This window comes from Paraburkholderia antibiotica (assembly GCF_012927125.1).
In the GTDB taxonomy this organism is placed as follows: Bacteria; Pseudomonadota; Gammaproteobacteria; order Burkholderiales; family Burkholderiaceae; genus Paraburkholderia; species Paraburkholderia antibiotica.
On the sequence record NZ_JABBFZ010000033.1, the window covers coordinates 1 to 44,437 of the forward strand.

General features: G+C 61.7%; 31 protein-coding genes and 2 pseudogenes. 24 read left to right on the forward strand and 9 right to left on the reverse strand.

The window, feature by feature from the left end; genetic code table 11:
- The 5 genes from HHL14_RS30895 to HHL14_RS30915 all read left to right on the forward strand — a co-directional run.
- The coding region (locus HHL14_RS30895) for an integrase core domain-containing protein (protein ID WP_169501398.1) at positions 1-185 on the forward strand (185 nt) is incomplete at its 5' end.
- Positions 186-714: 529 nt separating this feature from the next.
- A complete protein-coding gene (locus HHL14_RS30900) occupies positions 715-924 on the forward strand; it encodes a hypothetical protein (protein WP_169501399.1) in 210 nt (69 codons plus the stop codon).
- A 148-nt stretch (positions 925-1,072) separates the two neighbouring features.
- The gene (locus HHL14_RS30905) at positions 1,073-3,121 is read left to right on the forward strand and encodes a two-partner secretion domain-containing protein (protein WP_169501400.1); all 2,049 of its coding nucleotides are present in this window, start codon (positions 1,073-1,075) and stop codon (positions 3,119-3,121) included.
- Complete coding sequence (locus HHL14_RS30910; RefSeq protein ID WP_169501401.1) at positions 3,121-4,950, forward strand: ShlB/FhaC/HecB family hemolysin secretion/activation protein; 1,830 nt, start codon at positions 3,121-3,123, stop codon at positions 4,948-4,950. The genes HHL14_RS30905 and HHL14_RS30910 overlap by 1 nt, the downstream gene beginning before the upstream one ends.
- A 60-nt stretch (positions 4,951-5,010) precedes the next feature.
- On the forward strand, positions 5,011-5,886 hold the full coding sequence (locus HHL14_RS30915; RefSeq protein WP_169501402.1) for a peptidyl-prolyl cis-trans isomerase: 876 nt from the start codon (positions 5,011-5,013) through the stop codon (positions 5,884-5,886).
- 194 nt (positions 5,887-6,080) lie between these two features.
- Here the strand turns inward: HHL14_RS30915 and HHL14_RS30920 are convergent, their stop codons facing one another.
- Entirely contained in the window at positions 6,081-6,713 is a 633-nt protein-coding gene (locus tag HHL14_RS30920) for a methylated-DNA--[protein]-cysteine S-methyltransferase (RefSeq protein WP_169501403.1), read from the reverse strand.
- Positions 6,714-6,984: 271 nt separating this feature from the next.
- On the opposite strand from HHL14_RS30920, the gene HHL14_RS30925 reads away from it, so the two are divergent.
- Both HHL14_RS30925 and HHL14_RS30930 read left to right on the forward strand, forming a co-directional pair.
- A complete protein-coding gene (locus HHL14_RS30925) occupies positions 6,985-8,373 on the forward strand; it encodes a leucine-rich repeat-containing protein kinase family protein (RefSeq protein WP_169501404.1) in 1,389 nt (462 codons plus the stop codon).
- Positions 8,370-9,359, forward strand: a complete 990-nt coding sequence (locus tag HHL14_RS30930) for a substrate-binding domain-containing protein (RefSeq protein ID WP_169501405.1) — start codon at positions 8,370-8,372, stop codon at positions 9,357-9,359. The genes HHL14_RS30925 and HHL14_RS30930 overlap by 4 nt, the downstream gene beginning before the upstream one ends.
- 76 nt (positions 9,360-9,435) lie before the next feature.
- Here the strand turns inward: HHL14_RS30930 and HHL14_RS30935 are convergent, their stop codons facing one another.
- Positions 9,436-9,879 (reverse strand): PRC-barrel domain-containing protein, encoded by a 444-nt coding sequence (locus HHL14_RS30935; protein ID WP_169501406.1) that lies wholly within the window; start codon positions 9,877-9,879, stop codon positions 9,436-9,438.
- Between the two features lie 290 nt (positions 9,880-10,169).
- Here HHL14_RS30935 and HHL14_RS30940 point away from each other — a divergent pair, with 290 nt between their 5' ends.
- The 4 genes from HHL14_RS30940 to HHL14_RS30955 all read left to right on the forward strand — a co-directional run bounded on the left by HHL14_RS30940 (position 10,170) and on the right by HHL14_RS30955 (position 14,256).
- The gene (locus tag HHL14_RS30940) at positions 10,170-11,009 is read left to right on the forward strand and encodes a transporter substrate-binding domain-containing protein (RefSeq protein WP_169501407.1); all 840 of its coding nucleotides are present in this window, start codon (positions 10,170-10,172) and stop codon (positions 11,007-11,009) included.
- Positions 11,010-11,102: 93 nt separating this feature from the next.
- Complete coding sequence (locus HHL14_RS30945; RefSeq protein WP_169501408.1) at positions 11,103-12,386, forward strand: NAD(P)/FAD-dependent oxidoreductase; 1,284 nt, start codon at positions 11,103-11,105, stop codon at positions 12,384-12,386.
- A gap of 81 nt (positions 12,387-12,467) precedes the next feature.
- Positions 12,468-13,436, forward strand: coding sequence for an amino acid ABC transporter permease (locus HHL14_RS30950; RefSeq protein WP_169501409.1), 969 nt, complete (start codon positions 12,468-12,470; stop codon positions 13,434-13,436).
- Positions 13,437-13,485: 49 nt separating this feature from the next.
- Positions 13,486-14,256 carry an amino acid ABC transporter ATP-binding protein gene (locus HHL14_RS30955; protein ID WP_407945320.1) on the forward strand — a complete coding sequence of 257 codons (771 nt, stop codon included), beginning with the start codon at positions 13,486-13,488 and terminating at the stop codon, positions 14,254-14,256.
- Between the two features lie 99 nt (positions 14,257-14,355).
- Here the strand turns inward: HHL14_RS30955 and HHL14_RS30960 are convergent, their stop codons facing one another.
- A complete protein-coding gene (locus HHL14_RS30960; RefSeq protein ID WP_169501411.1) occupies positions 14,356-14,973 on the reverse strand; it encodes a hypothetical protein in 618 nt (205 codons plus the stop codon).
- 8 nt (positions 14,974-14,981) lie between these two features.
- Here HHL14_RS30960 and HHL14_RS30965 point away from each other — a divergent pair, with 8 nt between their 5' ends.
- On the forward strand, positions 14,982-15,626 hold the full coding sequence (locus HHL14_RS30965) for a LysE family translocator (RefSeq protein WP_169501412.1): 645 nt from the start codon (positions 14,982-14,984) through the stop codon (positions 15,624-15,626).
- Between the two features lie 88 nt (positions 15,627-15,714).
- Complete coding sequence (locus HHL14_RS30970) at positions 15,715-16,146, forward strand: NUDIX hydrolase (protein WP_169501413.1); 432 nt, start codon at positions 15,715-15,717, stop codon at positions 16,144-16,146.
- A 45-nt stretch (positions 16,147-16,191) separates the two neighbouring features.
- Here HHL14_RS30970 and HHL14_RS30975 read toward each other — a convergent pair whose 3' ends face one another.
- The 3 genes from HHL14_RS30975 to HHL14_RS30985 are packed head-to-tail and all read right to left on the reverse strand — an operon-like array spanning position 16,192 to position 20,431.
- Positions 16,192-17,178 (reverse strand): hypothetical protein, encoded by a 987-nt coding sequence (locus tag HHL14_RS30975; RefSeq protein ID WP_169501414.1) that lies wholly within the window; start codon positions 17,176-17,178, stop codon positions 16,192-16,194.
- Positions 17,179-17,180: 2 nt separating this feature from the next.
- On the reverse strand, positions 17,181-17,699 hold the full coding sequence (locus HHL14_RS30980; RefSeq protein ID WP_169501415.1) for a (2Fe-2S)-binding protein: 519 nt from the start codon (positions 17,697-17,699) through the stop codon (positions 17,181-17,183).
- Positions 17,687-20,431 carry a xanthine dehydrogenase family protein molybdopterin-binding subunit gene (locus HHL14_RS30985; protein WP_169501416.1) on the reverse strand — a complete coding sequence of 915 codons (2,745 nt, stop codon included), beginning with the start codon at positions 20,429-20,431 and terminating at the stop codon, positions 17,687-17,689. The genes HHL14_RS30980 and HHL14_RS30985 overlap by 13 nt, the downstream gene beginning before the upstream one ends.
- Positions 20,432-21,131: 700 nt before the next feature.
- Between HHL14_RS30985 and HHL14_RS30990 the strand changes: the two genes are divergently transcribed.
- The gene (locus tag HHL14_RS30990; RefSeq protein ID WP_169501417.1) at positions 21,132-22,277 is read left to right on the forward strand and encodes a branched-chain amino acid ABC transporter substrate-binding protein; all 1,146 of its coding nucleotides are present in this window, start codon (positions 21,132-21,134) and stop codon (positions 22,275-22,277) included.
- 140 nt (positions 22,278-22,417) lie between these two features.
- Here HHL14_RS30990 and HHL14_RS30995 read toward each other — a convergent pair whose 3' ends face one another.
- Positions 22,418-23,806 carry a TIGR00366 family protein gene (locus HHL14_RS30995; protein WP_169501418.1) on the reverse strand — a complete coding sequence of 463 codons (1,389 nt, stop codon included), beginning with the start codon at positions 23,804-23,806 and terminating at the stop codon, positions 22,418-22,420.
- Between the two features lie 74 nt (positions 23,807-23,880).
- Here HHL14_RS30995 and HHL14_RS31000 point away from each other — a divergent pair, with 74 nt between their 5' ends.
- The 3 genes from HHL14_RS31000 (at position 23,881) to ilvD (ending at position 27,230) form a co-directional block, all read left to right on the forward strand.
- Positions 23,881-24,210: a hypothetical protein gene (locus tag HHL14_RS31000; RefSeq protein WP_169501419.1), complete on the forward strand. Its 330-nt coding sequence runs from the start codon at positions 23,881-23,883 to the stop codon at positions 24,208-24,210.
- Positions 24,211-24,272: 62 nt separating this feature from the next.
- Positions 24,273-25,094 (forward strand): alpha/beta hydrolase, encoded by an 822-nt coding sequence (locus HHL14_RS31005; RefSeq protein WP_169501420.1) that lies wholly within the window; start codon positions 24,273-24,275, stop codon positions 25,092-25,094.
- 273 nt (positions 25,095-25,367) lie between these two features.
- Entirely contained in the window at positions 25,368-27,230 is a 1,863-nt protein-coding gene (gene ilvD / locus HHL14_RS31010; protein ID WP_169501421.1) for a dihydroxy-acid dehydratase, read from the forward strand.
- Between the two features lie 170 nt (positions 27,231-27,400).
- Here ilvD and HHL14_RS31015 read toward each other — a convergent pair whose 3' ends face one another.
- Positions 27,401-28,306, reverse strand: a complete 906-nt coding sequence (locus HHL14_RS31015; RefSeq protein WP_169501422.1) for a LysR family transcriptional regulator — start codon at positions 28,304-28,306, stop codon at positions 27,401-27,403.
- Positions 28,307-28,533: 227 nt separating this feature from the next.
- On the opposite strand from HHL14_RS31015, the gene HHL14_RS31020 reads away from it, so the two are divergent.
- From HHL14_RS31020 to HHL14_RS31035, 4 genes and pseudogenes are all read left to right on the forward strand, one after another.
- The gene (locus HHL14_RS31020; RefSeq protein ID WP_169501423.1) at positions 28,534-29,787 is read left to right on the forward strand and encodes a hypothetical protein; all 1,254 of its coding nucleotides are present in this window, start codon (positions 28,534-28,536) and stop codon (positions 29,785-29,787) included.
- A gap of 81 nt (positions 29,788-29,868) precedes the next feature.
- Positions 29,869-30,126: pseudogene (locus HHL14_RS34030) on the forward strand (pirin family protein); the annotation flags it as partial.
- Positions 30,127-30,149: 23 nt separating this feature from the next.
- Positions 30,150-30,644, forward strand: a complete 495-nt coding sequence (locus tag HHL14_RS33415) for a pirin family protein (protein WP_329601766.1) — start codon at positions 30,150-30,152, stop codon at positions 30,642-30,644.
- 59 nt (positions 30,645-30,703) lie between these two features.
- Positions 30,704-31,117 (forward strand): DoxX family protein, encoded by a 414-nt coding sequence (locus HHL14_RS31035; RefSeq protein WP_169501426.1) that lies wholly within the window; start codon positions 30,704-30,706, stop codon positions 31,115-31,117.
- 246 nt (positions 31,118-31,363) lie between these two features.
- Here the strand turns inward: HHL14_RS31035 and HHL14_RS31040 are convergent, their stop codons facing one another.
- Complete coding sequence (locus HHL14_RS31040; RefSeq protein WP_169501427.1) at positions 31,364-32,242, reverse strand: cyclic nucleotide-binding domain-containing protein; 879 nt, start codon at positions 32,240-32,242, stop codon at positions 31,364-31,366.
- Positions 32,243-33,086: 844 nt separating this feature from the next.
- On the opposite strand from HHL14_RS31040, the gene HHL14_RS31045 reads away from it, so the two are divergent.
- From HHL14_RS31045 to HHL14_RS31050, 3 genes and pseudogenes are all read left to right on the forward strand, one after another.
- On the forward strand, positions 33,087-33,479 hold the full coding sequence (locus HHL14_RS31045) for a transposase (protein ID WP_169501428.1): 393 nt from the start codon (positions 33,087-33,089) through the stop codon (positions 33,477-33,479).
- 775 nt (positions 33,480-34,254) lie between these two features.
- Positions 34,255-34,377, forward strand: a pseudogene (locus HHL14_RS34035) (ESPR domain-containing protein); the annotation flags it as partial.
- Between the two features lie 39 nt (positions 34,378-34,416).
- On the forward strand, positions 34,417-44,437 hold a 10,021-nt coding region (locus HHL14_RS31050), incomplete at its 3' end, for a hypothetical protein (protein ID WP_230413285.1).

Below are 44,437 nucleotides of genomic sequence, written 5' to 3' on the forward strand. Positions count from 1 at the left end.
TGTGGCGAAGCGTGAAATATGAAGAGGTGTATCTGAAAGCCTATGAATCGGTCAGCCACGCCCGGCGCTCAATCGGCGATTACATCAGTCTGTACAACCAGAGACGACCTCATTCGAGTCTGGAAGACCGCACGCCGGATGAGGCATACTTCGCGACGCTGCCTGCGATCAAATTGGCAGCATGACTGCCCCGGACGTTCCACTTAAAAATCTCAGAAGTCTGTCCGAACGGGTGAGGCCACCTCTCCTCTATCGTCGACGCCCGCTTTGATGAAAAAAGCAAAGTTTTGACATTGCACTTTGAGGATATGCAGCTTTTACAGTTGATTCCGGAAAAGGACGGGCTTGAGTCTTATGTTCTACATACGGCACAAGGGATCGTTCCGATTATCGATTTCTCAGAGTAACGATTCGAACCCGGTCACGCAGGAGCGGGCACGTTGTTCTCGAGTGCGATGTCGCAGCTCAATAGCGGACAGGCAGATATGGCCGGCATGAACTTGCACTTCTACGCGGCGAGTCTCAAAGCGGAGTTCGATACCTTGCAGCTCTTCGACCTTAATAGATTTGTAAATGCCAGGATCGCACTGGTCCCGGACTTGAGCCCTACGCGAATGCCCACCCGTAGTATGGGGACAATGTACAGGAGCAGCTGATACCTGTAATTCCCGCACGAAGGCTCAATCGAAGAACGCTACAGTTTTAGTCTCAAAAATGACGACCGACGAATTGCGCCTGCATTTGATACATCTTATCGAAACCTACGTGACGGACTCGATTTTGATGAAACGGTTGCTAGCTCTTGCCGAACGGGACGAAGTCCCAGCAAAGGGTGTCTTGGTGAAGTCGATTCCTTATCTTTCAGGAAGAGTTACAGATGCCGATGCGAGATTGATCGAGGAAGTTGCGTTCAATTTTTGCTGACTGTCGGATTTATCTCGATTTGTTGCCACAAGGATCGATTCTGAACGCATAACAGGGACAAGAAATTACCCAGAACATCGCGCGTGATCTATAAAATGAAGTAACTGCCCAAAAAAAGTTAAATTAATTTAATAGTTTTGATGTACTAATGAAGATTACGTACCATACGCTGATATCACTTGCCGTCTGTGCAACGCTCTGCGCACTCACGCAAAGTGCATTAGCAGCCGGTATTCGCCCTGACGGCGGCACGTCCACGTCGGTAGCGACAGCCGCCAATGGCCACCAGACCGTCAACATTGCCCCTGCAACCGGCGGTGTTTCTCACAACACGTACTCGTCGTTCAACGTTTCATCGGCCGGCGCGGACCTGAACAACACCGGCATCAACGCGAACACGATTGTCAACCAGGTCACCAGCACGAATCCCTCGTTGATCCAGGGCGCTATTTCGGTGCTCGGCCCGCGCGCCAACGTGATCCTCGCGAACCCGAACGGCATCACCGTCAACGGCGGCAGCTTCGTGAACGCGGGCCACGTCGTGCTATCGACCGGCCAGGTGAGCTTTGCCGACCAGACGCTCGAATCGGGCGCACTCCAACGCAACGTCGTGCTGACCACGAACGGCGGCGCGATCACGATCGGCCCAGGCGGGCTGTCGGGCAGGCTCGTGAACCTCGATCTCGTCGCGAAGCAGCTCGCGGTGAACGGTCCGGTCGTGAACGATTACACCAGCTCCACGGGCGGCGTACGCGCGACGGTCGGCGACAGCACCACCACCTGGGACACCGGCTTTTCTCCCTCGGACAACGGCCATGACTGGCTAACCAGCACCACCTCACCGAAAACGCAGAACAACGCACTGGCCATCGACATCACTGCCGCCGGCGGCCTCACCGGTGGTCACGTGCAGCTGATCGTCACCGATCAGGGCGCCGGCGTGCGCAACCTCGGCACGATCTACGCAAGCGCGGGCGATGTGGTCGTATCGTCGAATGGCGACGTGACGGTGGCCGATGGGTCGATCGAGGCCGAACACGACATTGCGATCACGACGCCCGGCACCGTTTCGCTGCAAGGCGCGCAGATGAGCGCCACGAACGATGTGACGGCGAACGCCGGAGCGATTACGCTGAACGACGACGCAACAGGCCCGTCGATGCTGAACGCGCTGACGGGCTCGGTCAACCTGACCAGTACCGGCGACATCACGAACATCGGCAGCGTGATCCAGGCCGGCACACTCTTCACCGACGGCAGCAGCGTCGGCGGCAACGTCGCGCTCACCGCGAACGGCAGCATCACGAACCGCTCGACGCCCGCGAATCTCGGCGTCATCTTCGCCGCGAACGGCACGACGTCGCTGAGCGCGCAACGCGACATCACCAACGACAACGCGCGGATTCTCTCCCACCAGGACCTGGCGCTCACCGCGCAAGGCGACGTGCAGAACATCATCGACCACACGAGCGGCATCAATAACGGCACTCCCGTCGCCTACTCGCGTACCGGTGGCAGTTTCCTGTTCTTCACGCACACCACAAGCGGTTTCGACGTCGACTACGGCACCGTCAGCAACCCGGAGCAGCTTGCGTACATCGGATCGATCTCGGGCGCGGTGACGATCTCCGGCAACAACGTGACCAACTCGGGCGGCATCATCTACTCGAACCATGGCGCCATCGATATCACCGCGAAGGACACCTTTACCAACGCCGCGGTGTTCTCGGGCCAGGCGAGCTATTCGCACAGTTGCTGGATCTTCTGTCACGCGAGCGCATCGAGCGATATCGTCCCATACGGCGGCACGATCCAGTCCGGTGCGGATCTGTCGATTACCGCGGGCAACGTCGCACGCAATCTCGGCGGCAACGTATCCGCTAGCGGCGATCTCGACGTCACCGCGCCCGTCACGTACGCACAGGGCGTCGCCGGCTATTCGGCGATCAACCAGGATCACGGCTTCAAGGCGTTCTTCGGCAGTACATGGGCGCAGATCATCGCGACCGACATCGGTGGTGGCTTTAGCGCGGACGGCGCCGTGCATCTGACCGGCGACGCGATCGTCGACGGCGGTTCGATCAGCGGAGCGAACGGCGTCAGCGCAACGGGCACGATCACGACCGTGCGCGCGCCGTCGACTACGCCAGTGCAGATCGGCCAGCATCTGGGCCTGACGACGTGGATCGGCTTCTGATGCGAGGCTCACCACTTCGTATTCGCAGGAGCGTCACGCTGACCACGGCAGCGGTGCTGCAGATCGGCGCCGCGCTGCCGGCGGTCGCGCAAACGCCGCCGCCTGCGTTGCCTCCGGGCACCGCCGTGCGTCCGATCCAGGACCCCGGCCAGCAGCTCATCGACGAACAGCGCCGGCGGGCACGGCAGCGGCAGCTCGCGCAGCCGCCTGCGTCGGTGAGCATCGCGCCGTCGACGGAAGAAACCACGCTCGACATTTCTGCCGACACGCCAGTCGACCAGATCGTCGAAAAAGGGCCGACGTTCGAGGTCAGGCAGATCGTGTTGACCGCACCGGGCAACGCGCCGTTCGTTTCGCCATCCGGCGTGCCGCAGGCGAAACTCGACGCGATCGTCGCGCCGTTCAGCGCTCACGCGCTTGGCTCGCATCGGATCAACGTATTGCTGAAGCGGCTGACCGATGCGTTCGTCGAGGCGGGTTACGTGACCACGCGCGCGTTGCTCGGACCGCAGAACCTCGGCAGCGGTACGCTAACTGTCACGGTCCAGGTGGGCCACATCGGCGCCTATACGGTCAATGGCCAGCCGATCCATCGACTGAAAACGGATGAGAAGGCAGCAGGCGGCGGCTGGCTGACGGATGCGGGCTACGAGAACGCGTTTCCTGCCGCGCCCGGCGATCCGCTGCGGCTCGAGGATATCGATCAGGGCGTGTCGCAGATCAACCGGCTGCGGCGCAATCAGGCAACGGTGCAGGTGCTGCCGGGCCAGAGCGCCGGCGATTCGGTCGTCGACATCCGCAACCGTTCCGGCGACGGTGTCTACTACAGCCTCGGGGTCGACAACTACGGCAGCTCGGCGACGGGCGTCACACGCTATCGCGCGGGCCTCGAGGCGGACAACCTGATCGGCCTGCAGGAATCGCTGAGCCTGAACTTCATCGACAGCACCGACAGCAATGCGCTCGTCGGTTCGTTCGCGGTGCCGTTCGGCCGCCACACGTTCAGCTACACGCTGTCGGACTCGGAGTACCAGGAGGTGGTCGGCACGAGCGTGCTGCTTTACGGCCGCACGCTGAGCCACATTCTCGGCTGGAACTACGCGCTCGATCGCACGCAGGCCGACATCGTCAACCTCGATGCGACGCTGTCGTGGCGGCGCACGGATCGTCAGACCAATGGCATCGGTCTCGACCCCGAGCGTATCGCCGTGCTGCGCGCAGGCGGCAACTGGCTGCACAAGTTCGTGCTCAACGACGCGCCCGGCAGTGTGACGCTCGATGCGGGTCTTTCGCAGGGACTGCCGTGGCTCGAGGCCGACCACAACAAGCCCAACATCGCGCGCACCGACGCGCACGGCCAGTTCACCAAATTCGACGCGACGGCGACGTTCACGGTGCCGCTGCCGCCGCTGGGTCGGGCGCAGCTCGCATATCGCGGCGTGCTGGGCGGACAGTACACGAACGTCGCGCTGTACGGCTCCGAGCAGTTGTACCTCGGCGGCATGGACACGGTGCGGGGTTTCCGCTCCGGTGAAATTGCCGGCGACCGGGGCATTTACTCGCGCAACGAACTCGCGTGGGTCAATGCGCCCGCATGGCCGGACGGCCGCATCGAACCCTATGTGTTCTTCGATGCGGGCAAGGCGTCGCTCGTCGCGATGCCGGGTTTTCCGTCGCTCGTGGGGGCGGGGTTCGGCGTACGGACGCAGTGGCAATGGCATCGGCAACTGCTGTCCGGCGAACTGCTCGCGGGACGCGCGTTGACGCAACCGGCGGCGCTGGGATCGAAGGCGACGCTGATTCTCGGCACCATCAACTGGACGTATTGAAGCAGTAAAAAACGGCAGTAACAGCAGTAAAAGTAACAGTAAAAACGAAGGATTCGGAACATGAAAAATCATTCCAACAGAACCAGAGCGACGCTTGTCGCCGCATTGATGATCGGCCTCGGAGCGGCAGCGCCCGCATTCGCTCAGACGGCCGCCGCGCCGGTCTCTACATTGCCGGCCGGCACGGCGGCGATCGTCAATGGCGCGGCGATTTCGCAGGCGCAGCTCGACGAAGTCGTGCGGCTCGCGGCGCAAACGACGCATCAGCAGGACACGCCGCAACTGCGTCAGGTGGCCAGGCAGCAACTGATCGTGCGTGAACTGTTCCGCCAGCATGCGGAGAAGGCTCGCTACGACGCGAAACCGGAAGTGCAGCAGGCGATGAACAACGCGAAGATCAATGCGGAGACCCAGCTTTATCTGAAGGACAACATTCATCCTGCGCCGGTGACGGACGCGCAGGTCAAGGCGCGCTTCGACGGGATCGTCGCATCGCTCGGCAAGGAGGAATACAAGCCGCGCGTCATTGCGGTTTCGGATGCGACGACGGCGGCGACGGTGATCGGCGAACTGAAGGCGGGCAAAGCGTTCGATATGCTGGCCGAGCAATACAGCGTGGCGCCGAGCCGGATGAACGGCGGCCAGTTGCCGTGGGTCAGCTTCAAGACACCCGTCACCGAAGGCAAAACCAGCGGTCTGCCGCTCGCGGTCGCGCAGGCGATCACGCAACTGCCGGTCGGCGGCGTGACGCCCGAGGCGATTGTCGAGGGATCGACGCGCATCATCGTCAAGCTCGATGCGAAGCGGCCGACGCAGGTTCCCGCGTTCGATCAGGCGAAGGAAACGATCCGTCAGCAGTTGCAGGTGCTGGCGACGGAGAAAGCCGCCGCGGATTTCTCCGCTGGCCTGCTCAAGAATGCGTCGATCCAGCAGTAACGTTGGGACGGCAACTGTCATGCGCTACTGCGCACCACGGTTCAGGTGCGCGGGCGCAAGTCTTTGAGCCGGGCGGCCCGCTTTCGCGGGCACGCACCGCGGTGCCCGATTATGAGGGCACAGGATGAGGGCGTGGGCGCGGCTTCCACGCTAGCGCTTTCGCCCGCGTTCGCCTGGTTTCAGCCGGATTGCCGTCAACTGCCGAACAACGACCCTTGCGTGCCGCGGCTCGGCGGATGACGCGTCGCTTTCGCGGGGGCGTTGTTTTTAGCCGCACGGGTTGCCTGCGTGGCTTCCCGCACCACGTCACACCGTTGCCCATCGTCCGCCGCCGCTTCGAGCGACGTCTGCCCCGCCTCCAGCGAAAGCAGCAGCATCTTGTTGGCAAGGCCGCCCGCGAAGCCGGTCAACTCGCCCGACGCGCCGATCACGCGATGACACGGCGCGACGATCGAAATCGGATTACGCCCGTTCGCCGCGCCGACCGCGCGCACCGCGTTGACGTTGCCGACCTGCTGCGCGATCTCGGTGTAACTGCGCGTCTGGCCGAACGGAATCGTCAGCAGCGCGTGCCAGACCTTTTTCTGGAACTCGGTACCCTGGAAGTCGAGCGGCAGATCGAAGCGCTGCCGCGTGCCCGCGAAATACTCGCGCAATTGCCGCTCGGTTTCGAGCAGCACTGCCGATTCGTTCGCTTCGACCATCTCGCCGAGCCGCACGCGGTTCGGCTTGTCGTGTTCCCACAGAATCGCGGCGAGGTGCTCGTCCTTCGCGACGAGCTTCAACTGGCCGACCGGCGAATCCATCAACTTGTATGCGTACGTCACTTTGTCTTGCTCCTGACGGGGTGGAGGCGCGAAGCTGGCGAGCCGGACTCGCGAGCGGTTACCGAAAGCTGCATGAAGGCCGCGCCGTTATCTTGCAGTGTGCCGCTCGCATGGTCTGAACGCGCTCCGGATCTTGCTGTCTGATTCGCATTCGTCTGAACCGCGACGATCCTGCCACTGTACCGCAGACAGCCCCGAATGGACCCCGACTCAGTAGAATTGAGTCCTTCGGTACGACGCGCGGCGCTACCCGAACCTTTTTTCCACGACTGTGACCACGACTTTAGAACAACTGCGGGCTGGCCAACTGGCGGGTGCGCGCCAGCTCAAACTGGCGTGCGGCCTGAGCGAATTTCCGCGCGAGATTTTCGATCTCGCCGACACGCTCGAAGTGCTCGATCTGTCGAACAACGCGTTGACCGCGCTGCCCGACGATCTGCCGCGTCTGCGCAAACTGCGCATCGTGTTCGCGTCGAACAATCCGTTTACGGAACTGCCCGGCGTGCTCGGCGAATGCGCGCAATTGAGCATGATCGGCTTCAAGGCGAATCGCATTCGCGAAGTGCCGGCGCGCGCGCTGCCGCAGCATCTGCGCTGGCTGATCCTGACCGACAACGAAATCGAGCGCCTGCCCGCGGAGCTGGGCCGTTGCACGCAGCTGCAGAAGCTGATGCTCGCCGGCAACCGGCTGCGCACGCTGCCCGATGAACTGGCCACGTGCTCGCGGCTCGAATTGCTGCGGCTCGCGGCGAACCGCTTCGACGCACTGCCGCGCTGGCTGCTGCGGTTGCCGCGCCTGTCGTGGCTGGCGTATGCGGGCAATCCGTTCAATGCCGCGTTCGAACACACGGCGTTGAGTGACACGCCGATCCGCACGATTCGCTGGGATGCGCTGACGCTCGAACAGCAGTTGGGCGAGGGCGCCTCGGGCGTGATCCATCGCGCGACGTGGCGCGAGGACGGCGAGCGTGCCACGCGTCCGGTCGCTGTCAAGCTGTTCAAGGGCGCGGTGACGAGCGACGGTCTGCCCGATTGCGAAATGGCCGCTTGCATTCGCGCCGGCGATCATCCGAATCTGATTCCGGTGCTCGGCAAGCTGATCGGTCATCCGGCGGATACGCATGGGCTCGTGATGGACCTGATCGAGCCGCGCTTCGCCAATCTCGCCGGGCCGCCGAGCCTCGCGTCGTGCACGCGCGACATCTATTGCGACGATGCGCGCTTCGATCTCGCGAGCGTGCTCGGTATTGCGCGCGGCATCGCGGAGGTGGCGAGTCATCTGCATCGGCGGGGCGTGATGCATGGCGATCTGTACGCGCACAATATCCTGCACGGCGGCGCGGGGCAGGCGCTGCTCGGCGACTTCGGCGCGGCGTCGTTCTATGATGCCAACGATCGCGAGCTCGGCATCGCGCTGCAGCGGCTCGAAGTACGCGCGTATGGCTGCCTGCTCGAAGAGCTGCTCGAACGTTGCAATGCGTTCGATGGGCTCGCTGGGCTCGATGAACTGCCGCAATCCGCAACACAACTTGCCACCCAACTCGCCGACTTGAAAACGCGTTGCCTGAGCGAAGACATCGACAGCCGGCCGCTCTTCGACGAGATCGCCGCACACGTCGCGTCGCTCGATCGGCAACGCTGCGAAGGAGACAAGCCATGACGCAGAACATGCGCCGCCGCGCGCTGCTCGCGGGCGCACTGGCCGCGACCGGCGTATCGGCGCTCGCCGGCATGGCCGGGTTCGCCGGCGCGGCGTGCGCCGAAGTGCCGCCTGGCGCGAAGCTGAAGATCGCGCTGGTGGTCAAATCGATGACGGACCCGTTCACGGTCGCGATGGTCGACGCCGCGCGCAATTACCAGCAGCACTTCGCGTCGCAGTTCAGTCTGACGATACGCGGTACCGCGAAGCAGACCGACACCGCCGCGCAGATTCGCATGGTCGACGAGATGATCCGCGCGAAGATGAACGCGATCGTGATCGCGCCGACCGATTCGAAGGCGCTGGCGCCGGTGGTCGCGCGCGCGATCCGCGCCGGCATCATCGTGATCACGATCGACAATCCGCTCGACGACGCCGCGCAGAAGGCCGCCGGCATTTCGGTGCCGTTCGTCGGGCCGAACAACCGCAACGGCGCGCGTCAGGTCGGCAAGTATCTGGCCGACCATCTGAAGCGCGGCGATCAGGTCGGCATCATCGAGGGCATTGCGGTGAGCCGCAATGCGCAGCAACGCACGGCCGGCGGCCGCGATGCGATGGAGGCCGCGGGCATGGAAGTCGTCGCGGTTCAGTCGGGCAACTGGGATTACGCTCAGGGCCGCGACGTGGCCACGAAGATGCTCGCCGAGCATCCGCAACTGCGCGCGCTGCTGTGCGGCAACGACAACATGGCGATGGGCGCGGTCGACGCGATTCGCGACGCGGGTCGCGGCGGCGGTGTCTACGTGACCGGCTACAACGCGATCGATACGATCAGGCCGCTGCTCGCCGACGGCCGCGTGCTCGCGACGATGAACCAGTTCGCCGACCGTCAGGCGGTGTTCGGTATCGACTTCGCATTGAAGGCGGTCAGCGAGCACCGCAAGGAGCGCGAGCTGTCGAGGGTGATCGAGACGCCGCTGCAACTGGTGACGGCGACGAAGCGATAACGCGTCGCGCGGGCGACAGGAGCGCCCGCGCGCGCCCACGAACTCGCATGAACGCGCGCGAACGCGCGTTAAGCGATCAATCCGCCGACACCTTGCGCGGCTTCGTCGCCTTCTCGAGCTTGTTGTACTCGAACTCCGGCACCGACTTCAGCGCCTCTTTGGTGGCGCCCGCGAGGAACAGGTTGCCATCGCGAATCTGGAAGTGGTCGACCGGAATCGCTACATAGTGCTTGCCTATGCCGAGGAAGCCTCCCACCGATACGACCGCGTAGCTCGCCTTGCGATCCGGCGCGATGATCACGTCGTAGATGCTGCCGATCTTGTCGTTCAGATCGTTGTAGACCGGTTCGTCGACGAGCGCGCGCCGCACGCTCCAGCCCTTGAGCAGCGCATTGGTCTGCTCGATCGTGCCACCGAGCGGCTGCAATCCCGCAACCTGCGCCCATGCACCCGGCGACATCCACAGCGCGGCCAGCGTGGCCGCGCACGTCAGTGTGCCTGCGATTTTCTTCGCTTTCATTGTCGGACTCCCTGATTGCCCGTTGGTTGGTGTGCGTCGACACGTAGCACGCGACGTGCCCGGCTGGCGCGTCGGCGCGTGGTGCAGGCAGTCGCGCGGCGATGCTGCCCAAGGAGGCAACTTGATGCGTTTTCGGAATGACCTGTTGCCGATTTGTCAATGGCAGGTGTGGATGGGGTGACTTAATATCGCGCCAACGTGGACCGGCCGTGACGGAGTTTGCAACGCGGACGGTACGCGAATAAGCGGACGCAAGCACCAATGCAAAAACAACACAGGAGACACGCAACATGGCTAAGTCCATTCTGACCCGCCTGCTCGGCTTGACGCTCGGTGCCGGCATCGCGTTGAGCGCTGTCAGCGCGCACGCGGGCGCGACGCTCGATCGTGTGATGAAGAACGGCACGATGATGGTCGCGACGAGCGGCAAGTGGCCGCCGCAGGCATTCCTGAACGACAAGCACGAATTCGACGGCTTCGATATCGACGTCGCGAAGGAAATCGCGCGTCGCCTCGGCGTCAAGGTCACGTTCGATACGCCGCAGTTCAGCCTGATGACCGGCGGTCACTGGCATGGTCGCTGGGACCTGTCGGTGCTGTCCGTCACGCCGACCAAGCCGCGCGCCGAATTGCTCGACTTCCCGGCCGTCTATTACTACAGCCCGTACGTGTTCGTCGTGAACAAGGACTCGAAGGCGCAGACGCGGGCCGATCTGAACGGCAAGGTGATCGGCGTCGAAGCGGGCACGACGTCGGAAGACTATGTGCGTAACCGCCTCAATATCGCGGGCCCGGATGTGCCGGCGTTCCAGTACATGACGAAGCCGCCGAAGGAAATCAAAACCTACGCCGACTCGATGTTGCCGTACGACGATCTGCGTCTCGGCGACGGCAAGCGCCTCGACGGCATCGTGACGCCGGTGCAGACCGCGCTCAACGCGATCAAGAACGGCTACCCGGTGAAGATCGTCCCCGGCGACTACGCATTCCGCGAGCCGCTCGCGATCGTCGCCGACAAGGGCGACGCCGATTGGGACAAGAAAGTCGGCGACATCGTCGCGCAGATGAAGCAGGACGGCACGCTGACGAAGCTCAGCATGAAGTGGTTCGGCAACGACTATACGAAGTAAGCGCGTAATCGCGCCGCGATGCGGGCGTCGCGCGGCGCGTTTCGTCCGGCCGTACTTGCCCACCCCTCACCATCAGGCCGCACCCGTCAGAAGATGGCTTCTTACCTCGATACCTATTACACCCGCACGCTGCGCACCGTCGAGCCGCGCGCGTCGCTGAACGGCACCGTGACGGCCGACGTCTGCGTGGTCGGCGCGGGCATGGCCGGGATCACCACGGCGCTCGAATTGCTGCGGCGTGGCCGCTCGGTGGTCCTGCTCGAAGCGCAGCGCGTGTCGTGGGGCGCGTCGGGCCGCAACGGCGGCGTGGTCAGCCCCGGCTATTCGACGAGCTTCGAGCGCATCGCGCAGCGCGTCGGCGTCGACGATGCGAAGTCGATCTACCGGATGTCGATCGAGGGCGTCGATATCGTCGCCGACAACATCCGGCAACTCGGCATCGACGAAGCGCAGCCGGTGCCCGGCGTGCTGCGCGTGTCGCGTCACGAGAACACCGCCGACATGCAGGCGCAGCAGGCATGGCTCGCCAACGAGTTCCAGTACGACGTCACCTTCAGGAGCCACGAGGAGATTCGCGAGTGGCTCGTGTCGGACAAGTACCGGCACGCGCTGTATAACGAACGCGGTTTCCATTTCCATCCGCTGAATTACGCGCGGGCGCTGGTCGCGGAAGTCGAGCGGCTCGGCGGTCAGGTGTATGAGGATTCCGAAGTGTTGTCGCTCGACTGCGCGTCGGCGGTCAAGCGGCTAAGGACGGCGCGCGGTACGGTCACGGCGCGCGATGTCGTGTTCACCTGCGGCGGCTACACCGGCAACGTGGTGCCGCAACTCGCGCGCAGCTATCTGCCGATTTCGACCTACATGCTGGTCACCGAGCAGGCTCCGGACCTGATCGCGACCGCGATCCGTACGCGTGCATCGGTCGGCGACAGCCGGCGAGCGAGCGATTACTACCGTCTCGTCGACGGCGGCGAGCGGATTCTGTGGGGCGGCATGATCACCACGCGTAAGTCCGAACCGGATCGGCTCGCGGAGTTGCTGCGCCGGCGCATGGTCGATACCTATCCGCAACTGGCCGAGCTGAAAGTCGCGCTCGCGTGGTCGGGGCGCATGTCATACGCGCGGCATCTGATGCCGCTGATCGGCCGGATGCATACGGGCGTCTGGTACTGCATGGGCTTCGGCGGTCACGGCATGAATACGACCGCGGTCGGCGGTCGCCTGATCGCCCAGGGCATCACCGACGAAACCGATCGCTACCGGCTGTTCGCGCCGTTCGGTCTCGAATGGAACGGCGGACCGGCGGGCACGGCGGCGGTTCAACTGACCTACTGGTACTACCAGTTGATGGATTTCATGCGCGAACGCGCGGCTTGAATCGACGTGGCCGGCATGGTCTCCATGGCCGGCATGAACGAAGTCGTGCACTGTCCTTGCGGCGGAATGACGGAGGAACACATGTTTGCAGAAGAAGCTGACGGCGTCGAAAAACGCAATCCGGGCCCGATTCTCGTGCTGCTCGGCGCGTTGCTGCTCGGCGGATACTTCGCGGTGCAGCACGCGCCGGACTGGATCGGCGGCATTACGCAGGGCGTGCCGGCGCTCGGCATCGACGCGACCTTGCTGCAGAAGCTGCTGGGCGGCGCGGTGGCGATCGCGGCGTTGATCGCCAATTGCTATCTGCTGCTGCGGTTGTCGTTGCGCTGGCAGATCACCGTCGTGTGGTGCGAACTCGCGTTGCTGGTTGTGCTGTTCTTCTCGACCTTCAATCTGAGCTTCGAATTCATCGAGCGCAAGATCGGCTATCTGGTACTGCAAGGCGCAACGACGACGTTGTACATCTCGGCGATTTCGATCGCGCTTGCCTTCGTGCTCGCGTTGATCGGTGCGTTGGCGAAGCTGTCGTCGAACGGCATCGCGATCGGTATCGCGACGTTCTATACGTCGCTGTTCCGCGGCCTGCCGCTGCTGATGCAGATCTTCATTCTCTATCTCGGCCTGCCGCAACTCGGCTATATCGTCAATCCGATTCCGGCCGGTGTTGCCGCGTTGTCGCTGTGCTACGGCGCGTATATGACTGAGATTTTTCGCGCGGGCATTCAAAGCATTCCGAAAGGGCAGTGGGATGCGGCGCGCGCGCTCGGCCTCAGCCACGGCATGATGATGCGGCTCGTGATTCTGCCGCAGGCGTTGCGCGTGATCATTCCGCCGACCGGCAATCAGTTCATCGCGATGCTGAAGGATAGCTCGCTGGTGTCCGTCGTCGGCGTGTGGGAGCTGACTTATGTCGCGACCACCGAAGGGCAGCGCGAATTCCGCCACATGGAGATGCTGATCAGCGCCGCGTTGATTTACTGGCTGCTGTCGATGGTGCTCGAAGTGATCCAGTCGCGGATCGAACGCCGCTTCAGAAAGTCCGCGCGATGAAGTCGCTCGTCGATTCGATACTTACGGGAACAGCATGAGGGAAGCGACATTGAGCATCGAACAGCCGGTGCCTGCAGCGATTCGGCCGGCCGTCGCGCTGGAGCACGTGAACAAATGGTACGGCTCGATTCAGGTACTGCGCGACGTCAGTATGAACGTCGCGCCCGGCGAGCGCGTCGTGATTCTCGGGCCGTCGGGCTCGGGAAAATCGACGCTGATCCGCTGCATCAACCGGCTCGAACGGCATCAGCAGGGACGCATTCTGGTCGACGACGTCGAAGTCACCGACGACGTGCGCACGCTGCACGCGATCCGTCGCAAAGTCGGCATGGTGTTTCAGTCGTTCAATCTGTTTCCGCATCTGACGGTGCTCGAGAACTGCATGCTCGCGTCGACGCACGTGCGCCGCATCAGCAAAGCCGATGCGCAGGCGCTCGCGATGCACTATATCGAACGCGTGCGGATTCCCGAGCAGGCGCACAAGTATCCGACGCAACTGTCGGGCGGGCAGCAGCAGCGCGTCGCGATCGCTCGCGCGCTGTGCATGGAGCCCGAGGTGATGTTGTTCGACGAACCGACTTCGGCGCTCGATCCGGAGATGATCAAGGAAGTGCTCGAAACGATGATCGGCCTCGCGGACTCCGGCATGACGATGATCTGCGTGACCCACGAAATGGGCTTCGCGCGTCAGGTCGCCGATCGGGTGGTGTTTATGGATCGCGGCGAGATCATCGAAACCGGTACGCCACGCGAGGTGTTCGATCAGCCGCGCAGCGCGCGCCTGAAGCAGTTTCTCTGTCAGGTGGTCCGAGCCGACTGAGGCGCAGGATCGCGCGTTTCACGGGCCAAACGGGGCAAAGCTGGATAGGGATGGCTTTGCCCGTGGACCGCGAAGCCGGGCAAGCCGGCGCGCGCGGGTTCAGGCCAGCAGCTGTTCGACCACCCAGCGCGCAATCGTAATCGCGCTGCCATTCGCGCCGAGGCTCGACTCGACCTGCGCCGCGGCACCCAGCCCGTTGCATTTGGGCAGCGTCGCATACACGAGATTGCTCTGATAGTAGTTGTAGGTTTCGCCATTCGCGACCGCACAATTGCTCATGAACAGGAAGTAGTAGTTGTCGATTCCTCCGTGGATCGTGTCCTGCGAGAAGCAGACCGTCGCATAGACAGCGGTCGCGTAATCGACGCTGGTGGCGTAGTTGTTCGGGTCCAGGTTGTAGCCGTCGCCGCCGACATAGGTGCGCCCCTGGTTGCAGCGCAGCGCCATGCCGTCGATACCCTTTTCGTTCAAGGCCAGAAATTCCGCTGCGGTAATGATGCGTTCCGCGTCCTGCTGATCGAGCTTGCTCATGTCGATATCCTCCGTGACGGGTTGTACTGCGGTGGTATGAACGCGCGGGAAAGGGATTTGTGAAAAGCGGTTTTGTGAAAAGCGCGCTGCCGTCTGTTCCCGAATGGCTGCCGTGATGGCGGTCGCGGCTTTTTTTTTCGTGGCATCATCTCCTTGCTGTCGGAACGCTTCCGAAACGAACTGCAAGGCTCTCCATGTCATTCCACACCTGGTTGCTTTTTGCCGCCGCTTATCTGCTCACTACGATTTCGCCGGGACCGAACGTGCTGCTCGTGATCCGCAATTCGGTTCGCTACGGAAGCCGGGGTGCGGCGGCGAGCGTCGCGGGAAATCTGCTTGCGCAACTGGTCGTGGTCATACTCGTGGCGCTTGGCGTCGGCGCGGTATTGGCGGCCTTGCCGCCGCTCTTCGTCGCGATGAAGGTACTCGGCGCGGCTTATCTGATGTATCTCGGCGTCCGGCAATTGCTCAGCGGCAAACGGCAGCCTGCGCAGACCACGCAGGCCGATGCGGGTGCATTGTCCGTTGCGGTGTTCGAACGGAAAAAAGTATTCCGCGAGGCATTGCTGGTATCGGGCAGCAATCCGAAGACGCTAATCTTTCTGTCGGCATTCATGCCGCAATTCATCGACCACGAGCGCGCTTTGAGCGGGCAGTTCATCGTGATGTATCTGACAATCGCGGTGATCGTCGCGATCGTGCATACGATCTACTCGTTCGGTGTGCGCGGCATTCATCGGCGCTTCGGTGCGAACCGCTGGCTCGCGGCAATCAGGCGCGGCAGTGGGCTGATCTTCGTCGCGCTTGGTATCAAGTTGCTCACTGCGCAGCGCGCGTAGCGGCGCGGCGCGGTTTTACGCTACGGCGGTGCGTTGCCGCCGTGCATTGAATTACACTTGCCATTCCCTCTTTCCCGCCCGCGAAACCATGAGCCGAATGCAAAGCGTCGTCGACGTGAACGTGCTGTTTCTGAACGAACACGGCGAGTGCCTGTTCCTGCAGCGCGCGAATACCGGCTTCAGGGATGGCCAGTATTCGCTGGTGGCGGGCCATCTGGAGCCGGGCGAATCGATCGAGGAGTGCGCAATTCGCGAATCGAAGGAAGAGGCCGGCGTCACGATCGCACCCGGCACGCTCGAATTCAAACTCGTAATGCGGCGCGATTCCGATCAGAACCGCATCAGCTTTTTTCTTGCGTGCCGCGAGTGGGATGGCGTGATCGCGAATACGGAACCGCATAAATGCTCGGGTTTCGTATGGGCGAAACCCGAGCATCCGCCAACGCCCGTCGTCGACTACATCGCGGCCGCCCTCGCGCAGATCCGCGAGGGCGTGATGCTGGCCGATTTCAAGCCCTGATTGTCGCGAGCCACGCGTCGCGCGCGTCACCGCTCGACCGCCGGTTTAACCACCTTTCACACTGCTCTGCGCATTCGGCGCGAAGTGGCATTTCGGATCGTTCTTGCCCTCCGGCGAGCAGCAGGTCAGCAGATTCCGAACCGATTCCACGTTCGCCGCATCCCACTCGGCGTGGCTGCGGTTATTGTCGACCGGCATCCAGTGATTGAGCGGATAGCCGTTCGCGAGCTTGTCGCTGCCTTTCGGCGCGGCGAGCATGCCCGCCGCGAGCGGCACGTAGATGCTGCAGCTTTTCTGATCGCCGATGCGATGGCAGCCGATGCAGGTATTGCCCGGCGTGCTGATCGACAGCGACTTCCACGACACGAACGCATCGCCGAGATTGAGGTACTTGCCCCACGGGTCGGTCGGCACCTTGTCCCACACCTGGCCGAGCCACGGGCTATACATCACCGGACTCGCGTCGTGGCACGACACGCATTTCTTCGTCGCGGTCGCGGCGGGCGGCCACCAGAACGCTTCGGCGGACACGTGCCCCGGCGGCGGCGTTTTCTCGTTCGGCGGCGGCACGCGCGTCGCGTTGAAGCCCGCCGCGCTGTGCGGATGCTCTGCATGGAACCAGCACGTTTTGCCGTTGCCGGTGTGGTGCAGCACGATGTCGACCTCGTCGTAATACGGGCTCTGGTTCGGGCGAATGATCTTGCGGCGGCAGAAGGCCGAGATCTCCGTTTCGCCGTGCGACAGGTTCAGGATCTTCGAATACGGCGTGCAGGGTCCCGACGTTGGTGCTTCGTAGGGCAGCAGCGCAGGCCGGTCGCAGGTCATGTTCGCGAAGTAGCGCGCGGGCACATGATTGTTCACGGTGATTGGCACGGTGGTGCCCGCGTTGCAGTCGAAGGCGGGAATTTCGCCGATTTCGTCGACGCATTGCTGGCCGTATTGCAGCAACGTCTGATCCGCCATGCCGGTGGCGAAGGTGGCGCGGGCCGCGAACATTAACAGCAGCACCAGCACACGCAAACAGGTTGTCATTGTCATGCTCCGTTGCGGGTATAGGGCGCCGCGATCTTGCGGATCGCTTCGATGTATTTCACGTAGCCCGTGCAGCGGCACAGATTGCCGCCGATCCACGACTCGATCGTGTCGTCGAGCTGCGCGACGTCGACCGGATGGGTGCGCAGATGATCGAGCATCGCGGTCGCGGCCATCAGAAAGCCCGGCGCGCAGTAGCCGCACTGGAACGCGAACGACTCGAGAAAGCTCTGCTGCAGCGGCGACAGCTTGCCGTCCTGCATCAGTCCTTCGACGGTGTAGACGTGCATGTCCTGCATCGCACTGACCGGTGTCGAGCACGCGAGTGTTTTTTCCATCGGCGCATCGGGTAGATTGCGCGTGCCGACCGTGCACGCGCGGCATACGCCAATGCCGCAGCACAGCTTCGTGCCGGTCAGATCGCGCCGCTCGTGCAGGAAGTCGATCAGGTTCATGTCGGCGTCGCCGGGTTGCGCGTCGACGGCCTGTCCGTTGATATAAAGGCGAATCACGCTGCCCATTGCAAAGCCCTCCGAAGCTGGTCCGGCGTGACCGGGGTTTCCCTGAAGCGATGGCCGGTGGCCATCGCGAGTGCGTTGAGCAGCGCCGGCGCGATCGGACACATCACGGCCTCGGCGATGCCGCGCGCGTTGTTCGGATCGTCGTTTGGCGGCGGCAACGCGATCAGCGTTTGCACCGGAATATCGGGGAGCCGCGTGAGCAGATAGCGGTTGAGATTCCAGCGGCCATTGCCGGGTCCGTCGTTGCCGAGCGGACAGGTCTCGGTCAGCACGTTGCCGAGGCCCATCGCGACCGCGCCCTGCGACTGTCCTTCGACGAGGTCCGGGCAAAGCTGCCGTCCGACGCTCACCGCCGACGCCACGTGTTCGACTTTCACGCGGCCGTTCGACGGATCGACGGACAACGCCAGCAACGCGGCCGACGGCGCATACGTGGTGCGCTGGAATTTCGCGCCGTCGACCACCGGCGGATGCAGATCGCGAAGCAGCGGCGACAGGCTGTCGGGATTCGTGCCGACGGCCACGTAGTCGTATTCGATCTCGGCCGCGCCGGACCTGAACGGATAGGTGCCGGTCCAGAACGAGCCTGCGTAGCTCGCGTGCACGGCCGCGACGGTCGGCAGATTCAGGTTGCGCATCTGCTGCAACAGATCGTTCCATGCGAGCGGTTTGTCGATACCGCGTGCAACGAGTGCACCGTCGACCCATTTGACGTCGGCGGCTTTGACGTTTTCGCGCCAGAGACTTTGCGCCGCGGGTAGCACGCTTTCGAGCAGCAGCGCCTGCCCCGCGCCCTTCACCGCGTGGTACTGATGAAACGCACCAAGGCACGCGCTCGACGAACCCGATCCGTAGCGCACATCGGTCTGTTTCTGCGGATTGCTGGTGGCCGTCAGGTGCAACGACTTGAACGGCTCGTACACGCTCATCGCGATTGTCTGCGCGTTCTGGCCGAGATATTCGGACGGCGCGAGACCGAGCGTCGTCGCCGCGCCGTTGCCCATGTCGGTATAGGTGGTGATGACGCGCAGGCTGCCGTCGGGCATCACCTGCACCATGCCATACATGCCGTCGCCCGACGTGCCGAACGCTTCGTTCGACATCGCGAGACCAACGCCGTATTTCAGACCCTGCGCCTCGCGTTGCGCGCGCGTCGTTTCGCGCTCCTGCCACAACGGATGCTGTTCGAGGCTGTCGAGTACGCCATTCAGTTGCAGATCGAACAGGATCGGCGCGCCGGTGATCGCGCGTCCGCGGCCGAGCGATGGCGCGCTGCCGAGCAGATTGGCGCGCCGGATCGCGAATGGCGACATGTGCAGTTCGGCGGCGGCTTCGTCCAGCAGGGTTTCGATCGCGATGAACGCCTGCGGACCGCCGAAGCCGCGCTGCGATCCGCCGAATACTTCAGGCGTGTACAGCGACGACGCGGTCGCATCCGCGCGCGGAATTTCGTAGCAGCTCATCGCGCTGAGCGCCGCGAGTTGCGCGACGTAGGGCGACAGATTCTTCTTGCCGCCGCCGTTCATCGTGAAGTCGCATTTGAGTGCCTGGATCTTGCCCTGCCGATTGAACCAGAGCGATTCGGTGAACTGCGTCTCGCAGCGCTTGAGGCCGACCTGGAACTGCTCGTAGCGCGATTGCTGCCAGCGCAGCGGTGCTTGCGCGAAGGGTGCCGCGAGCGACAGATACAGCGGGAAATACGAGCGATCGCGACCGCCGAAGCCGCCGCCCGGATAGCACGCGACGATATGCACGGCGTTGAGGTTCACGAGGCTGCCGGTGAATAGCGACACCGCGCTTTGGGCATCTTCGCTGGCCGATTGCGTGCCGAGCACGAGACGCAGTTGGCCCGACGCGGCGTCGTACCACGCGAGGCCGCTTTCCGGTTCCATGAACACCGGGTCCATCGCGGGCGTCATGAAGCCTTGCGGGTTCGATGCGCCGGCCTTGAACCACGTGCCCTGGTCCGCGTTGCGCTGGATCGTCGCATCGATATTGCCGCGCGCTTTTTCGAGCGCGGCCAGGTAGGCGGGCGTCGGCTTGCCGTCGCTGCCGACCTGGTAGTCCTTCACGTAGTTGAAGTCCGTGTCGTCGTCGCGCACGTAGGTCGTGGTCGGCGTGAACGGGACCGGCTTCGGACGATCTTCCGGTGGCACGGGCGCGCCATAACGGATCGCGTTGTCGTTGAAGTCGAGCAGCTTGCGCGCGCGGCGGTACACGTCGAAGTTCGCGAAGATCAGCATCGCCGCGGGCTGGCCGTAGCAGTCCGCCGCATGACCCTTGCGTGCGAGCCAGTAGATATCCTGACTCGCAATCGGATCGGCTTCGGGCGCGAGCGGGATGTTGCGTGCGAGCAGCGCATCGGTATCGACGATCGCGAGCGGCTGCAATTCGGCCGGCAGCATGCTGAGGTCGTAGCCCTCATACACGCGATCGACGCGATTGCAGCGCAGCGCATAAAGCCAGTTTTCCTGTTTCGGCCAACCGACGAAATCGCTCGCCTTGAAATCGCGCGCATAGATTTTCTGGCCGGTCACTTTCGGAATGCCGTCGATGCGCCAGCGCGCTTTGCCCGGCTCCGGCGCCCATGGCGGACCATTGTCGGGCTCGGTTTGCATCGACGAATTCATCAGTACTGCCGCGGGCAGATTGCTGATCGAAATCGCCACCAGCGCGCCGCTGCCCATGACCTTCAGAAAGGTGCGGCGCGTAACAGGTATATCGAAAGCCATATCGGGCTCCCCCGGATTAATTGTTATTCCAGTCTTTATGCAATGCGAATGGGCACCGCGTGAGCGGCGCTAAACGACGACGATGCGAATGCCAATGCGGCCGGTCTTGTCACCGCCTGGCAGTAGATGGCTCGTAGTGAATTGGCTCGGGTGTCGGCGTGGGCGCTTTACGCCGTTCGGTGCGCGTCGGCTGATGGTCGGACGCGTCGCGAACGGTGCTGCCTCTCATCGCAATCGTCGCGGACTGTGTGGAATTACCCCGGATCGAATGTCCCTGTCTCTCATCATGGTCATTGCTCGCGTCGTTTGTTTATTGGCTTTTGAATCGACTTTCGGGAATGCTATGCGGAAGAATCAGTTACTGCAAGATAAGCGCGAAATCTATCCATATTGGATTATTTATCATGCATTTCGCGACTTTTGCTGACGATTGGCTGAATGAACGTTATTCTCGGCGACGACCTGCATTAGAAGATGGAGGAGGACGTACTTGAGGCGGAGCAAATCCCGCCAGCCAGGAAATCTGTCGTTTGAGCCGGTTTTGCGTTATTGTGCTGCCACTAAAAATGGCGAACCAGACCTCGCGTCGGATACGCCGCAATGCATTTTCATCCCGAACGGATGAATGGCGGTTGACCCAGTAGTATCAGGAATTTCCAACCATCCGGTTGGCAAGGTAAGCAAAGAGGAGATGTGTCGTATGTCGTTCAAGTTTCATAAGCTGCTGCCGGTGAGCGCAGCGGTCATCGCATTCGCAAGCGTCGCCGGTACGGCGAACGCGGACCAGGTCGTGAAGATCGGTCACGTCGGTCCGTTGACGGGCGGCTCCGCCCACCTCGGCAAGGACAACGAAAACGGCGCGCGCCTCGCGATCGAGGAAATCAACGCGCAGGGCCTGACGATCAACGGTCAAAAGATCACGCTGGTGCTCGACGCGCAGGACGACGCGGGCGACCCGCGTCAGGCGACTCAGGTCGCGCAGAAGCTCGTCGACGACAAGGTCGTCGCGGTGGTTGGCCACCTGAACTCGGGCGCATCGATTCCGGCTTCGAAGATCTATAGCGATGCGGGCATCCTGCAGATCTCGCCATCGTCGACGAATCCGGCATACACGCAGCAGGGCTTCAAGACGACCTATCGCGTCGTTGCGACCGATGCGCAGCAAGGTCCGGCACTCGCGAACTACGCGGCGAAAAGCATGAACGTGAAGACGGTTGCCGTGGTCGACGATTCGACCGCGTACGGCCAGGGTCTCGCGAACGAATTCGAAAAGACCGCGAAGTCGCTCGGCCTGAAGGTCGTGTCGCATGACGCGACCAACGACAAGGCTGTCGACTTCCGCGCGATTCTCACCAAGATCAAGGGCGAAAACCCGGACGCGATCATGTACGGCGGTATGGACGCAACCGGCGGTCCGTTCGCGAAGCAGGCGCGTCAACTGGGCTTGCGCGCGAAGATGCTGTCGGGCGACGGCGTCTGCACCGAAAGCCTCGCGGACCTCGCGGGCCCGGCTGCCGGCAACGTGGTGTGCTCGCAGGCCGGCATGGCGGTCGAGCGCATGAACGGCGGCGCGCAATTCGCGGCGAAGTACACGAAGCGCTTCGGCCATCCGATCGAATTCGATGCACCGTTCACGTACGACGCCGTGTATATCGTCGTCGACGCGATGAAGCGCGCGAACTCGACCGAGCCGGCGAAGATTCTCGCGAAGATCCCGGGCACCAACTTCAAGGGCGTGACCGGCCAGACCACGTTCGATGCGAAGGGCGACCTGCAGCACGGCGTGATCTCGCTGTACAACTACAAGGACGGCAAGAAGACGCTGCTCGACGTCGTGAAGATGTAAGTGCGTGTAAGCGCTGAATAAGCTGTACACGCTGTAAAAACACCAAGGGCCGATGAAGCAATGCTTCACCGGCCCTTGGCTTTTGCGGTGATAGCCTGGTCGCTCGACTCAGGCCATCGCACGTATGGCAGGCGTGCGAGTTACGGCACGAGCCACAACGCCACCGCGTAAATCACCAGCGACACCGCGAACGTCACCGCCGTATAACCCATCACGCGTTGAATGCGGATGCCCGCAATCGCGACGATCGGCACTGCCCAGAACGGCTGCAGCATGTTCGACACGTTCTCCGCCATCGCGACGCCCATCGCGGTGCGCGGCACCGACGCATGCAGGCTCAGCGCCGCGGGCAGCACGAACGGACCCTGCACTGCCCAGTGGCCGCCGGCGCTCGGCACCAGCAGCGTGATGATCAGCGAGCTCAGATAGCTCCACAGCGGCAGCGTGACCGGCGAGGCGATCGTCACGAACGCCTTCGCGATCATCGACGCGAGGCCCGTGCCCTTCATGATGCCCATGATCCCGCCGTACATCGGATATTGCAGCAGCATCGAGCCGGTCTGACGCGCGGCGCGGCGGATCGAGTTCGCGTACGCGATCGGCGTGCGTTGCAGCGCGAGGCCGATCATCAGGAAGATCAGGATCGTGTTGTTGATGTCGAGATCGAAGCCTTCCTTGTGCCACGTCATCGCCAGATAGCCGATGCCGAGCGCGAGCAGCAGCAGCGTGCCGAGCATCGACTGTTCGAGGCGCGCGGCGAGCGATGTCGCATTGCTCGCGCGGGCGTGCGGATCGTCGCTGGGGGCATCGGCGGCGGCTTCGCTGGTCTGCCGGAACGCGACCACGTTCTCCGCTTTCGGGTGCATTTTGATGAAGATCGCGGTCATCACGACGACCACCAGCACGGTCGGAACGAACACGAACGGCGCGAAAATCGTTTCGCTGAGCGGCACCACATGGCCGGTCGCTTTCTCGACCAGATTCAGCGCGTTGCCGTGCGAGGCCTGCGACAGCGCAATCGAACTCGACAACCCGCTATTGCAGATCGACCACGCCGAATAGCTGCCGGCGACGAGCCACGCGAAGTCGACGTCGACACGCCGTGCGATTTCGCGCGACAGCAACGCACCGACGATCAACCCGAGCCCCCAGTTGAGCCACGCAGCGATCGCGACGACCGGAAACACCAGCAGCGCGGCGCGCGTCGGCGAGTTCGCGTGCGACGCAAGCGCGCGCAGGCCGCGTTGCACGATCGGCGCTTCCGCGATCGCGTAGCCGGTCGCGAGGATCAGGATCATCTGCAGCGCGAAGCCGAGAATGCCGAACGTGCCGGTGTACCAGGAATCGAGCAGCGTCGGCAGCGTGCCGGTCGGCGCGATCAGCATCGCGAGTACGGCGACGAAGAATGTCAGACAGATCGACAGCACGAACGGGTCGGGCATCACCTGTTCGAAAACATAAACCAGACCTTCGACGACGCCGCGCGATGCGGCAGGCCGGGCGGCATTAGGGGAGGTGTCTCGCTTCATGTGTGTGACTCTGTGTGGATACCGGTCGTTTGCGGAGCCGGAGCGGACAGCGACGGCGCACCGGCGTGGGTGGAGTGCTGGCGCGTATTGTCGGCAAGCTTGCCGGACCTGACCTTGATGAGGTGGAACAGATCGCCGCAAAGGTCGGGACGGCGACCCGGCTTCTGGCGCGGCTGATCTCGAATGCGGCGGAGCGTCATACGAGATTTCTGTTTCTTTTCAATGTTCTTACAATGAACGATGTTTCGGTAAACGAACATCGAATTGTTCGCGCATTATTCGTCTTATGCGCGCCGAATGTCAAGAAAATGGCCGACGTACGCTGTGCACAGCGTGTTGCGCGTTGTTCGCGCGCTACCGTATGGCGCACTGCGTGCGCGGCGGCGTGCGCGATTTCCGTGTAATACCCATATATTTCTCGCGCATTCCCCATTCCACTCAAACTCTTCGAACGGGACTCCAGACTATGACGATCGTCTACCGCGGCATGGATAGACCGACGCTCGATGCAGCCTATAACAATACTCAGGCGATCCCGAACTTTCCGGAAGTACTGAAGGATTTCCAGCAGCGGAGCGCGCAGCTTTATGAGCGTGTGCCGGGGCGGCGCGATCTGCCGTACGGCGAGCGGGCGCGCGAACGTTTCGATTGGCTGTCGTGCGGCAACGCCGGCGCGCCGACCTTCGTCTTCATTCGCGGCGGCTACTGGCAGAACTGCGTGAAGGAAGACTTCGCCTTCATCGCCGATGGTCCGCTCGCGCACGGCTTCAACGTCGTGTTGGCCGAGTACACGCTCGCGCCGCAGGCGTCGATGACGCAGATCGTCGGCGAAATCACGGCGCTGCTCGATTGTCTGCAGCAGGACCCGCACGGGCTCGGCACTGCCGGTCAGCCGGTGTGTTTGAGCGGCCACTCGGCGGGCGGTCATCTGACGGCGCTGCATCGCGCGCATCCGCTCGTCACGAGTGCGCTGCCGATCAGCGCGCTGGTCGATCTCGAACCGATCAGCCTGTGCTGCCTCAACGACAGGCTGCAACTGAGCCAGCAGGAAATCGCCGCGTACAGCCCGCTTCAACACATCGGCAAAGGTGTGCCGACGCTGATCGCGGTCGGCAGCGCGGAATTGCCGGAGCTGGTGCGTCAGTCGGACGACTACGCGGCCGCCTGCGCGGCGGCGGGCGAGCAGGCCACGCTTCTGCACGTGCCGGGATGCACGCATTTCTCGGTGCTCGACGATCTGGCCCGCCCGGACGGCCTACTGATGACGGCGCTGGCAAAGCAGCGTTGAGCTTGCGCCGGCCGCAAGCCCGGAGCCTGGGTGGCGATCGGAATTAATATATTTTCCGACCTAATTACGCCAAAAAAATATATTGGACGTCTTACCGGCACTCTTGCACTATTCGTTCCCAGCGCAAAATCCGCGCACGCCTGGAATCCCCACCGCCCGCGAGCTACCAGGTCACGCCACGTCGCTGCCGCCGCCGAGACCGGCGCCGCGGCGCGTATCGGCAGACCGAAGCGGGCGCTCCAACACTGATAACAGCAATACCTGAGGATATAGATGCCCCACTATCGCTCACGCACTTCGACTCATGGCCGCAACATGGCCGGCGCCCGCGCGCTGTGGCGCGCGACCGGCATGAAGGACGACGATTTCGGCAAGCCGATCGTCGCGGTCGTGAACTCGTTCACGCAGTTCGTGCCGGGCCACGTGCACCTGCGCGACCTCGGCGCGCTGGTCGCGAAGCAGATCGAAGCGGCCGGCGGCGTGGCGAAGGAATTCAACACGATCGCCGTCGACGACGGCATCGCGATGGGCCACGGCGGCATGCTGTATTCGCTGCCGTCGCGCGAACTGATCGCGGACTCGGTCGAGTACATGGTCAACGCGCACTGCGCGGACGCGATGGTCTGCATCTCGAACTGCGACAAGATCACCCCGGGCATGCTGATGGCCGCGATGCGGCTGAACATTCCGGTCGTGTTCGTGTCGGGCGGTCCGATGGAAGCGGGCAAGGTCAAGTCGCCGACCGACGGCCAGGTGATCGCGAAGATCGACCTGATCGACGCGATGATCAAGGCCGCCGATCCGAAGATCAGCGACGCCGAAGTCGCCGAAGTCGAGCGCAGCGCGTGCCCGACCTGCGGTTCGTGCTCGGGCATGTTCACCGCGAACTCGATGAACTGCCTGACCGAGGCGATTGGTCTGGCGCTGCCGGGCAACGGCACGATCGTCGCGACGCACGCATGGCGCAAGGGCCTGTTCGAACAGGCCGGTAGCCTCGTCGTCGATCTGTGCCGCCGTTACTACCAGGAAGAAGACGCGTCGGTGCTGCCGCGTAGCATCGCGACCAAGCAGGCATTCGAAAACGCGATGACGCTCGACGTCGCGATGGGCGGCTCGACCAACACCGTGCTGCACCTGCTGGCGGCCGCGCAGGAAGCGGGCGTCGACTTCACGATGTCGGATATCGACCGCATCTCGCGCAAGGCGCCGTGCCTGTGCAAGGCCGCGCCGATGACCGACAAGTACCACATCGAAGACGTGCACCGCGCGGGCGGCATCATCGGGATTCTCGGCGAGCTGGCGCGCGCGGATCTGCTCGATCTGTCGTGCGGCAACGTGCATAGCGGCACGCTCGGCAACGCGATCGCGAAGTGGGACGTGGCCGGCGGCGCGGGCGACGAAGCGCAGAAGTTCTTCCGCGCGGCGCCGGGCGGCATTCCGACCACGGTTGCGTTCAGCCAGGAAGCGACCTTCACGACGCTCGACACGGACCGCAAGAGCGGCTGTATCCGCAGTAAGGAGAACGCGTATTCGAAGGACGGCGGTCTCGCGGTGCTGTACGGCAACCTCGCGGAGAAGGGCTGTATCGTGAAGACCGCGGGCGTCGACGAATCGCAGTGGCTGTTCTCGGGCCGCGCGCGCGTGTTCGAAAGCCAGGACGACGCGGTCGAAGCGATTCTCGGCGACAAGGTCGTGCCGGGCGACGTCGTGGTGATTCGCTACGAAGGTCCGAAGGGCGGTCCGGGCATGCAGGAAATGCTGTACCCGACGTCGTACCTGAAGTCGAAGGGCCTCGGCAAGACGTGCGCGCTGTTTACCGATGGCCGCTTCTCGGGCGGCTCGTCGGGTCTCGTGATCGGCCATGCGTCGCCGGAAGCGGCCGAGGGCGGCGTGATCGGTCTGGTGGAAGACGGCGACAAGATCGAGATCGACATTCCGCAGCGCAAGATGCATCTGGCGGTGTCGGACGAAGAACTCGCGCGTCGTCGTGCGGCGATGGAAGCGCGCGGCGCCGACGCATGGCAGCCGACGAATCGCGAACGCGTGGTGTCGCAGGCGCTGCAGGCGTACGCGGCGCTCGCGACCTCGGCCGATCGCGGCGCGGTGCGCGATATTTCGCAATTGAAGCGCAAGTAAAGTGCCGATATAGCCGCCAATAACGCGGCATGGCTTCGCGGCGTTTCGCTGGCGGAGTCGTTCGGTGACGATCGCGGATGGTGGTGTGCTCAGATGAGCGCATGCCATCCGCGATTTTTTTGCCGTGGCGCTTGTGTTTCGATCGAGCGCCGCGCGCCGGTTATTTCGTTCTACCCGGCATTGGCTTCGAGTAGAAAGTCCACGAACGTGCGCACCTTGGCCGAGCCGTAGCGATTGCGCAGATAGACCGCCGACACCGGTCGCGATGACGGCCGGAACGGCGCGAGTACCTCGACGAGGCGGCCGCTGCGAAGTTCTTCCTCGACCGTGAAATCGAGCAGTTGCGCGAGGCCGCCGCCGCTCAGCACCGCGGCGGAGACCGCGAACGGATGATCGAAAGTCATCGCGGCACGGATCGACAGTTCGCGATCCTGACCGTCGACGCCGAAGGTCCACGGCATCACCTTGCCGCTATCGGGCATCCACAGTCCCACGCAGGTGTGGTCGTGCAGATCCTCGGGCGTGCGGAGTGCCGGATGCCGGCGCAGATAGTCCGGCGACGCGACGATCAGCGGGGATGTGTCGTGCAATGGGCGCGAGCCGAGCCGGGAATCGGCCACCTTGCCGAGCCGGATCGCGAGGTCGAAGCCCTGTTCCACGAAGTCGGCGAGCGCGTTGTTCAGCGATGCCTCGACCCTGACGTGCCCGAGATAGCGCTCCGTATACGCGGGAATCAGCGGCGCGACGCGCTTGATACCGTAGCTGTCGGGCAGGCTGACGCGCAGCACGCCGCGCGGCATGCGATGGCCGCTTAGCACCTGTTCCGTTTCTCGAATGTTATCCAGTGCCTGCTGGCAGACCTTGAAGTAGGCGAGGCCGTCGTCCGTCAGGCGAATGGCGCGCGTGGTGCGCTGGAATAGCTTGAGTCCGAGCCGCGTTTCGAGGCGTTGCACGGCCTTGCTGATTGCCGACGGCGTGGTGCCCAGCGCGATCGATGCCGCCGTGAAGCTCCGCGCTCGGGCCGCCGCGCAAAACATCTCGAGCGTGCCGAATTCGCCGATACCTGAATCTTCCATAGCCGATGCTTTCTCCGGGTGGCATATGTGCCGCGCGGCGCATGGGTTCATGCTGATTTACGCGCGACGGCAGATGACTTCACTGAGCCACAGAGCGCGCATGGCTGTCAATTGATTTGTGCCTGTCAGGCACAAGTGAAATGCCGCCCGACCGCTGTGCCGGCGCGAGGCGAAACCTAGAATTCATTGCATCGTTAATCAGTGCAGTGCGTTCAGGGAGCCTTGTCATGAACCAGACTCAGGTCGTCGTTTTAAGCACGGAAGAGTTGATCGACGCGGTCGCGAATCCGCAGATCGCTCATATCTCCATTGCTGCGGAATTGGCGGGTCTGCCGACGCTGCAGTTGTCGCGCGGTCAGACGCTGATCGGCACGAGCGCGCAGGCCGCGCTGCGTTTTGCGCCGGGCCAGCATGGGCTGCGGCTGTGCGCCGACAACCACGTCGAAGGGCCGCATGTCGTCACCGATCCCGATCATCGCGCGATCTATAACGACAGCGGCGTCGAGCAACTCGGCCGCCTCGTGCTGCGCAAGCTGCGCGTCACCGGCGTCGTGCAACTGCTCGCTCGCGACAGGGTGCGCGGTGGCCACGTCGAAGTGCACGACATCGACATCGAGGCCGCGGATGCGCGCGCTTACGACGAGCGTCCGAAGGGCTACGGCGTCGAGGTGATTCAAGGTGCGTTCACGTTATGGAATCGGCAGGCCGATCCGGCCGTGACGATCACCGCCGATCTGTCCGGCCTGTCGGCCGGCCGCGAAGGCGCGCCGGTGCGCGGCAGCGGCATCTTCGTCGGCGGTGCGGGCGACACGGGCGGTCAGTTGATCGCGCGTCGCGTCGAGACCGGCGCCGTGTATAGCGACGGTGGTATCGCTCATGGGACGCCGGACCGCATTACCGGCGGCGTGTTCATCGTGTCCGGCGCGTTCGCGCACAGCGTGCGCAATCTCGGCCCGGTCACGACCTACGGACCGAACGACATGGTGCTCGACAACTGGGGCACCGTGGACAGTTGGGTCGCTAGCGACAAGATCACGTCGTATGGCCCGAGCGGTATCGGCTTCGTCAACTTCGGCACGGTGAACCGGCTGCGGGTGGATGGCGCGATCGAGACCTTTGGTCAGGGCGCGCGCGGCTTCAACGTTTATGCGGGCACGGTGCATTCGGCGGAGTTCGAGCGTGTGATCACGCATGCGGATGGCGCGGTCGGTATCCAGATCAGCCAGCCGGTCGGCAGCATCGCGGTGCGGCGTGGGATTGAAACCTACGGCGGCACCGGCGATTCGCTGGTCAAGGGTGTGGTGCTCAAGCTCTCGGCAATCGCTTTCAGCGTGAAGCCGGGCGGCGTGGCGCGCGAGGTGGTGGTGGAGGGCGGTCTCGTCACGCATGGCGAAGGTGTCGAGCCACTGGAACTGCACGGCAGTGTCAGCGTGCTGCGTATCGAGGGCTTGCGCGCGGGTGCGGGCTTCGACGGGATCTGAGGTTTTGGAGGAAGGAGAATTCATCATGGAACGTAGCGTGAATACGTTATCGCGGCACAGGACGTCATCGATGACGGAGAGATGCATCTGCTGCGCGCGCTGCCGCAATCGTCGCTGACGGCAGTGGGCCCGTTTGTTTTCGTCGATCACTATCGTCATGAAGGACTGCGTGGGATCGGAGATCGGCCGCATCCGCATGCTGGCATCGACGTCGTCAGCTATCTGTTCAAAGGCGTCGTCGAGCATCGCGACAGCATGGGCTCGCATGACCGTCTCGGACCCGGCGATGCTCAGGTCATTCGCGCGGGCCGCGGGATGCTGCACGCGGAGCGACCGCTGAGCGGCCGCCACGGACTGCAGTTGTGCTCAGCCTGCCGCCGGAACTCAAGCACGTGGAGCCGAGCTATGCGTCGCTGCGCGCCGCGCAGATTCCGACACGCGAAAGCGACGGCTCGCGGCTCGACGTCGTGGCCGGGGAAGTCGATGGTCTGCGCGGACCGATGGCGCTCAGCAGCAGCGCGGCTTTCGCGCGGCTGCGTGTCGAGCCGGGGACTGTGGCGACGGTGAAACTGGATGCGTCGTTGGAGATGGGGCTGTACGTCGTCGAAGGCGAGGCTAGTGTTCAGGATCTCCGGCTGGAAACGGGCATGTTGGGGCTGCTTGGCGATGGCTCGCAAGTGAGCGTCGCCGCGCGTGGCGGCGAGGCGGTCGAACTCGTGCTGATCGGCGGTCTTCCGGTACAGGGCGACGTGCTGTTCTCGGGACCGTTCGTGATGAATACGCACGAGCAACTCGCCCAGGGCCGGCGCGATTTCGCCGAAGGCCGTATGGGAACGCTGGACGGCGTGCCGTTCTGAAACGTCGACTTTCTAATCCGATCGACAACCTGCTAACTATCTTTTGAGTGGATATAAAAATGCGCTATACCCTTTTCGAGCAGCATAAAGACTCGCTGCTGCTGATTTCCCGAGTGCTGATGATGGTGCTCTTCATGTTGTTCGGCTGGAACAAACTGGTCGGCTTTTCCGGCACGGTCGCTTATATGGATTCGCTAGGCGCGCCGGTGCCGGCGTTCGCCGCGGTTGTTGCGGTCGTGATGGAGTTGGTTGTCGGGATCGCAATCGTGCTCGGTTTCTATACGCGACCGCTCGCGTTCATTCTGGCGCTATATACGCTGGGTACGGCGTTTATCGGACACCATTTCTGGAGCATGGCGGGCGCGGAGCAACATAACAACATGATTCACTTCTATAAGAACGTGAGCATTTTCGGCGGACTGTTGCTGTTGTGCGTGACTGGACCGGGAAAGTATTCGATCGACAGGCAGTAATACGGAAATGAGCCGATCGATTACGGGTGTTTGAAGTGGTCGTTCGGTATAGGGTTAGGCTTGCAAATGAATTCTGGATTTGCGAAGTCTGACGCGAAAGCCGGCCGGGATTCCTGGCCGGCTTTTTGCGTTTGCCCATCCACGCTTGCGTTGCCGCATTTAACAATCGCGGGAAGAAAAGTACGCGAGCCTGAAGTCGGAGTGGATGCGCGAACTGAAGCAACTTCAGGACGAGAATGTCTGGTATTAGCCGAAAGGGGATTGCTCGAGCGCGTAATCCCGGATTTGTCGCTTACTGCGAGTTTGCGGTTGCTTTTGCGAAACCCGATCAAGCGTACCTGGCCTCGGCGTCAGATTTGCCGTACTGGTTCTCGTGCTCGAAGAATCGAGGCGGGCCCTGAGACTGTCGAAGTCCAGCACGCGAACCCGCTTTCCCTGCACCTCGATCACTCTGTCGCGCGATAGGGCCGACATCACCCGGCACACCGTTTCCAGTGTCGTGCCCAGATAGTTGCCGATCTCAGCGCGTGTCATGCCGATATTGAATTCACGGGGAGAAAACCCTCTTCGCACGTTGAGCTGCGAAAGTTCGATGAGGAAAGCGACGACGCGCGCTTCCATCGGCTGCATGCTACTCAGCATCTTCAGATTGGCGTCACGTATGACCTGCTGACCCATGATTTCCGTCAGGCGGTGCTGGACTGCCGGGACGTCGTGGCACAGCTGCCGGAACATGTCGTAGGGAATCAGGCAGATCGAGCTTTCGTCCGTCGCGACGGCGTCTAGTGCATGCTGACCCGTTGCCAGTCCGTCCAGGCCAAGCGTGTCGCCGGGTCCATATATACCAACGATCTGTTCGCGTCCGTCACTGGTACGCATGATTGTCTTGACTGCGCCGGAACGTACGGCAAACAGGTAGTGCAGAGTATGGCCGGCGCCGTAAAGGTACTGACCGCGTCGAAGCGAACGTGCTCTGCGGATAATTGCCTCGATGCTAATAAGTGTTGAACTGTCCCCATTCTTGGGTATGCAGATTTTTTGCATCGCGCAGGCCGAACAACGGGCGGCGTCTCCTCGGCTATCGGGTGCGGCAGCGATGGGCAGGCGAGGGGCAATACATTCCATAGAATCTCCGTGGTTTGACTTCATGGAGCAGCCACACAGAGTCGCCTCGGTGGTTAGCGTCGGTATCTCAGGTGTTTTCTCTACGACATTGCAGTATTTGTATGTAATAATACTGAAATTAAAATGAAAGATATATGAAAGATAAATTGGATGATGTTTGAGTACTGCGGGTATGCGACATATAGGAACAGGCGGGTGGCCAGCTTCAATGCAATCCAATTCAATCAGGCGATATTGAAGATGCAATGACCGGTAGATATGCCGATCGCTTTATGTTTTGCCGTTTGATTTTTGGCACTGGTCGTGCCTCAGAGACCGTTCATGTGCTACCGGTCTAGTCTTCGCCATTCCATATTGGCGTTCTGTCAGGCGCGGACCCAGGGCATGTGGCGTCAAGTCGATGGCGGTTTGCGAAAGGTCAGGGTGCTATAGCAGATAGGTCACCGATCCGACTCCATGACTGGCGCTGCGCCGTGAGTCGATATGTCGGGCAAGCCGAGGATGCCCTGGCTGACTACATCCGCCCATTTTCCTGCGAGCAACTCAATCCGTTTGATCGACGCCTGGCCGTGTTTCCAAGGGGTACGGGAGCGAGCATTGATTGGCTGGTGAGGTCGCCGCTGAAGAAGTGTACTAAATGGAACGTTTGATTTAGGACTGTGGACGCCCCAGTTCAACGTGTCGCACCTTCTTTGACATTTTGTAACTTATTGATTTAATTGTTTATTTTGTGATTTTTGAGAAATCGTGTGGAGCGCGTATCCAGAAATTCGTACACGTCAGATTTATCCGAAATGACTACAGCTATATCTTTCCTCTGAATGCTTCGCCCAGAGAGGGAATCGTGACGAATTACCGCGATATCAGCAATGAAGAATGGCAGCGTGTTGCCGGGTTACTTCCCGAATTGCGGCCGCGGCGCGATATGCGCGGTCGGCCGTTAGCCAATACGCGTGAAGTACTGAATGGCGTGCTATGGGTTATCTGCAGCGGCGGTGTGTGGTCCGCCATGCCGCGCAGATATCCGTCGTATCAGACGTGCAATCGGCGGTTTCTCGCCTGGAGCGAATCGGGTGTGCTAACGCGTCTGCTGCATGAGCTATATGGCGCGGCCGCCAAAGAGTTGTGCGAAACGATGCAGGTTCGTATGCGCAAGCGAGCGAAGTCACCGCGCAAAACGGGCCGCGTTGCATCCAGTCTGCAGCTCATGAATTCGTTCGTATCTACAGTTTCGTGAAGTTAGACGGTTTCTTTCAAACACGCAACCTAAATTGCATCAATGCTGTTTTGCGGTTCTAGAATGCTAGCGAATGGTCTGTCCCTGACGCTCGAATTGGCGATGCCAGCGCGGCTCCTGGGTTCGGTGTGATGGCGTAGCGTATATCGGTAGTAGATGTTGTCGAAGCATGGGATGGGGAGTAGTTACCGGCGAGGGCGTCAAGCATGACGAACTAAGTCAGGCTGTTGCTCATAGCGTCGTAGGTGAAATTGAAGAGCAGCAATTTCCTCCTGCATCGAGATAGCGAAGGGAAAACTGATAGCTCTCAACTTTTTGAAGCGTTCATTTATCCCCGGGTCATATTTTCCTGACATTTGAATTCCGCCGAGAACAGCATCGTGAGCGCGATTCATTGATCACGAAATCGCGCGTGTATTGCCGGCCCGTTGGCGGTTGTGGTGTTGGCAGGAGATGAGTCGGACGAGCGTCAAGAGGCACGGCAGTAGGCATTTTTCCCAGCGTTCGTTCGACATTTTATTTTGGCTAGTCACGACATAGTGCGCAGCACTATGCGTGAAAAACCGGTGCGGAGGTTGTCAGTGGAATCACGGGTGCGATAAGCGGCCGGACGGCGGAATTCACGAGCGCCGGCTCGTCATTTGATTTTGTGCGGATTGGGGGCATCGATACCAGAACGATGCGGGCGAGGATGCCACCCCAGACAGAAAACTTCTCGGTTGAGTTTTGATTGCCAGAGTCGTTTGCTTTTAATTGAATTAAATTAGGATTACAAATGAATAAAGGCCGATTCAAGAAGGTCTTCAGCAAACGACTTGGCATGCTCGTGGCGGTTGAGGAGACAGCAAATAGTCAGGGTAAGCAACCGGGGGAAAGCTCCGGTTCTGGCGTATCCGCACCCGCTTCCGCTTCAGCTTTCGGTTCAGGCGTGGTGTCGATGCTGACGTCGATGTCGCTCGCCTTGTTCCTCGCGGCCCCATCCGTGACCTTCGCGCAGTCGTTGCCTACAGGCGGCCAGGTCGTGGGCGGCCAGATCAACATCGGTCAAAACAGCAACACGATGACGATCACCCAGGGAACGCAGCGCGGGGCGATCAACTGGAGCACCTTCAATATCGGCTCGGGCAACACGGTCCAGTTCGTTCAGCCGAATTCGACGTCGCAGACGCTCAATCGCGTGGTGGGCGGCGTGCCCTCGAACATTCAAGGCAGTCTCCTCGCCAACGGCCAGGTGCTGATCCAGAACGCTAACGGCATCCTGTTCGGCGGTGGCTCGGTGGTGAACGTGGGGTCGCTGCTGGCGACCACGAAGAACATCGACCCGAACCAGTTCATGGCGGGTGGCGCGCTGGATCTGAGCTCGACCGGTGTGAACGCCGGGATCGTGAACAATGGCACGATCAACGCGCAAGGCTACGTGGTCCTCGCCGCCGACCAGGTGAGGAACGCCGGCACGATCAACGCGCCGGGTGGCCAGGTGGTGCTGGCGGCCGGCGACAGTGCGACGGTGGCGCTGAACAACGGCCAGGGCATTTCGGTGACGCTGAACAATGCGACGGCCAACGCGCTGGTGGACAGCAGCGGAAATATCGAGGCCGGTAACGGATCGGTGCTGCTGACCGCGCGAGGTGCGAACACGGTGCTCGACACGGTGGTTAACCTGTCCGGCGTCGTCAAGGCCGGGACCGTGGTAGCCGATGCGGGTAACACAGGCGACACGGTGGTGACGGGACGGATCGACGCCTCGAACACTACCGCGGGTGGCACGGGCGGCACCGTGGTGCTGACGGGCGATCGCGTGGGTCTGTTCGGCAATGCGAGCGTCAATGTTTCCGGTGACGGCCAGGGCGGTACGGTGATCGTCGGCGGCGACAGCCTGGGTCATGTGGCCAATAGCTCGGCATCTTCCCTGATTTCGTCGGTGAACTTCGCGAACCAGACCGTGGTGGGCGCGGGTGTGACCATCGACGCAGGTTCCGCACACGGCAACGGTGGATTCGTGGAGACCTCGGGCCACACGCTGGATGTGCAAGGCAGCATCTCGGCCGCAGCGCCCAACGGCGAGGCCGGGCACTGGCTCATCGATCCGACCGATGTCACGATCGGTGGCACCGATGCCAACTTTACGGGCAATCTCAGCGACGGCACGTTCAGCGGCGGCAGCAACACGACCGCAACAGTAAGCAATACGACGATCAGCTCCGCACTGAGCAACGGCACGAACGTAACGATCACGACGGCGAGTAGCGGTAACGCGACCGGCAACATTACGCAGCTGGCGGGCGCGGACATTACCGACACGAGTACGAGCAACACGTCGCTGACGTTGACGGCCAATGGCAGCATCGCGCTGCGAGGCAACATCACGTCTACCTCGGGGAAATTGAACCTGAATCTGACGGCGGATGCGGGCAATAACGGATCCGGTTCCGTCTCTACAGCAGCCAATACATCGATTAACCTGGGCGGTGGCGAACTGACCGTTTCGGGCAACACCACTAATATCGCGAATAACGTCGCCGTCAATCTGTCTGGTGTACTAAACAACATCGGTGGCGGTTCGATCGTGGGTAGCGCTAACGGCAACGCTGGCGTTTACCTGGGTAGCGCGCTGAACTTCAACGGCACGGGTTCGCTGAACATCACCGGCTCGGAGACTGGCACTGGTGCCGGTTTTGGCGTTTACGCGAACGGGCTGAACGTGAGCTCCGGTAACGTGACCGTTAACGGCACGACGGCCGGCACCTGTGCCGGCGTGTCCGTCGCTGCTCCGGTGAACGTGGCGGGCGGTAACCTGACCATCGCTGGTACGACGACGAGATCGAACGTCGGTGTCAATGGCGTGAATCTGTCCGGCGCCGTGTCGGTAACCGGTAACGGCGCGCTGAATGTCACGGGTACGGCATACGGCACCACCGGTACCGGTGTGTACGTGAGCTCGCCGGTGACGGTCAACGGTGGTAGCGTGACGCTCAACGGTACGTCGGGGGTGGGCTGCACGACGTCCTCCGGCAATGGTGTGTGGTTGGTCGGCAATGTGTCCGCGTCCAACAACAGCGTGGTGAACATTACCGGTACGGCGTTGGGTACGAGCACCGGCATGGGCGTGTTTGTCAACGGCAACCTGAGCGTGACGGATAGCACGACGACGATCGGCGGTACCACGAACGGTTCCAACACGGGAGCATGTGTGTCGGGGTGCGTGTCGGTGAACGGCAGCAGCAATGTGGCCATTGCTGGCGCATCGAACACCGGCAGTGGCGCGTGCATCTCCGGGACCAACGTAACGGTGGGCGGTAACGGCACGCTGAACGTTTCTGGTAACTCCGGTACCGGCGTTGGCGTGTGCATCTCCGGGAACGTGGCGACGAACGCAAGCGGTAACGCGACCATTCGCGGAACGTCGAATTCCGGCATCGGTGTGCAGCTGTCCGGGAGTAACGTGACGGCAACCGATAGCAGCACGTTGAATATCACGGGTACTTCGAATACCACCGGCGCAAGTAGCGGCGTGTGCATTTCGGGTATCAATCTGGCGGTATCCGGGAATGGCACGTTGAGCGTCAACAGTACCACTCAGACCGGCACAGGCGTGGGCCTCGGCTTCAATAGACTGGTGACGGTCACCGACAACGGCACGTTGAACCTCGTCGGCGTCACGAACGGTAGCAGCAACGATGGCGTGGATTTTTCGAACGGTGTGCAGGTATCCGGAAACGGCGTACTGAACGTCTTCGGACAATCGAGTGGCGGGTATGGCGTTTATATCACCAGCACCAATGGCGGCATAACGCTGAACGGCGGTAGCGCTTCGATCGTCGGTGTGTCGAACACATCGTCCGGTGTTTTGACGCTAGCCACTCCTGCTCAGGTGCTTACTGTCAACAACGGCACTCTTAACATTACCGGCCAGTCCAATTCTGGCGATGGCGTGGATTCTTATGGTAACTCCACGGTCACCGGCGCCGGCAGCAGCCTGAACGTCATCGGCACCTCCAATTCCGGCACCGGCATCATCCGTTCGTGCTTAGGTTTGTCGCCGTTGAACGTTTCCAACGGCGCTACCGTGTCGTTCAACGGTACATCGAACAGCAATTACGGCGTGCTCCTCAACGGCTTCAACAACATCACCTCGGGTGGCTGCTTTACTGTCACCGGCGTTTCCTATGGCAACAGCGCCGGCGTTGCGCAAGGTGCGAGCGGAAGCCCGAACATTACGGTGACAAATGGCACGATGATTGTCGTCGGTACGTCCTATGGCAGCAATGGCTCTGGCGTGAACATCGGCGCGGGCCAGACCATGACCGTTAACGGCAGCAGCGTCGTCAATATTACCGGCGTGGCCACGGGCAATGGCTCGGGCGTATATATGGCGGGCAGTCTCAATGCGACGGATACCTCCAACGTGACTATCGGCGGTACGTCGAATGGTAGCGGTGGGGGCGTCGCCGTCACCGGTTGTATCGCGGTGAGCAGCAATGCCTCGACGAATATCACCGGCACCTCGTTCGGCAACGGCACGGGAACGAATCTCGCCGGTTGTGTCACGGTGAGCGGCAATGCCTCGACGAATATCGCTGGCACCTCGGTCGGCAACGGCACGGGAGCGTACATCGGCGGCTGCGTCACGGTGAGCGGTAATGGTGTGACGAATGTCACCGGCAACGCGGGCGGCAGCGGCACGGGCACGAACATCGCTGGCTGCGTGACGTTGAGTGGCAGCGGTGCGATGGGTATCCAGGGCACCTCGTTGGGCAATGGCGCAGGCGTACTGTTGGGTGGCCGTCTCAACGTGTCCAATACTGCTGAGATAACCGTGAACGGCACGTCGGACGGCAACGGTGTCGGTGCGAACATCAGTGGCTGCGTCACGGTGAATGGCAGCGGTGCGGTGAATGTCACGGGGACCTCGAACGGCAACGGCACGGGCGCGAATTTCAACGGCGTATATAACAACATCACCGATAACGGCACGCTGAGTGTCACCGGCGTATCGAACCTCGGCACCGGTGCGAGTTTTAGCGGATGTGTCACGGTCGGCAACAGCGCTACGCTGGACGTTGGCGGCAGTTCGAATAACAGTACGGGTGTGAATTTCGGCGGCTGTATCACGATGTCCGGCGCCACCACGGTGAACGTCACCGGCCAGTCGAATGGCGCCGGTACCGGTATTCTGTTCGCGTCGACGCTCGGAAATATCAATGTGAACGTCGGCAGCGTGTCGTTTAACGGCACGTCGAATAGCGGCGTGGGCTTGAACATCGGCACCAACGTGGCGGTGAGCGGCACCGGCAATGTGACGCTTAGCGGCAAGACGTCGAACGGCACCGTCGACGGTCTGAACTTGTGCGGGAGCGTGGCGGTCTCCGGCAACGGCACGTTGAACATCACCGGTACGACGGGGCCGACCGGCAACGCCAGCGGTGTGACGCTGAACTTCAGCCGGGTCACCTTCAATGGCGGCAACTTCACGGTCACCGGCGTGGCCGGTGGTTCCGGCTATGGCATCAACTTCAGCAACTCGCCGTCGTCGTACTCGGTGACTTCGGGCAATGTGACGTTCAACGGCACGTCGAATACAGGCCACGGTCTGAGCCTCGCTGCAAACACCAGTCTGGCCGCTAGCGGCAACGGAAGTTTGACGCTCATCGGCACGACGCAGAGTACTACCCTCGACGGTATCGACCTCGCTGGAAACGTGTCGGTGTCTGGTAATGGTGCTCTGACCGTTGTCGGTGGTTCGAATGGCGGCTATGGCATCTACGTGAATACTCCGCTGAATGTCACCGGCGGGAATCTGGTGCTCAACGGTACCTCCAACACCAATATCGGCGTGTATTTCGCCACCAACGCGACCGAAAGTGTCTCGAATGGCAGCCTGAACGTCACGGGCAACTCCGCCAATACGAGTGGGGTCGCTTTTGCCGGCGACGCAAACTTCAACCTGTCGAACAATGGCGTGGTCAACCTGAGCGGAACGGGCAGCGGCGGCAACGCAGCCGGCATTTCGTTCGGACACAACCTCACGGTTAACGGCACGGGTAGCTTGACGGCCAACGGCAACGGTGGGGTGCATACAAGCGGTATCGTTGCGGTGAACAACAATGCCGCGGTAACGCTCAACGGCACGTCGCAGACAAGCGACGGCGTGCTGCTTGGCGGCGGCGCGGCGGTAACCGGCGGCCGCCTCAATCTCATCGGCGCATCGGCCAACTCGGCTGGTGTCAACCTTTCCCAGTCGGTGAACGTATCGGGCAACAGCACGCTCAACGTGACCGGTACGTCGAATACGGGCGTTGGCGTTTCACAGGACGTGAATAGTTCGCTCAATACGAACAATTCTGCAGTGGTCAGTCTCAATGGCACGGCCACGGGTAACGGCACGGGTGTGCGTCTGAACGGCAGTACGAATGTATCGGACAACTCGACGCTGAACATGACGGGTAGTTCGGTGGACGGTACCGGCGTGCTGGAGAGCATGACGCCGCACGCTGTCATGAATATCAGCGGCAATGGCCACGTCAATGCCTTCGGCAGTTCCGTCAATGGCACGGGTAACGACTTTAACGGCGACACCCAGCTCACGGGCAATGGGGCGCTGAACCTGACGGGCACATCGGTCAATGGCACGGCGGTGGAACTGAGCTCGAACCTCAATGCCACGAACAACAGCACGATCACGATCGCGGGGAATTCGACCAATGGGACGGGTTTCCAGGAGGATCCGGGCAGCAATCTGAACCTGAGCGGCAGCGCGAAGGCCAATATTTCGGGTAATTCGGTCACTGGCGATGGTGTGGATCTGACCGGCACCAATACGCTGACGGGAAATAGCAGCCTGATCGTTCATGGCAATTCGGATAGCGGCAGTGGCTTGGGCCTGGGCGGGGCGATTAACGCCACGTCGGGCACGACCGTTTCGTTGAACGGTACGTCGAACACGGGCGCAGCGATTTACCTGGGCGCGGGCGATGGCCTGACGCTGGACGGCAACCTCGCGATGAACATCGCGGGCAGCTCGAACGCGGGCACCGGGGTAGAGCTGGGCAACGTCACGGTGACGGATATGGCGACGCTGAACGTGACCGGCAGCACGGTGACGGGTGTCGGCGTTTCACAGGACGCGAACGGTTCGCTGGATATGAGCGGCGACGCAGTGGTCAATCTCCATGGCACGTCCACCGGTGACGGCACGGGCGTGCGGCTGAACGGCAGCACGAATGTGTCGGCCGACTCGACGCTTAACCTCAACGGTAGCTCCGTGGACGGCATCGGGGTGCTGGAGAGCATGACGCCGCGTGCCGTGATGAACATCACCGGCAATGGTACGGTCAATGCGTTCGGCAGTTCGGTCAACGGCACGGGTAACGACTTCAACGGCGATACGCAGATCACGGGTAACGGCTCGCTGAACCTGACGGGTACGTCGGTCAACGGCACGGCCGTGGAGCTGAGTGCAAACCTCAATGCCACGGACAACGGCACGATCACGATCGCGGGTAATTCGACCCATGGGACGGGCTTCCTTGAGGATCCGGGCAGCAGCCTGAATCTGAGCGGTAACGCGAAGGCGAGTATTGCGGGCGAGTCGAGCACCGGAGTCGGCACGGAGCTGAATGGGTCGACGGCAGTATCGGAGAACGCCTCCCTGAGTATTCTGGGTGACGCGACCGTTGGCAGCAACGGCACGCTCGATACCAGCAATGGCGGCTCGACTGATGTCAGTGGCAACCTGTCGAACAACGGGACGATTGATACTGATAGTGGTTCGCTGAATATTGGCGGCAACGTCGAGAATAATGGTTCGCTGAACACGAGCGGTGATAACGGCACGACCAACATTGGTGGTGGCCTGAACAACAGCGGCAACGTCAGCACGACGGATAACGGTACGCTGAATGTGACGGGCAACGTCTCGAACGGTGAGAACGGCACGCTTGACACCAGCAATGGTGGCTCGACTGATGTCGGCGGTAACCTGTCGAACAACGGCACGGTCGACACCGACAATGGTTCGCTGAACGTGAACGGAAGCGTCGACAACAATGGTTCGTTGAACACGAGCGGCGACAACGGTACGACCAATATTGGTGGTGACCTGAACAACAGCGGCAATGTCAGCACGACGGATAACGGCACGCTGAATGTGACGGGTAACGTGTCGAACGACGAGAACGGCACGCTCGACATCAGCAATGGCGGCTCGACCGACATCAACGGTAATCTGTCGAACAACGGCACGGTGGACACCGACAACGGTTCGCTGAATGTCAACGGCAGCGTGGACAACAATGGTTCGTTGAACACGAGCGGAGACAACGGCACGACCAACATCGGCGGTGACCTGAACAACAGCGGCAACGTCAGCACGACCGACAACGGTTCGCTGAACGTCAACGGCAGCGTGGACAATAACGGCACGCTGAACACGGCCGCTAACGGCACGACCAGTATCGGTGGTGACCTGAACAATAGCGGCAATGTCAGCACGACCGACAATGGCACGCTGAACGTGACGGGCAACGTGTCGAATGACGAAAACGGCACGATCGACACCAGCAACGGTGGCTCGACAGACATCAATGGCAGCCTGTCGAACAACGGCACGGTGGGCACCGACAACGGCACGCTGAACGTGACGGGCAACGTGTCGAACGATGAAAACGGCACGATCGACACCAGCAATGGCGGTTCGACGGACATCAACGGTAGCCTGTCGAACAACGGCACGGTGGATACCGACAATGGTTCGCTGAACGTCACCGGCAGCGTGGACAATAATGGCACGCTGAACACGACCGCTAACGGCACGACCAGTATCGGCGGCGACCTGAACAACAGCGGCAACGTCAGCACGACGGACAACGGTACGCTGAACGTGACGGGCAACGTGTCGAACAATGGCACGATTGATACCGACAATGGTTCGCTGAACGTGAACGGCAGCGTGGACAATACCGGCACGCTGAACACGACCGATAACGGCACGACCAGTATCGGCGGTGACCTGAACAACAGCGGCAATGTCAGTACGACGGACAACGGCACGCTGAACGTGACGGGCAACGTGTCGAATAACGGCACGCTCGACACCAGCAATGGCGGTTCGACGGATATCAATGGCAGCCTGTCGAACAACGGCACAGTCGACACCGACAACGGTTCGCTGAACGTCAACGGCAGCGTGGACAACAACGGCACGCTGAACACGACCGCTAACGGCACGACCAGCATTGGTGGTGACCTGAACAACAGCGGCAACGTCAGCACGACCGACAATGGCACGCTGAACGTGACGGGCAACGTCTCGAACGACGAAAACGGCACGCTCGACACCAGCAACGGCGGCTCGACCGATATCAACGGTAACCTGTCGAACAACGGCACGGTCGACACCGACAATGGATCGCTGAATGTCAACGGCAGCGTGGACAACAATGGCACGCTGAACACGACCGCTAACGGCACGACCAGCATCGGCGGCGACCTGAACAACAGCGGCAACGTCAGCACGACGGACAATGGCACGCTGAATGTGACGGGCAACGTGTCGAACGACGAGAACGGCACGATCGACACCAGCAACGGTGGCTCGGCGGACATCAACGGTAGCCTGGATAACAACGGCACGGTCGACACCGACAATGGTTCGCTGAATGTCAACGGCAGCGTGGACAACAATGGTTCGTTGAACACGAGCGGTGATAACGGCACGCTGAACGTGACGGGCAACGTGTCGAACGATGAAAACGGCACGATCGATACCAGCAATGGCGGTTCGACGGACATCAACGGTAGCCTGTCGAACAACGGCACGGTGGACACCGACAACGGCTCGTTGAACGTCAACGGCAGCGTGGACAATAACGGCACGCTGAACACGACCGCTAATGGTACGACCAGCATCGGCGGCGACCTGAACAACAGCGGCAACGTCAGCACGACGGACAACGGCTCGCTGAACGTCAACGGCAGCGTGGACAACAATGGTTCGCTGAACACGACCGCTAACGGTACGACCAGCATCGGCGGCGACCTGAACAACAGCGGCAACGTCAGCACGACCGATAACGGTACGCTGAACGTGACGGGCAACGTGTCGAACAATGGCACGCTCGATACCAGCAATGGTGGTTCGACCGATATCGGTGGCAACCTGTCGAACAACGGCACGGTGGGCACCGACAACGGCTCGCTGAATGTCAACGGCAGCGTGGACAACAACGGTTCGCTGAACACGACCGCTAACGGTACGACCAGCATCGGCGGTGACCTGAACAACAGCGGCAACGTCAGCACGACGGATAACGGCACGCTGAACGTGACGGGCAACGTGTCGAACGACGAAAACGGCACGATCGACACCAGCAACGGTGGCTCGACAGACATCAACGGTAACCTGTCGAACAACGGCACGGTGGACACCGACAACGGCTCGCTGAACGTCAACGGCAGCGTGGACAACAACGGTTCGCTGAACACGACCGATAACGGCACGACGAATATCGGCGGTGACCTGAACAACAGCGGCAATGTCAGCACGACGGACAACGGCACGCTGAATGTAACCGGTAACGTGTCGAACGATGAGAACGGTACGATCGACACCAGCAACGGTGGCTCGACAGACATCAATGGCAGCCTGTCGAACAACGGCACGGTGAACACCGACAATGGCTCGCTGAATGTCAACGGCAGCGTGGACAACAATGGTTTGCTGAACACGACCGATAACGGCACGACCAGCATCGGTGGCGACCTGAACAACAGCGGCAACGTCAGCACGACGGACAATGGCACGTTGAACGTGACGGGCAACGTGTCGAACGATGAGAACGGTACGATCGACACCAGCAACGGTGGCTCGACAGACATCAATGGCAGCCTGTCGAACAACGGCACGGTGAACACCGACAATGGCTCGCTGAATGTCAACGGCAGCGTGGACAACAATGGTT

What these genes read in the sequence shown, in the direction of transcription:
- HHL14_RS30900 (WP_169501399.1), top strand. Translation starts at nt 715, where the DNA reads ATGACGACCGACGAATTGCGCCTGCATTTGATACATCTTATCGAAACC.
- HHL14_RS30905 (WP_169501400.1), top strand. Translation starts at nt 1,073, where the DNA reads ATGAAGATTACGTACCATACGCTGATATCACTTGCCGTCTGTGCAACG.
- HHL14_RS30910 (WP_169501401.1), top strand. Translation starts at nt 3,121, where the DNA reads ATGCGAGGCTCACCACTTCGTATTCGCAGGAGCGTCACGCTGACCACG.
- HHL14_RS30915 (WP_169501402.1), top strand. Translation starts at nt 5,011, where the DNA reads ATGAAAAATCATTCCAACAGAACCAGAGCGACGCTTGTCGCCGCATTG.
- HHL14_RS30930 (WP_169501405.1), top strand. Translation starts at nt 8,370, where the DNA reads ATGACGCAGAACATGCGCCGCCGCGCGCTGCTCGCGGGCGCACTGGCC.
- HHL14_RS30935 (WP_169501406.1), bottom strand. Translation starts at nt 9,879, where the DNA reads ATGAAAGCGAAGAAAATCGCAGGCACACTGACGTGCGCGGCCACGCTG.
- HHL14_RS30940 (WP_169501407.1), top strand. Translation starts at nt 10,170, where the DNA reads ATGGCTAAGTCCATTCTGACCCGCCTGCTCGGCTTGACGCTCGGTGCC.
- HHL14_RS30945 (WP_169501408.1), top strand. Translation starts at nt 11,103, where the DNA reads ATGGCTTCTTACCTCGATACCTATTACACCCGCACGCTGCGCACCGTC.
- HHL14_RS30950 (WP_169501409.1), top strand. Translation starts at nt 12,468, where the DNA reads ATGTTTGCAGAAGAAGCTGACGGCGTCGAAAAACGCAATCCGGGCCCG.
- HHL14_RS30965 (WP_169501412.1), top strand. Translation starts at nt 14,982, where the DNA reads ATGTCATTCCACACCTGGTTGCTTTTTGCCGCCGCTTATCTGCTCACT.
- HHL14_RS30970 (WP_169501413.1), top strand. Translation starts at nt 15,715, where the DNA reads ATGAGCCGAATGCAAAGCGTCGTCGACGTGAACGTGCTGTTTCTGAAC.
- HHL14_RS30975 (WP_169501414.1), bottom strand. Translation starts at nt 17,178, where the DNA reads ATGACAACCTGTTTGCGTGTGCTGGTGCTGCTGTTAATGTTCGCGGCC.
- HHL14_RS30980 (WP_169501415.1), bottom strand. Translation starts at nt 17,699, where the DNA reads ATGGGCAGCGTGATTCGCCTTTATATCAACGGACAGGCCGTCGACGCG.
- HHL14_RS30985 (WP_169501416.1), bottom strand. Translation starts at nt 20,431, where the DNA reads ATGGCTTTCGATATACCTGTTACGCGCCGCACCTTTCTGAAGGTCATG.
- HHL14_RS30990 (WP_169501417.1), top strand. Translation starts at nt 21,132, where the DNA reads ATGTCGTTCAAGTTTCATAAGCTGCTGCCGGTGAGCGCAGCGGTCATC.
- HHL14_RS30995 (WP_169501418.1), bottom strand. Translation starts at nt 23,806, where the DNA reads ATGAAGCGAGACACCTCCCCTAATGCCGCCCGGCCTGCCGCATCGCGC.
- HHL14_RS31005 (WP_169501420.1), top strand. Translation starts at nt 24,273, where the DNA reads ATGACGATCGTCTACCGCGGCATGGATAGACCGACGCTCGATGCAGCC.
- ilvD (WP_169501421.1), top strand. Translation starts at nt 25,368, where the DNA reads ATGCCCCACTATCGCTCACGCACTTCGACTCATGGCCGCAACATGGCC.
- HHL14_RS31015 (WP_169501422.1), bottom strand. Translation starts at nt 28,306, where the DNA reads ATGGAAGATTCAGGTATCGGCGAATTCGGCACGCTCGAGATGTTTTGC.
- HHL14_RS31020 (WP_169501423.1), top strand. Translation starts at nt 28,534, where the DNA reads ATGAACCAGACTCAGGTCGTCGTTTTAAGCACGGAAGAGTTGATCGAC.
- HHL14_RS31035 (WP_169501426.1), top strand. Translation starts at nt 30,704, where the DNA reads ATGCGCTATACCCTTTTCGAGCAGCATAAAGACTCGCTGCTGCTGATT.
- HHL14_RS31040 (WP_169501427.1), bottom strand. Translation starts at nt 32,242, where the DNA reads ATGGAATGTATTGCCCCTCGCCTGCCCATCGCTGCCGCACCCGATAGC.